Source organism: Butyrivibrio sp. MC2013 (assembly GCF_000424585.1).
Taxonomy (GTDB): Bacteria; Bacillota; Clostridia; order Lachnospirales; family Lachnospiraceae; genus Butyrivibrio.
Genome location: NZ_AUKE01000015.1, coordinates 1 through 57,671, shown reverse-complemented (window position 1 = coordinate 57,671; position 57,671 = coordinate 1). Strand labels below are relative to the sequence as shown.

At 41.8% G+C, this 57,671-nt stretch carries 45 protein-coding genes, 2 tRNA genes and 1 riboswitch (1 of these 48 running past the window's edge); of the genes, 8 read left to right on the top strand and 39 right to left on the bottom strand.

Going from position 1 to position 57,671, the window contains the following annotated elements; genetic code table 11:
• The 11 genes from G636_RS0110070 to G636_RS0110020 all read right to left on the bottom strand — a co-directional run.
• A protein-coding gene (locus G636_RS0110070) for a CPBP family glutamic-type intramembrane protease (protein ID WP_026507953.1) crosses the window boundary here: on the bottom strand, nucleotides 1-2,234 show its 5' portion. It extends 85 nt beyond the left edge of the window; the window shows 2,234 of its 2,319 coding nt (coding positions 1-2,234); the start codon lies at nucleotides 2,232-2,234; the stop codon falls past the left edge of the window.
• On the bottom strand, nucleotides 2,234-3,622 hold the full coding sequence (locus G636_RS0110065) for an ABC transporter permease (protein WP_196803085.1): 1,389 nt from the start codon (nucleotides 3,620-3,622) through the stop codon (nucleotides 2,234-2,236). Before G636_RS0110065 ends, G636_RS0110070 begins: the two co-directional genes overlap by 1 nt.
• A complete protein-coding gene (locus G636_RS0110060; protein WP_026507951.1) occupies nucleotides 3,612-4,550 on the bottom strand; it encodes an ABC transporter ATP-binding protein in 939 nt (312 codons plus the stop codon). Before G636_RS0110060 ends, G636_RS0110065 begins: the two co-directional genes overlap by 11 nt.
• 212 nt (nucleotides 4,551-4,762) lie before the next feature.
• A complete protein-coding gene (locus G636_RS0110055) occupies nucleotides 4,763-5,035 on the bottom strand; it encodes an acylphosphatase (RefSeq protein ID WP_026507950.1) in 273 nt (90 codons plus the stop codon).
• A gap of 4 nt (nucleotides 5,036-5,039) precedes the next feature.
• Nucleotides 5,040-6,623 carry a glucose-6-phosphate isomerase gene (locus G636_RS0110050; RefSeq protein WP_026507949.1) on the bottom strand — a complete coding sequence of 528 codons (1,584 nt, stop codon included), beginning with the start codon at nucleotides 6,621-6,623 and terminating at the stop codon, nucleotides 5,040-5,042.
• A gap of 131 nt (nucleotides 6,624-6,754) precedes the next feature.
• Nucleotides 6,755-7,972, bottom strand: a complete 1,218-nt coding sequence (locus G636_RS18120; protein ID WP_051226859.1) for a glycosyltransferase family 4 protein — start codon at nucleotides 7,970-7,972, stop codon at nucleotides 6,755-6,757.
• Entirely contained in the window at nucleotides 7,950-9,284 is a 1,335-nt protein-coding gene (locus tag G636_RS18115; protein WP_196803084.1) for a bifunctional folylpolyglutamate synthase/dihydrofolate synthase, read from the bottom strand. Before G636_RS18115 ends, G636_RS18120 begins: the two co-directional genes overlap by 23 nt.
• Nucleotides 9,285-9,297: 13 nt before the next feature.
• Nucleotides 9,298-9,840, bottom strand: coding sequence for a folate family ECF transporter S component (locus tag G636_RS18110; RefSeq protein ID WP_051226855.1), 543 nt, complete (start codon nucleotides 9,838-9,840; stop codon nucleotides 9,298-9,300).
• Between the two features lie 65 nt (nucleotides 9,841-9,905).
• A riboswitch (THF riboswitch) is annotated at nucleotides 9,906-10,018 on the bottom strand.
• A gap of 174 nt (nucleotides 10,019-10,192) precedes the next feature.
• Entirely contained in the window at nucleotides 10,193-10,828 is a 636-nt protein-coding gene (locus G636_RS0110030; protein WP_026507948.1) for a thymidine kinase, read from the bottom strand.
• Nucleotides 10,828-11,874: a GGDEF domain-containing protein gene (locus tag G636_RS0110025; RefSeq protein ID WP_026507947.1), complete on the bottom strand. Its 1,047-nt coding sequence runs from the start codon at nucleotides 11,872-11,874 to the stop codon at nucleotides 10,828-10,830. The genes G636_RS0110030 and G636_RS0110025 overlap by 1 nt, the downstream gene beginning before the upstream one ends.
• Nucleotides 11,875-12,005: 131 nt before the next feature.
• Nucleotides 12,006-12,079, bottom strand: a tRNA-Pro gene (locus G636_RS0110020).
• 266 nt (nucleotides 12,080-12,345) lie between these two features.
• Between G636_RS0110020 and G636_RS0110015 the strand changes: the two genes are divergently transcribed.
• Nucleotides 12,346-14,379: a methyl-accepting chemotaxis protein gene (locus G636_RS0110015; RefSeq protein WP_026507946.1), complete on the top strand. Its 2,034-nt coding sequence runs from the start codon at nucleotides 12,346-12,348 to the stop codon at nucleotides 14,377-14,379.
• Between the two features lie 313 nt (nucleotides 14,380-14,692).
• Nucleotides 14,693-15,394, top strand: a complete 702-nt coding sequence (locus tag G636_RS18105) for a diguanylate cyclase (protein ID WP_051226852.1) — start codon at nucleotides 14,693-14,695, stop codon at nucleotides 15,392-15,394.
• Between the two features lie 7 nt (nucleotides 15,395-15,401).
• Here G636_RS18105 and G636_RS0110005 read toward each other — a convergent pair whose 3' ends face one another.
• The 18 genes from G636_RS0110005 to G636_RS18100 form a co-directional block, all read right to left on the bottom strand.
• Nucleotides 15,402-20,540 carry a DUF4132 domain-containing protein gene (locus G636_RS0110005; protein WP_026507945.1) on the bottom strand — a complete coding sequence of 1,713 codons (5,139 nt, stop codon included), beginning with the start codon at nucleotides 20,538-20,540 and terminating at the stop codon, nucleotides 15,402-15,404.
• Nucleotides 20,541-20,552: 12 nt separating this feature from the next.
• Nucleotides 20,553-20,972 carry a hypothetical protein gene (locus G636_RS0110000; RefSeq protein WP_026507944.1) on the bottom strand — a complete coding sequence of 140 codons (420 nt, stop codon included), beginning with the start codon at nucleotides 20,970-20,972 and terminating at the stop codon, nucleotides 20,553-20,555.
• 80 nt (nucleotides 20,973-21,052) lie between these two features.
• Nucleotides 21,053-21,931, bottom strand: coding sequence for an Abi family protein (locus G636_RS0109995; RefSeq protein WP_242826954.1), 879 nt, complete (start codon nucleotides 21,929-21,931; stop codon nucleotides 21,053-21,055).
• Nucleotides 21,932-22,157: 226 nt separating this feature from the next.
• Entirely contained in the window at nucleotides 22,158-23,411 is a 1,254-nt protein-coding gene (locus G636_RS0109985; protein ID WP_035779438.1) for a class I SAM-dependent rRNA methyltransferase, read from the bottom strand.
• Between the two features lie 619 nt (nucleotides 23,412-24,030).
• Nucleotides 24,031-24,663: an ABC transporter ATP-binding protein gene (locus G636_RS0109980; protein ID WP_026507940.1), complete on the bottom strand. Its 633-nt coding sequence runs from the start codon at nucleotides 24,661-24,663 to the stop codon at nucleotides 24,031-24,033.
• Nucleotides 24,657-25,352, bottom strand: coding sequence for a hypothetical protein (locus G636_RS0109975; protein WP_026507939.1), 696 nt, complete (start codon nucleotides 25,350-25,352; stop codon nucleotides 24,657-24,659). Before G636_RS0109975 ends, G636_RS0109980 begins: the two co-directional genes overlap by 7 nt.
• Before the next feature lie 735 nt (nucleotides 25,353-26,087).
• Nucleotides 26,088-26,885, bottom strand: a complete 798-nt coding sequence (locus G636_RS0109965; RefSeq protein ID WP_155832374.1) for a hypothetical protein — start codon at nucleotides 26,883-26,885, stop codon at nucleotides 26,088-26,090.
• 136 nt (nucleotides 26,886-27,021) lie between these two features.
• Nucleotides 27,022-27,438, bottom strand: a complete 417-nt coding sequence (locus G636_RS0109960) for a hypothetical protein (RefSeq protein ID WP_155832373.1) — start codon at nucleotides 27,436-27,438, stop codon at nucleotides 27,022-27,024.
• Nucleotides 27,439-27,781: 343 nt separating this feature from the next.
• On the bottom strand, nucleotides 27,782-30,229 hold the full coding sequence (locus tag G636_RS0109955; RefSeq protein ID WP_026507935.1) for an ABC transporter permease: 2,448 nt from the start codon (nucleotides 30,227-30,229) through the stop codon (nucleotides 27,782-27,784).
• A complete protein-coding gene (locus tag G636_RS0109950; RefSeq protein ID WP_242826953.1) occupies nucleotides 30,226-30,909 on the bottom strand; it encodes an ABC transporter ATP-binding protein in 684 nt (227 codons plus the stop codon). Before G636_RS0109950 ends, G636_RS0109955 begins: the two co-directional genes overlap by 4 nt.
• Before the next feature lie 34 nt (nucleotides 30,910-30,943).
• Complete coding sequence (locus tag G636_RS0109945) at nucleotides 30,944-32,545, bottom strand: ABC transporter ATP-binding protein (RefSeq protein WP_026507933.1); 1,602 nt, start codon at nucleotides 32,543-32,545, stop codon at nucleotides 30,944-30,946.
• Nucleotides 32,511-33,521, bottom strand: a complete 1,011-nt coding sequence (locus tag G636_RS0109940) for a S8 family serine peptidase (protein WP_026507932.1) — start codon at nucleotides 33,519-33,521, stop codon at nucleotides 32,511-32,513. The genes G636_RS0109945 and G636_RS0109940 overlap by 35 nt, the downstream gene beginning before the upstream one ends.
• A 60-nt stretch (nucleotides 33,522-33,581) precedes the next feature.
• The gene (locus G636_RS20320; protein WP_155832372.1) at nucleotides 33,582-33,755 is read right to left on the bottom strand and encodes a hypothetical protein; all 174 of its coding nucleotides are present in this window, start codon (nucleotides 33,753-33,755) and stop codon (nucleotides 33,582-33,584) included.
• 42 nt (nucleotides 33,756-33,797) lie between these two features.
• Complete coding sequence (locus G636_RS0109930) at nucleotides 33,798-34,802, bottom strand: radical SAM/SPASM domain-containing protein (protein WP_026507931.1); 1,005 nt, start codon at nucleotides 34,800-34,802, stop codon at nucleotides 33,798-33,800.
• A complete protein-coding gene (locus G636_RS0109925) occupies nucleotides 34,802-36,064 on the bottom strand; it encodes a radical SAM protein (RefSeq protein WP_196803083.1) in 1,263 nt (420 codons plus the stop codon). Before G636_RS0109925 ends, G636_RS0109930 begins: the two co-directional genes overlap by 1 nt.
• 217 nt (nucleotides 36,065-36,281) lie before the next feature.
• Complete coding sequence (locus G636_RS0109920) at nucleotides 36,282-37,421, bottom strand: sensor histidine kinase (RefSeq protein ID WP_196803082.1); 1,140 nt, start codon at nucleotides 37,419-37,421, stop codon at nucleotides 36,282-36,284.
• A 152-nt stretch (nucleotides 37,422-37,573) separates the two neighbouring features.
• On the bottom strand, nucleotides 37,574-38,332 hold the full coding sequence (locus G636_RS0109915) for a LytR/AlgR family response regulator transcription factor (protein ID WP_026507928.1): 759 nt from the start codon (nucleotides 38,330-38,332) through the stop codon (nucleotides 37,574-37,576).
• A gap of 67 nt (nucleotides 38,333-38,399) precedes the next feature.
• Entirely contained in the window at nucleotides 38,400-38,711 is a 312-nt protein-coding gene (locus G636_RS18100) for a helix-turn-helix domain-containing protein (RefSeq protein WP_035779433.1), read from the bottom strand.
• A 282-nt stretch (nucleotides 38,712-38,993) separates the two neighbouring features.
• Between G636_RS18100 and G636_RS0109905 the strand changes: the two genes are divergently transcribed.
• Nucleotides 38,994-39,066, top strand: a tRNA-Gly gene (locus tag G636_RS0109905).
• 111 nt (nucleotides 39,067-39,177) lie between these two features.
• Here G636_RS0109905 and G636_RS0109900 read toward each other — a convergent pair.
• From G636_RS0109900 to G636_RS0109890, 3 genes are read right to left on the bottom strand one after another with little or no spacing between them, the layout of a single operon-like run.
• Nucleotides 39,178-39,978, bottom strand: coding sequence for an ABC transporter permease (locus G636_RS0109900; RefSeq protein ID WP_081668363.1), 801 nt, complete (start codon nucleotides 39,976-39,978; stop codon nucleotides 39,178-39,180).
• A gap of 3 nt (nucleotides 39,979-39,981) precedes the next feature.
• Nucleotides 39,982-40,734 carry an ABC transporter permease gene (locus G636_RS0109895; protein ID WP_155832371.1) on the bottom strand — a complete coding sequence of 251 codons (753 nt, stop codon included), beginning with the start codon at nucleotides 40,732-40,734 and terminating at the stop codon, nucleotides 39,982-39,984.
• Nucleotides 40,735-40,769: 35 nt separating this feature from the next.
• The gene (locus G636_RS0109890) at nucleotides 40,770-41,735 is read right to left on the bottom strand and encodes an ABC transporter ATP-binding protein (RefSeq protein WP_026507925.1); all 966 of its coding nucleotides are present in this window, start codon (nucleotides 41,733-41,735) and stop codon (nucleotides 40,770-40,772) included.
• A gap of 122 nt (nucleotides 41,736-41,857) precedes the next feature.
• Between G636_RS0109890 and G636_RS0109885 the strand changes: the two genes are divergently transcribed.
• Together G636_RS0109885 and G636_RS0109880 are read left to right on the top strand one after the other, a co-directional pair.
• A complete protein-coding gene (locus tag G636_RS0109885; RefSeq protein WP_026507924.1) occupies nucleotides 41,858-42,307 on the top strand; it encodes a hypothetical protein in 450 nt (149 codons plus the stop codon).
• Nucleotides 42,308-42,436: 129 nt separating this feature from the next.
• Complete coding sequence (locus G636_RS0109880; RefSeq protein WP_026507923.1) at nucleotides 42,437-45,112, top strand: EAL domain-containing protein; 2,676 nt, start codon at nucleotides 42,437-42,439, stop codon at nucleotides 45,110-45,112.
• 129 nt (nucleotides 45,113-45,241) lie between these two features.
• Here G636_RS0109880 and G636_RS0109875 read toward each other — a convergent pair whose 3' ends face one another.
• Nucleotides 45,242-47,191, bottom strand: coding sequence for an EAL domain-containing protein (locus G636_RS0109875; RefSeq protein ID WP_026507922.1), 1,950 nt, complete (start codon nucleotides 47,189-47,191; stop codon nucleotides 45,242-45,244).
• 120 nt (nucleotides 47,192-47,311) lie between these two features.
• On the opposite strand from G636_RS0109875, the gene thrH reads away from it, so the two are divergent.
• Both thrH and G636_RS0109865 read left to right on the top strand, forming a co-directional pair.
• Complete coding sequence (gene thrH / locus G636_RS0109870; protein ID WP_026507921.1) at nucleotides 47,312-47,914, top strand: bifunctional phosphoserine phosphatase/homoserine phosphotransferase ThrH; 603 nt, start codon at nucleotides 47,312-47,314, stop codon at nucleotides 47,912-47,914.
• Nucleotides 47,915-48,101: 187 nt separating this feature from the next.
• Nucleotides 48,102-49,127 carry a glycosyltransferase family 2 protein gene (locus G636_RS0109865; protein WP_035779429.1) on the top strand — a complete coding sequence of 342 codons (1,026 nt, stop codon included), beginning with the start codon at nucleotides 48,102-48,104 and terminating at the stop codon, nucleotides 49,125-49,127.
• 8 nt (nucleotides 49,128-49,135) lie between these two features.
• Here the strand turns inward: G636_RS0109865 and G636_RS0109860 are convergent, their stop codons facing one another.
• The 3 genes from G636_RS0109860 to G636_RS0109850 all read right to left on the bottom strand — a co-directional run bounded on the left by G636_RS0109860 (nucleotide 49,136) and on the right by G636_RS0109850 (nucleotide 52,983).
• Nucleotides 49,136-49,540 (bottom strand): amino acid-binding protein, encoded by a 405-nt coding sequence (locus tag G636_RS0109860; RefSeq protein WP_026507919.1) that lies wholly within the window; start codon nucleotides 49,538-49,540, stop codon nucleotides 49,136-49,138.
• A gap of 62 nt (nucleotides 49,541-49,602) precedes the next feature.
• Nucleotides 49,603-51,078 carry a glycoside hydrolase family 25 protein gene (locus tag G636_RS18095; protein ID WP_051226850.1) on the bottom strand — a complete coding sequence of 492 codons (1,476 nt, stop codon included), beginning with the start codon at nucleotides 51,076-51,078 and terminating at the stop codon, nucleotides 49,603-49,605.
• A 165-nt stretch (nucleotides 51,079-51,243) separates the two neighbouring features.
• Nucleotides 51,244-52,983: a methyl-accepting chemotaxis protein gene (locus G636_RS0109850; protein WP_196803081.1), complete on the bottom strand. Its 1,740-nt coding sequence runs from the start codon at nucleotides 52,981-52,983 to the stop codon at nucleotides 51,244-51,246.
• A 366-nt stretch (nucleotides 52,984-53,349) separates the two neighbouring features.
• On the opposite strand from G636_RS0109850, the gene G636_RS0109845 reads away from it, so the two are divergent.
• Complete coding sequence (locus G636_RS0109845) at nucleotides 53,350-54,318, top strand: gluconeogenesis factor YvcK family protein (RefSeq protein ID WP_035779427.1); 969 nt, start codon at nucleotides 53,350-53,352, stop codon at nucleotides 54,316-54,318.
• A gap of 109 nt (nucleotides 54,319-54,427) precedes the next feature.
• On the opposite strand, the gene G636_RS18090 is transcribed toward G636_RS0109845, so the two are convergent.
• The 3 genes from G636_RS18090 to G636_RS0109830 all read right to left on the bottom strand — a co-directional run bounded on the left by G636_RS18090 (nucleotide 54,428) and on the right by G636_RS0109830 (nucleotide 56,940).
• Nucleotides 54,428-55,462, bottom strand: coding sequence for a DUF4432 family protein (locus tag G636_RS18090; protein WP_051226848.1), 1,035 nt, complete (start codon nucleotides 55,460-55,462; stop codon nucleotides 54,428-54,430).
• A gap of 188 nt (nucleotides 55,463-55,650) precedes the next feature.
• Entirely contained in the window at nucleotides 55,651-55,842 is a 192-nt protein-coding gene (locus G636_RS20895) for a hypothetical protein (RefSeq protein ID WP_026507916.1), read from the bottom strand.
• Nucleotides 55,843-56,940 (bottom strand): RtcB family protein, encoded by a 1,098-nt coding sequence (locus G636_RS0109830; protein WP_196803086.1) that lies wholly within the window; start codon nucleotides 56,938-56,940, stop codon nucleotides 55,843-55,845.
• Nucleotides 56,941-57,671: the final 731 nt, after the last annotated feature.

Below are 57,671 nucleotides of genomic sequence, written 5' to 3'. Positions count from 1 at the left end.
CCCAGAGCAGCAGGGAGCTCCTTATCTTCCTTATCCAAATGTATATCACCTTTAAATATCAGCAGGAATATGCTCAGGATTCCCAGTACTATACAGGATTTCTGGACGATGTCAAAGAGCCTCTCGCTATAAGGATATATAAATACGCTCATGCTGTTTAAGAGGATATGCATTACTATTGTATAACGAATTCGTCCACTTCGCACGTATACATATCCAAATATCAATCCGATCACAGCCGCATAGAATATCTGGAAGAAATTGCAGTGGAAAAGGCCAAATGCCACAGCTGAGAGGATAATAGCCGTGAATGAGCCGTACTGCCTCATCTTGTCTATCATGACCTTTCTGAATATCAGCTCTTCTATGACAGGTCCCAAAAATGCAGCCATGATGCTGCCAAGGAGACTCTCTCCCGAGGATATCATCTGTACCCAGCTGTTATTTGCTTCTCCGCCTGATATATAATCAGCAGCCATATTTGTAAATATAGCTATGATAAAGGTCAGTGATACTGCAGCAAAAAAGAACGCAGCAAGCTTCCAGAAAGGCAGAGACTCATTTTTCTTTTTGCAGGAAGGCAGAGCCCTGGTCATCAGAAGGAATACAGGAAAGCCTATGCAATATGCAGCAATGATATTGATGACATATATCAGGTCTCCGGAATAGAGAGCTTCCATGACGCCTTCGCCCGTCCTGGCTGAAGCCATCTGTCCCAGTACCATGGCTATCTGTCCTGCCAGGTAATTGGTAATGAGCAGATATACTGCAAGAGACAATCCCAGCATGGTATATGCTTTGTGGGCTTTGTCCTCGTTTTCAGCTACTTCTTTGCTAAATGACTTGCCACCCTTTCCTGCCAGGATAGCGCTGCCTATCTCGCGAAGCATCTCTCTTCCAATGTTCTTGGTACCGTTTGCAAACACCCTGTTTTGGTATACACGTCCCGCAATAATGGCAAATACCACAACCCATACTATCAGGATCAACGTAAAGATAATGCCTTCAAGAGGAGATACAAGGGCTGTAAGGATATCCCCGGGCAGAGCAAAGGTAGCTGTTACAGGGATAAAATACAATATCTTCTTGATAATAGCAGCATCGCTGATCATAGGGATATACATGTCTGCCAAAAAGCCTATAAGTATCACAAATGTAGACAGACCCACTGTCTGGCTGACTTCTTCCGGCTCTGCAGCAAAGGAAGCAAAAAGCGCTGCCAGGGTACAGAAGAATACAAAGCCTGCCATAAAGGTGATAAAGGTCAGTATAACAGGAAATACCATATGGGACACAGAACCAAAAAGGGATTCTGCAACCATTACAGCCGGATTGGAATAGCCGGGATTTATAAGGCTCCTGGAAATGGGATCCCCTATTACAAAGCCAGCTACCACACACGCTCCCCAAAGAGTCACCTGAAAAGCCGCAGATACTGCTACAGCCATTACTTTACCAAATATCACTGCGGGAGCCTCAGTGAGGGTCAGTATATATTCCATGAGCTTACTGGTCTTCTCAAGACTCACAAGAGAACCGATGCTCTGATTGTACAAGATGATCATCATATAGAGGATCAGCATCAGCAGCATGGGAAGGAGGCTTCTTAGAACTTCTGCCAAGGCTCCTTTTGCTTTCTCATCTTCGTCTTCTGTGTTTTCCACTGCTGCAGGCTCTTCTTTGATGATCTCTACGCTCACATCGCTCTGGATGATATTTGCGCTCTTCTCATCTATACCAAGGGCATCCAGCCTGGAATCAAATATTGTCTTGTCAAGATCATAGCCCAGATCCCTGGCATCCGACTTATCAAGGGAAGACGAGGCAGGCATGATCACATTCAGGCCGTAATCTCCTTCATTTCCTGTGACCTCCACAACAAGTCCCCTCGCAGGATCAAAGCCTTCAACTATATATGGATCATTGACTATGCTATCTCTGTCCAGATTTGAAGAGACAAAGGTCAGTTTCCTATATTTGGCGCCCTTATCCCTCATAAATATATCCGTATCAGGATCAGGCAGATCGCTGCTGTTGATCATGCAAACAGTAGTTACAGAGCTTTCTTCTTCGGCTTTCGAACCGGTGTCCTTTTCCATTACAGCCATCAGGCAATCTGACAAAAGACCTATGATCAAAAATACCAGTGCTATGATCACTGTCACCCTGCCAAAGCGCTTATTCTTTATCTGCTGCTTAAGAGTGAATTTAAATACTTCAAGCCAGTTTTTCATTATGCTTTATCCGCTCCTCTCCTTGAATTACGTCCGCTGTCTCGGAGCTTTGCAAGTTTGACGATGTCCCCTATCTTTAACCTGTTACCCTGGAAGAGGATCATAGCTTCATATACCAGTGCAGCCATCTTAAGAGCCAGATATGCTGCAGCAATAAGGATAAGCAGAGCTATGATGGCAGGCAGTTCACTGACATAACCCAGCAGCAAGAGTACAGGTATGATAAAGGCTCCGGTAAAGGGCACAAAGAGGCAGATGTACATAAATATACTGCCTGAACCAACTGCCAGCATGCTGATGCACAAAGCCATATCCACATATACGAATATCACTGACATGGCAGAATATATCTTCATGGATTCTCCCAGCTCATCGATCTTGGATACCGATGCTCCGGATACTCCGGCTATTATTGAATAGAAGGCAACGCCTGCAGCGACAGCAAGCACACTAATGATGAGCTTCGGAATCGTGATCCCTGCCCAGAGACCTGATGCCACTATATCTGCAGCGGCTCCCGAGGATGATCCCGCTGTTACCATGCCAAGAAGGAGCTGTGATACAAAACCACAGGCCAGCATGCCGCTTATCTGTATCACGCATATGACTATGGCGCTGACGATCTTGCCGGCAAGAAGAGCCAGAGGCCTTGCATTGACCAGAAGGTACTCTATGACTCTTGATGACTTTTCTGATGCCACAGATCCTGCAACAGAGCTGCCTGACATATTTACAAACATAAATATGAACATCATAGCAAAGAGGAAGCCCATGTATTCATCCATGGACACCCTGTCCGTATCAGAGTAGGCTTCTTCCAGGCCGTCAGCAGTCACCTTCAGTACGTCCACTTCAATATCTTCTCCAAGCTTCATAGCCTGGCTCTCTGTAATGCCGGACTTATCAAGAAGCCCCTGCCTGATGGCTTCTCCCAGGCAGGAAGCAAAGTCTTCTCTCTCTTCCTCTGATATGATGGAATCATCAGAAGCAGCTACCTTCATCACTATCCCATCACGGTCATCATATGAAGCCCAAAGACTCAGTGCCACATCTTCAGAGACTGACGCCTTTTCAAAAAGGCTGCCATCCTCATCCTCTGTGATATCTACTTCCACGTTCCTGTATATGCTCTCCTTGTCAAAGACAGGATCTATCTCTATACCCATACCGTTAAATAGAGCAGCTCTCTCGATCACAGTCTCTTCAATAACGGGAACATCGTCTGCCCCATCTCCAAATAATAGTCCAAAGAGATAGAGCCCCGGCATGCTGCAGAGAGATATCAGGCATACAATGGTCATAACTATCTTAAAGGTCCTGCTCTTTAGCCTGGATTTGAGCTCAAAGGAAATGACCCGGCCAAGGCCATAATAATCATTATTCTTCAATCTCATGGCCTCCTACCTTTTCTACAAATATTTCATGGAGCGAAGGCTCTCTAAGCTCGAATCTAACAACAGTCTTGCCAAGAGAAGCGAGCTTTCCCAGATAATTCTGTGCCACAGCTTCTGTTTGCACTCTAAAGTGCACTCCGTCAGGAGTATCTGAGATGACAGTCATGCCCGGATCTGCTTCCACATCTGAGAGGCCTTCATCACACTTGACGATGAGATTGATCCTGCCGTAGGACTTCTTGATCTCGTTGAGATTGCCCCCTGCTGCCACCTTTCCCTTGTTCAGAATAGTGATATCCTCGCAAAATTCCTCTATTACTGCCATCTGGTGAGATGAGAGTATGATATATTTGCCCTTATCAATCTCTTTGTGGATAATGCTGCGGAAGAGGTCGGTATTAACAGGATCAAGACCAGATAAGGGCTCGTCCAGGATGAGGAGCTCCGGATCTGACAGGAGTGCAGCCATCAGCTGGATCTTTTGCTGATTACCCTTTGAGAGCTGATCTGCAGTCATATCTTTTACTCTCTTACCTACTTTCTTTTCCGGAAAGAGATATTCCCTCACTTCCAGCTTGTCGGCAAGAAGCTCTATACGCTCTTTGGCTTCCTGGGGAGTCATCCCCTTTAATGCTGCAAAATACATAAGCTGGTCCATAAGGCTGTACTTGGGATAGAGGCCTCTTTCTTCAGCCAGATACCCCACATTGATCTTGTGAGGATCCAGCTCCCGGCCATTCCACAATACGCTTCCGCTATCTTTTTCCAGGATACCCAGTATCATCCTTATAGAGGTACTCTTGCCCGCGCCGTTTGTACCCAGAAGCGCATATACTCCGGGGTTATTCAGGCTAAAGCTTAAATCTTCAACAGCTGTTTTATCGCCGTATTTTTTGGACAGGTGAACTACTTCAAGTGACATAGATCGTCTCCTTTTCCTTTAACTTTTGCAATTAAATATTTTTTAACTGTTTCAGTTTACAATATATACGTTTAAAAGTCATCTATATATTAGGAATATATTACGAATTTTAACCTCTGTTAAAGCAAAATAGAGCCCTGGAGAGGATCATACCCCTCCGGAGCTCTATTTAACTTCTTATTATTTTCATTTCACCGCGACGCTCTCTGTGATCAGTAGAGGACCTTAAAGCTCCTCTCCTCTTCATCTACAGGCATCGGGCTGATGTCCATATTGTATATATTGATGAACCTGCCATTTTGTATATCAGTCAAAAAGCTGTCTATAGCTTCCCTTGGTCCCTGGACCTCGGCAGTCACCGAGCCGTCCCATTCATTGCGCACATAGCCTGTAAGCCCCAGCCGCCCTGCCAGATGGCTTGCGGTATAGCGAAAGCCTACACCCTGTACATCACCTTTAAATACAATATGCTCTCGTATCTTCATAGTGTCAGATGTTTAAGAGATCGCTGTATGCCTTGAGAGCACCGTCTGTATCATGAGCCAGTACCTTCTTGGCCAGCTTCTTGCCAAGCTGTACACCTTCCTGGTCAAAGGAGTTGATGTTCCATACAAAGCCCTGGAACATAACCTTGTTCTCAAAATGTGCCAGGAGAGCACCAAGCGCTTCGGGAGTAAGCTGATCACCTGCGATAATGCTGGAAGGACGCTTTCCTTCGAAGTTCTTGTTCTTATCTTCATCATCCTTACCAAGAGCAAAAGCCACGATCTGAGCAGCTACATTTGCGCAGAGCTTCTGCTGGCTGGTGGAATCCTCGATCACTACGTCATTTTCAATCTGGCTCTTTCTAAAGCCTACAAACTGCAGAGGGATAATATCTGTGCCCTGGTGCAGGAGCTGATAGAAGGAGTGCTGTCCGTTAGTTCCGGGCTCGCCAAAGATCACAGGACCTGTCTTGTAATCAATTGCTGCGCCGAAGCGGTTTACGCTCTTACCATTGGACTCCATATCCAGCTGCTGAAGGTGAGCAGGGAAACGGGAGAGAGCCTGAGAATAAGGAAGTACTGCTGTAGTGCCGTAGCCCAGTACATTTCTCTCATATACGCCAATAAGAGCATCCATAAGAGCAGGGTTCTTTCTGATATCCTTTTCAAGTGCCAGCTTGTCCTCTGCTGCTGCACCATCCAGGAAGCGGGCAAATACATCTGCGCCAAAGGCCAGTGACAAAACAGCTCCGCCTACTGCAGAGCTTGTAGAATAACGTCCGCCAATATAATCATCCATAAAGAAAGCATCCAGATAACCGCTGTTGCCTGCCAGAGGAGATGTCTCTGATGTAACTGCGATCATGTGCTTTGCAGGATCCAGGCCCTGCTTTGTAAGAGCATCCTTTACAAAAGACTCATTGGTCAGAGTCTCAAGTGTAGTACCTGACTTGGAAACCAGGATAAAGATGGACTTTGCAACATCAACCTTGCCCAGAACTGCAGATGCATCATCAGGGTCTACGTTGGAGATAAACTCTGCATTCATCTTGAAGAAACCATTCTTCTTTGCCCAGTTCTCAAGAGCCAGATACATGGCACGGGGACCAAGATCACTTCCACCGATACCGATCTGTACTACTGTTGTAAACTTCTCGCCCTTCTCATTTACGATCTGGCCATTATGTACCTTCTCTGCAAATTCTGCAACACGCTTTTGCTGAGAAAGGTAGAACTCTCTCTTATTAACGCCGTCTGCCATAACATCGCCGGCCTGCTGTCCGCGGCAGAGCTGGTGGAGAACCAGTCTCTTCTCACCTGTATTGATAACAGCTCCTCCCAGAAGCTCTTCATATTTACCGATCAGTTCCTGCTCATCAGCAAGTGCTGCAAGAGCATCAATAACTGTATCATCTACTTCCTTGGCTGCATAATTGTATGTCATGCCTGCAGGCATGGGAATAGAGTAATTCTTGACTCTATCTGCTCCGCCCTCTCCTGACATAACTGCCTTTAAATCTACTGAATCCTTCAAAGTGCCCAGCTTCTTCCAGGATTCAAGTGTATCGGGATTATTCCATGAAACCATCCTACTTCTTCCTTTCCGCACCGCCTTGCCAGTGCCACGCCTTATTTTTCCAATAAAAATATAAATGAAATAAAAATGTTTCGCAACACTCATTCCACGCAAATTTAAAAATGTCGCTGATTGCGATTAAATCATGCCCTGCTGAGGGGGCCTGTCTGCGGAGGGGTGTACGCAGCGCCATTTACCAGGCTGCCAGCCAGATCAACAAGTCTTGCTGCCGCAGTATGCGGGTTCCATTCATCCCTTATAGTCTCATAGGCTGCATTTCCAAGAGCTAATATAAGTTTTCTGTCTGCCGCAAGCTTCACCCCCTTGGCTATAAACTCGGCTTCATTTTCTCCCTTAAAGGTCAGTCCGTTTATCCCATCCTTTATAAGGTAGGGAACCGCTCCTGCCCCTTCTCCTGCCAGCACTGCGCAGCGGGAGTTCATTGCCTCGTTTACCACGGCGCCCCAGCCTTCCAGATGATTGCTGGTAAAAAGGTATATATCTGCAGTTTTCATAAGCTCTCTTACCTTTTCCGGAGGCAGAAAGCCCATCATCTTAACATTTGCTCCAAGGTCATTCTCATTGATATAGGCTTCAAGCTCATCTTTCATCTCTCCGCCTCCAACCATGCGCAAGCTAAAAGGAATATCGGCTTTTTTTAAAGCCCCGGCCAGATGCAATGCATATTCAGGATGCTTGACCCCCCTCATAAAGCGTCCTGCCCAGAGGATATTTACAGGTCTATAGGCGAGGCTGGCAGCTGAATTTCCTACGCATTTTATCTTTGCATCTATATTATCTCCCAGCTTACCTTCTTCCTGATCTTTATATCCATCTTTTACCGGCACCTCTTCAAACTTCGGAAAATAGCCCCACTTAAGGAGCTTGTCAGGATAAGCATGGATCAGGCGAAAATCCCCGGCTGTATAGGCTCCGCTGCAGAGCATATACAGATTATCTTTTCTATATTTAATATGCTCGTGATATTTTGCTGCCAGGCCTCTTGGAGATATGGCCTTCCATCTACCTTCTCTGTATATACGCTCACTCATCCTGATCAGAGCCTTGCCTTCTGACACACGCTCCAGACATGCGTCCATAACCTTGCTGCTCAGAGTCCAGCCCAGCAGCACCACGTCAGCTTCAGCTATAAGCTTCAGCGCAGCATAGCTGTCCTTGTCATATTGCATAACAAAAGAGAGGTCACCCATATCCCGGCCCCAACCCATGGCAAGCCTCTCTGCTTCCATGGGCTGAGTCTCCAGAAAAGTAAAGTTACCCTCTCCTATAATATTCATGATCTCCCTGCATAAAGGGATCTGATGATGATTGATATAATTACTGACCAGTACGAATCTCATCTGCAAGCTCTCTTATCTGTCCTATATAATACAATGATCCAAAGGCACATATAACGCCGCTGTCTCCTGCCAGCTCAAGAGCCAGCTCCACAGCCTCCCTGATGGAAGAAGCAGGCGACACATTCTCTGCGCCCATGCGTATCAGGTCTTCCCGCAGCTTTTCACCATCCAGAGCTCTCTCTGAAGGCGGTGTAATGGTAATAAATGCCCGTCCAAGCGGAATGACCCTACTCATCATTTTATCATATGCTTTGTCAGACAAAACCCCTGTTATAAAAATCACCTTTTGCCCCGGAAAAAAGCTCTCAAGGCTATCTGCCAGTGCTGCTACTCCCTGGGGATTGTGGCTGCCGTCTGCTATAAAATACGGATGAGAGCCAAGAAGCTCAAAGCGGCAGGGCCATTTGGCATCCTTTAGTCCCTCTCTGATAGCGCTCTCCGGAATGGAATATCCCCTTTGCCTGAGGATAAGAGCTGCATTAACAGCCATTGCTCCGTTATAAGCCTGCCAGTTGCCCAGCATGCTGATCCTCATGTCATTAAAGACTTCGCCCAAAGCAGTCAGATCAAAGCTCTGTCCCTTAAGACTCCTTCGAATATTCTCCTCTTTTGGAAGAGAGGCTATATTAAACGAAGCCCCCTCTTTCCTGGCAGTCCTTCTGATAAGCTCTGTTACATCCTCATCTGTCTGGGGATATAAGAGGACGTCGCAGCCCTCTTTGATTATGCCCGCCTTTTTATCAGCTATCTCTGTCAGGCTATTACCCAGTATCTCTGTATGATCGTAGGAAATGGAAGTAATGATCGCCAGCTCAGGGGAGGGTATCACATTGGTAGCATCCATGATCCCGCCAAGTCCGCACTCCATCACGGCTATGTCACAGCCGCTGTCCCTAAATTCCATAAAGCTCATGGCTGTGACCATTTCAAACTCTGAAGGAAGGCGAAGGCCGTCCCGGAGCATTTCCATAGACTTGTCCTTTATGATCTTTGTATAGCGCCCTACATCCTCCCGGGATATATATTCTCCATCTACTCTGATCCTCTCCTCAAAGCACAGTACCGCAGGAGATGTGTAAAGGCCGGTCTTATAACCGGCCTTTGTCAGGATAGTGGAAATAAAAGCCGCAGTAGAGCCCTTGCCGTTGGTCCCCGCAATATGGATATATTTCATATCCTTATGAGGGTTTCCCAAACGAGCCAAAAGCTCAGTCAGGCTTTCAAGATTCATTACGATCTCGCCTCTTGCAAGCTTTACAGGATTAAAAGCATCAAGAGATCTGTAAAAAGCTATCGCCTCTTCGTATTCCAAGGCCTTACCTCCCTTATGCTCTGCTTGCTTTGTTATCAGATGGAAGATACTGTGCTGCATATTTCCTTACAGGCTTAACTACCAGATACAGCAGTGCGCAGCTTATAAAGAACATCAATATCTCTTTGGGAATCCTGCTGATAAGCACTGCCTTAAAAGGACTGCCATAAAGGACGCTCAGCCAGTATGAATTAAGGAGCGCATCAATAAAAACAGAGGTGATAACCTGAGCACAGATGATACGTGCGAGCATTCCTGCACCGGACTTTGAGACCCTGGCTATCAGGCCAAATACCAGTCCTATCAAAGCGTAGCTGACCAAAAATCCCATAAAATAAGGACCTGTGGGCTTTACAATATAGGAGAGGAAGTCAGTAAGCGCACCTACCAGCATTCCGGGCACAGGTCCCAGGAGCATACCTGCAAGCGCTACAGGCAGGGACTGAAACCTGATCTCCATAGTATTTGTGATTGGAATCTTCAAAAAGCCGAAGATCACCGAGAGGGCCAGCAGCATGCCGGCAGTTGCCAGTTTCTGAACATTGTTTTTCTGCATAAAAATAGCCTCCTTCCATGCAGTTTCCTTCTCTGCACAGGGAGGCCTCTATATAAGCCTTGTGCAGCAGCGGGATGCGGAAACAGAACCGCGGGGAATAATGACAAGCTTCCCTCTTCGTCCCGATGACAACTCCCTGTTCACCGGGCACTATATACGCTCTGTATCCTACTCTGCGTGACATGATTATTTATTTGTGCACATCTGTCCAAGCTCCAAAAACAGATTTTGAACAAATGGTCTAAACAATAATAGCCTCTATAAAGACAAATTACAAGGGGCAAATTTAACCAGCCGGATCTACCTTGACATCACACCGGCATTTAAAAGAAAATCCGCAGCCATGTACTGCTTATAAGTTTTCTGCACCGGCATTAGTGTTCCCGACTACTTTTTCTCGCCTGCCTCCAATCTCACCGCTCCTGAAATGCCTTCTGCACAGGGATACATAGGATTCGTTACCTCCCATCATCACCTGCTCACCTTCTCTGACAATCTTGCCGTCCAGCACTCTGGCATTAAAATGAGCCCTTCTGCCGCACCAGCATACAGTGGGCACCTCTTCTATCTTGTCAGCCAGCTCCATTAGCCTCTTGGAGCCTTCAAAGAAATGTCCTGTAAAATCAGTCCTGAGTCCATAGCATATTACCGGCAGGTCATACTGATCCACTATATAAGCAAGGAGGTCCACCTGCTCAGCAGTAAGGAAATGAGCCTCATCCACAATGCAGCAGTCAAGTCTGTCCCAACCATCGTCCAGACCTGTCAGCCATTTTTCCCTGGCTTCCTTAAGAAAATCCTCTATTATAACGCACTCTGCAGACAGGCCGATCCTGGACCTTATCAGTGTAGCTCCGTCCCTGTTCTCTACTCCGGGCTTTAAGAGTACTGCATTCTGTCCCTTTTCTACATAGTTGTAATGCACCATAAGTGCATTGGCTGTCTTTGAGCTCCCCATTGCTCCGTATCTGAAATATAATTTTGCCATTATCTCCCCCGTTCCGTATCTTCTACCAGTCTGTCCTTACCTGCTTTCTTGCCTTGATATAAGAGAGCATCAGCTCTTCCTATGAGATCCTCCAGGGAATTCCTGCTCCCCTTTCCGGGACAGGCAAGACCTGCCGTTATGGTCACTCTGTGCCTTGTACCCCCAATCTCTATATCAGTGAGCTTTAAATTTTTGATCATTACCTCAAGTTCATGTTTCAGTATATCATAGCTTTCAATAGGGGCTATGATCACAAATTCTTCGCCGCCCCATCTGCAGGCCATAAAGCTGCTGTTCCTGATCTCTATTTCCATGATGATATCACTGATAGTCTGCAGGACCTTGTCTCCTGCATTATGCCCGTAATTATCATTGAATTTCTTGAAATCATCTATATCCATGATCGCGGCACAGATTTCAGAGGTCTTAAGTCCTCTGTCATTAAATTCCGCATCAAAGAGGCGTCTTGTCCTAAGGCCTGTGAGCAGATCCAGCGCAGCCTTGTCCATATTTTTTTCCTGCACATGGATAAGTTCGTTCCTGATAGAGACACATACAAATATGATAAAGCTTAGGCATGCCGTTGAATTAACCATAAACACTGCCACGCTCACATCCTTTGTAAATCCCACCACAGGGACGTGAGTCCTGCCTATGATAAGAGATATGTAGAGACTGGCAATGGCCAGAACCCATGTGATCCAGCCTTTAAACTTCTTGCCCGAGGACGCAAAATACACATATCCATAAAAAATAGAAACAGGAACCTGAGCGAATATATTCAGGAAAAAGCCACATTCAAAACCAAAATAAAAGGAGGTAACAAGGACGACTATATCATTCCAGGCGCACATGGTATAAACTCTGGCCCTGGGATAATTATCCATCATATCAGAGCAGGTGATCCACAGCACAAAGGCCGTAACAATAGACAGCCAGATCAGTTCAGACCTGCCTGACAAAAGAACCATTACTGCCATTACTACATTTGCGACCAAATAAGCCAGTCTTACTTTAATAAGATCAAAGGCTACTTCGTTGTACATATTCTTCCTTCACACCGGGCAATATGCCTACCCGTTTCTCCCTGAGCATAATCTATATAAGTCTTTATCGGAAGATTACGCCTGAAGAAAAAGACCCAGGCTAAATATAGCTAAAAAATGGCATAAAAAAATCGGGGTGACAGGATTCGAACCTGCGGCCTCTACGTCCCGAACGTAGCGCTCTACCAAACTGAGCCACACCCCGATTGATATGCAGAAAGCACTTATAGCTAGAATATCGGCTTCTGCAGCAAAACACATAATACAACAAGTAAAGCTTTTGTGTCAAGAGGCCAGCAAAACAGATATCTCCCAATACTCTCGCATAGATTCTTCATCATAAAAACCAGGGATCACAAACACATTCATAAAGAATTTCTTTTTGATAGTTTTGTGCTTTTAAGTATAACTATTGAGCAAAATTATTCCGATAAAAATAATGTGGAAACCCAAGCAGAAAGGACAGTTTACATGAAAAACACTAATATTCCTGAATCAAAATCCCTTCGTAAGATCAGGGGCACCGTCAGTGGTAAGCTTCTAAGATTCATCCTCCCCATGATCATAATCAGTATAGTCCTGTTAATTGTCATCCTGACCAGCAGGGCAAGTTCTGTCATCACCATGCAGGCCAGCAACGGCCTTAAACAGGAGTCCAGGGCTAATGCCGCTGCACTGGGCAATACAATGATCGAATTTGAGACATATCTCAATACCATAGGTGAAGCAGTGGCAACTGTAGAATTTCCGGATGATGAGGCCCTGGTCAAATATCTGGAACCCTCGCTTACAGCCTACGACTTTGCGCCTAACGGTGTATACATAGGTCTTGAAAACGGTACCTGGCTGGATCCTTCCGGCTGGCAGCCGGATCCCGACTATATAATCACAGACAGAGACTGGTACATCCTGGGTAAGAATGTTAATACCTTCATAGCAGGTATTCCTTATGTGGACAGCAGTACCAATTCCATGGTCGTGACTCTATCCTGCGGCGTCACACTCCCTGACGGAAGATTCGGCGTTATAGCAGCTGACATGAACCTTGATGGCATCGTAGCCGAAGTCACCAAGTTTACCCCACTTGGCAGTGGCCATACCATGCTCATGGACGGTGACATGATCCTGTCCTATTCCGATCCTTCCTATAACGGTTCCTCTGCGTCAGAGCACTCTGATGATGCTTTTCTGACCAGGTCTGCTTCCTATGTAAAGTCGGGCAATGATGAAATCGCACGATTTAAGGATAACAGCGGAAGAGATACCTTTGTATCCTTTGACTCCGTTCCGGGAACAGAATGGACACTTATCAGCTCCGTTTCTGCAAGTGCTGTACTTTCAGAGATGAACAGCTTCCTGATCCTTGCAGCCATCCTGATGCTGGTGATAATAGCTGTGATAGCAGCCGTGATCCTGAATATGATCAGGCATATCGTATCCCGTCCAGTCAAGAGTCTCACAGATAATATATCCATGATAACCACCGGAGACTTTACAGTGGATATCCCTAAGGGCGGTAATGATGAGATAGGGACCATGAACAATTCCATGCATGACTACGTCAGCCATATGCGCGGTACTTTGGGTGAGATGAAAGAGATTTCCAATAATCTCATCGACGAGGCAGTGAACAGCCAGGAGGCTTCAGGCAAGCTCAACACCCAGGCTGAAGAGCAGTCTGAGTCAATGCACCAGATCAGAGAAGCCATAAACGGCATGAACTTAGCAGTATCTGAGCTGGCTTCCAATGCCACAGACCTGGCTTCAGAAGTCAGCGAACTGGCGGATAAAGGTACAGTCTGCAACGATACAGTCATTTCCCTGGTATCAAAGGCCAAGGAAGGTCAGCATGAAATGAGCATTATCCAAAGCGGTATGGCAGACGTGTCAGAGAGCATGGCAGATATGGCAGCAGTTGTTGAACATGTGGACAGCTCCGCCCAGACCATCAACTCCATCATCAGCATGATAAGTTCCATTGCTGCCCAGACCAATCTCCTGTCATTAAATGCCTCTATAGAAGCTGCCAGAGCAGGTGAGGCAGGCAGAGGTTTTGCAGTTGTCGCATCTGAGATAGGACAGCTGGCCAACGAAAGTGCCGGCTCGGCCAATCAGATCGGGCAGATTGTCAAGGACATCACCGCTCAGATCTCAGAGCTCCTTGAGAAGTCCAATAAGAATATGTCCTCCATTGAGCAGAATGCTACAGCGGTAAAAAATGCCGGATCTACCTTTGAAGAGATATTCAAGGACCTGGATCTTACCAATGATACGGTTACTGATATGATCGAGAAGGTCAGAAAGGTTGACGATATTGCTACCTCCCTGGCAGCCATATCCCAGGAACAGTCGGCCAGTACCCAGGAGATCACTGCTACAGTAGATAATGTGGCAGAGAGCGCTCTTCGCGTAGCTGACAGTTCCAAGGGCGTAGACGAATCCGCCACCACAGTATTTAATTCAGCCAAGAAGATCGAGGATTTTGTTAATACCTTTACCATCTGATCTTTCTGTTTATGATGATACAATGCAGCATTTTGTATCACAGGTGCACATTCATGCAGTTCTATACATGTTATATAGTAGTAATTATGGGACGCCTGCTTCAAAGATCATTCTTTGAGGCAGGCTTATTTATTGCCATTTACCCGCTGTCAATTTATGCCCGGCATCGCATTTTGAGATATTTTACGAATTAATGATATTAATATTGACATATTTACGTACATGTGATATCAAATAATTATATAAGATATTATTTCTCAAATAATACTTCCAAAATAATACCGCATAAGAACTACTACAAAGGAGGATCATCATGAAGAAAAAGGAAACAGAAAGCTTTCATCCCGTTACTCCTGAGGATCACAAGAAGCTGGATCCCGGCAGGCATCCTGATGTAAATGAGAGTCTGGCATTTCCCATTGGAGATGCCTTTGACAAAGTGATCACTGAGATCCTTGACAGTGACGCCGAAGCAGAGGGCGAGACTGTAGTCATAGCCCTGGTAGACCTGGATTATTTTAAGAGAGTAAATGATGAATACGGATTCGCAGAAGGCGATAGGATACTAATAGAAAGCGGCAGATATATCGCTTCCAAAGCCGGCAAATACGCCTCTGTATTCAGGATAGGCGGTGATGAGTTTGGTATCATCTTCAGAGGTACCAGGGAAAGGGAAGATATATTCCTGCAGCTTGAAGAAATGCGCAGAGATTATGATGTTCTCCTCCCCGATAAGAGTCCTATGACCATGACCATAGGCATGGCTACAGCCTTTGAGGATGCCAACCGCTGCGCAGAGCTCATCAGAAAAGCCGACGGTGCCCTCTACAGGGCAAAGACCGCCGGCCGCAACAAAGTAGCAATGGCCAAGGAGGAGAAAATGGTCCCCAAGACCACTCATTATACCCAGGATCAGCTTAAGCGCCTAGCAGGCCTCTCCAAAAGAGAGGACATAGGCGAAGCCATCCTCCTTAGAGAGGCCCTGGATATGCTGCTTAAAAAATATGATATTTGATACAGAGCTAACCTCTGATCTGACTGAGTATTGAAGGGTCCTTGATCTTGCTGTCCTTTGCAAGGAAAAGGACCTTTGTCAGTACCTCCGCAGTCTTTGGATCATCATCCGCAAAGGGCAAAAAGAGCTTTCCCCTGTGCTGGGAATGTACAGGCAGGATGTTGATCATAGCCCCGCCCAGCTTGTGTACCACTGCGCTTCCCAGATGTACACTGTAGTTGCCATAGTGTCCTTCGATAAAGGCATGGCTCTTTTCCACAGTCACATTACTAAGTCCAAACAGTGGCAGCGTCATTTCAATAACTGCTGCCCTCATTTCAATAGTTGAATGACTGGTCTCAGGATCCACTCCGCCTGCATGAGCCACACTAACAGCCATATCTACATCTCGCATCACTTCAGAGAAGATGATATCAGGTACCTCGCTGATAGCTTTGCGCTTATTGGTCTTCCTGTCATAGAATGCCACCCACTCCAAAGTAGGAGCTTCTATTTCTGAAGGTGAGAACCAGTCGGCCAGAGCGTATATGGTCGCTACGATATCATCCTTGTAATAGATCTTCTGCAGACCATCTTCCACATCACATATCCATCGGCGGCTCCTTAGAGCTGCCATGGTCTTCTTGGGCTGTATCTGATTACCGGCGTAGCGCCTGGATTCTGATACGCCCATTTCTTCTTCAGTCTTCACATACAACTCTCTGAATACCTGTTTAAAGGGCTGTACCAGCTTCTTGTCAAAGAGACAGCGCTGGTATTTTGTCCAGTGACCATCCTGATATAAGTGGAAGGGATGAGCCACCTTCAGTTCGTCCCCGGGAGAGAGCACCGTTTCATTCCCCTCATAGTCTGTGAGGATACAGTTATCCAAAAAGCCCAGCTTCTTGTCACTGACAGTCATAAATACCAGATTTTTGATTATAGGCCATGCCACAGGATTATCCTTTAGCTGCGCAAGTTCCCCTGCACTATATAGCTCTTCATTTTCCATGGCATTCTCAAACATCTGCCTGGTTCGGCGATACTGCTCAGTAAAGCTCTTTTTGGTCTCTGTAAGCTTCTTGATATACTCATCTTTTTTTATTGCAGCAGGAACTGACTTCAATGTCTTACCTGCTTTGACCACTATTATGGACGTCTTGCCCTCTTCATCCACCTGGAGCCTTACAGTCACATCACCTATCACTTTATCTTCCAGATAATGCCTGCCCTCTTCCATGAGCCTGGTCTCCATCCTGAGAGTAAGCCTGGTCACATCACTAAAGCCGGCATTTAGAGAAAGATTCTCCATTGCAATCTCAACCGCAGCTTTCTCACTGGCGCTCCTTTGAGCGCCAAATTTCCTGCTCTCCTTTAGGAATTGCTGCAGATACAGATATCTGGATACCAGATCATCCTCATTCTCTATAGGGATCAGGGGATAAGCCATGAGGAAGTCCTTATTACGCTTATCCATTATGATGGCCTTTAACTCATCAGGACGATACTTGCCGGTTGCCGCATCAGCATATTTGCGGGCCCTGGAATGCTTGGAGCCATCACTTATATACTTGGCTGCATCATAGATCATCTCAAAGCGCTTCTGCCCAAGGCTGGCATATGCAGATCTGAACCAGTCTATATCAAAAGCTCCCATCCTGAGCTTTTCAGCAGACAAAGGAGTATACCTTGCTATTACAGCCATCTTTTTGTCATCAAAAAACTCATCCATATGCGCTATAAAATAATAGCAGCCTGAGACATAGCCCTCCCAGCCCAGATATTCCTCCATGATATCCAGCCAGGCATTGGAATACAGCGATGCCTCCACCAGTCTCTTCTCGCTGATATCGCTTCCTTTGACCAGGCTTCTCAATCGCTCCGCATTATCATCAGGAAGAGGCACGCATACAGAGAGCAGATCAGAAAGGGCACCCAGCTTACTGTTTGAAGGATAATATGCAGATCTCACTAGTTTGTCTTTGCCAATTGCAGTCAGAATAGCCACAAAGTTATCTGCTCCGTATATCCTGCCAATACGGCTGATAGCTGCAGAGTAGGCAGTAGGTGAATCTCCTCTCCTGAGTTCCACAGAGAGAACCTTGTCTATCACTTTGCTGCACACACCGGCAACATAAGACAGGTATTTTTCATCAGCCTCTGAAGATAGGTCTTTGATTACATTTAAAGCCCGATAGCTCATGTGCCTGGTGGAACTTTCCGCATCCTTTTCCTTCACTGCCATGACCGCAGCAGATGAGTATTCAAGGGTATCTCCCAGAGCACACTCTTCAAAGAGATATTTAAATAGCTGCCTGTCTGTCAGTATTTTTCTGTAGCCCGCGTAAATAGCTGTCTTTGGCATGGGAGTGATATCAATTGGATAGGATTCTCCATGATAGTACGCTCCTCTATAGAAGCCGTATTTCACGTCTTTATAGGGATTGACACTCTTATGCTTCCTGTATAGCAGGTTGGTCAGAGGAAATGTCAGCTTGGCAGTTTCCTTATCTGACCTGTCCAGCCCTTCAAACTCTAGTCTCTCTATGGATGTTATGCCCACCATATTATCCGCCCTGGCTTTCCTGTAAAGCTCTGATGCAGGAAGGCATTTTAGGAGATATAGAGCATATGCTATAGTTATATAATTGCGCTCCTGCCTGGGGACAAAGTCGCCAAGCAGCTCTCTGACAATTGTTTCAACATGATGCGTATATGCTGTATCAACTTGTTCTGAGAAGCCATTGCCATATAGCTTATTTAATACATCATCTGCAAATCTATCTCCCTCTCCAGCATAGCCCATATAGCTGGGAGCTTTTGTCAGAAGATAGATCCTGTAGAATCTGTATTTATCTACATTTCTATCCCTAAGAAATGACAACCATAATTCTTTAAGAGCAAGTACGTTCTCTCCGCTATGTCTGTCTCTGGTCACAAGATAGCTTGAAGCTCCTACCAGGGTCTTTTCCCCATAGCTTGAGAGGTATTCATCCTTTTCATGGAGCTCCACAAAACTGCCAAGAGCACGCAGATCCTCTGCTGCCATCTTAAAGCTGTCACAGGTATCTGCCGTAAGCATATCTCTCAGACTTCCAAGAATACCCTTTTTGTATTCATCAGGATACAAGGCTCTTCCAAGCTCTGAATCAGGAAAATAATCCATAAACAGCCTTACCGCCTTGCGGCAAAGCTCATCACTCAGATCACCGGGCTCATATATATCCTCATCGCCGTAGAGGCTATCCTGCTCTTCTTTTGCTTCTTTATCGCCGCCAAGAGCAGCCTTAATATTATCCAGCAGTATCTGCTCTTTGCCGGATGGCTCTGCTATTGTAAGGGCCTTTTGCCCGCAGCGTTCAAAAAGCTCTCTTCTTTTCTCATCTTTAGAGAGGTTCATGACAATATCAAGAGCAGCTATGCGCTTTTCTTCCTTTTTATCTTCCAGAAGCCTCAAAACAGTAGCCTCCAGCTTCTCGTCCTGCTGATCCATAAGCAGGTTTATAAGCACTGCTCTTGCGTCCGATGCCTTGAACCTGAGCATATCCTCCATGGTCAGATAATCTTCATCTGTCAGAGTAGCTCTGATAGAATCCACCAGTTTATAAGCATCCCTCCTGATCATATCTGACCTGTCACAAAGAGAGGTTATCAAAAAAGCTCTTTGGATACTGCTTCCCGGATCATCCAAAAGATGCTGCATGATATTATCTCTCTCATATACTTCTGCATTGCCCAGCATGCCGCATATTTCATCCATGCGGTCATCACTCCTAAGCGCTGCAGCAATATAGGCCATTCTGATCAGTAAAGAACCTTTAGTTATCTCGCTTTTGTTCCATTCAAATATAAAAGGGTCAAAGCTGACCTTTCTGCCATGCATCTGCTGATATATGCCTTTTAGGATGTCATAATACAGCTCTGCTTCTTCCTTTGACTCAAAATATGCAGAGAGCTCGCATTGCTTATCTCTGATACGGGAGGCCACGTCTCCCATAAAAAAGCCCATATATCCTGTCATGATCTCAAGATCGTCCTTATGATCCCTCACCAGTTCTTTGGCTATGGCGCTGTCATAAAATGTATTTTGTATCAGATTCATCGAATACGACGCTGTCAAAATTTGATGCCTGCTGCCGCTCTTTGCTATATCTGCTATCCTGCAGGCCATATCCCTCATTTCGTAAAAGCCAATGGACCAAAGGGCAATGTGTATCCTCAGGGAGTCCTCGCTATCCAGATATTCCTGCCTCTTATTATCGTCTGTAAGACAGGCATATACATGCTCTGCCATCCGGTTACCCATACGCTCCAGCTTTGCAGCATCAGGATCCCAAAAGCCCATCCATGTAGCATAGGCTCTTTTTACAGCAGAGAAACGGATCAGGTTGTTTTCATTTATGATGCCTGTTAGATAGATAAAGGCTTCGGGCGTACCCTCGTCCATAGCTTCGCAGATAGACTGCCTAAGTCCCTCCTGAAGCCTTGCAGCTATAAGGAGTCTGCCCAAAAGTTCGTACATAGGCCTGCTGTGGCTGGCCAAAATACCGCATATCATAGGCCTGTCAAAGGTCACATCATTGTCACCATTTACGCAGTCTGTGATCAGCTCTGTCAGCTTCTCATTTCCAAAGTCTATTTCCGCAGCTATGATATCCGCTACGCAATCACCCTGGTAAAAATAGTCATAGAGTTTAAAGCCCAGTTCTTCATCACTGATCCTGTCTGAGAGATAGTCACAGATATCTGCGGCTACATAATCATGATCCCCAAACATTTCTATCTTGCGAAGAGCTGCATCTGCCAGTATATGAGGATCGGATGTGCGCATGGATCTTCTGTAATATCCCGTCTGATATATCCTCTCATGCAGATGGTCTATGGTATACAAGAGATGCTTCTCATGCCTGGAATCTATATAATCAGTCAAAATAGCCGGCACACTTTTCCTGATGTATTCTGAGGGTACTCCTCCGCTTCTGATATGCTCCGCAAAATCCTTATAGAGGTCATTATCTTTATTGCCCTTTCGATAAGCAAGCACGAAATCTCTGACATTTCTTGGAAGGTTATTAAACCTCCCCGCAGTCATAGACTCGTGCTTTTTTCTATACTCCCGTCCCAGCCTTTCAAGACTGGTCCTCTCTAATGCTGAAATCTGTCTCATATATCTCTATGATCACCACAATCTGCCTGATAGCATTACAAGGCGTATGAATGTGACCTCGTCTCCTTCTTTTATGTCTATAGCTTCGCTTATTTGGCCCAGCTCCTTCATCCCCAGGAATATCCTGTATATCCCATCACTATAGGCTTCAAGAGCTGTATTAATGGCGCTGTCTGTATTTGCCCTATTTTCACCATAATTGATGCCAAAGGCAATCTTACCAGCTTCCCGCATGGCTTCTATCTGCTCTTTAGTAATGGGCCCAGCAGCTCCCCCTTTGTCAAAGCGCTCATTATATTCACACACGCAGGTTTTGACGCACTCTTTTATCAGCTGTTCCACCGTAGAAGGCCTGTTTTCCAGATAAAAGGGCATCCCGCTTATTTTATTCTTTTTCTTCCCAAGCTGCTTGATATTAACAGATATATACACTTTCTCCCCCTTGCAAAAATCAAAATGAGAGTCTACAACTATGTAGAGTATAGCAGTAAACTCTCGTTGTATTTTGACTGTTAAGGATATAAATATGTTTTCCAATCCTCTGGAAATCCCATAGAACGAATATCTACTTTTGAGTATTTACCAATCAATTTTTCAATATCTTCCAAAAACGCAATCCAGTGAGCATCTTTCTCAACAATATGACTTATACAAAGTAAAACTGTAAAAATACGATTGTTATCTATTCCCATTTCGCTGTATTGCTTATACAGCATAGGCTTTTTTGCAAGTTTTGCATTGTATAACCTGCCATAGTGAGCACAGATGTTTCTTACATATGAAATAGATTCAATCCAGCTTTCATAGTATGTATATCCAACGCCAAAAGACTTCGCGATAGCCTTTTTGTCGGAGTTCTTCATGTTCTTGAAAAACTTGGACAAAGCACCAAAGCTACATATCTCTACAAGAGCATACATAGGAAGATTGCCGCCTTCATAGTTTTCCGTAAAATTCTTCACAAATGGAGCACGTAAATTTCGCCTTATTTCTTCGTTAATATCTATCATAAATTGCTTGTGGTACTCTTCGTCAACAAAGTTCTCTTTGTCCTTATATCCAAGTACCCCATAATGCTCAGATACATAATTTCCTATCCTGCATCTTGCATTAACCTCTATTTTCTCTATCAGCGGGAATAGCAGCTGTCTGAAGTTTGCATTGAACAGATATAATTCTACTATCTGACTGAATTTGACATCTTTGCGGTATGCACCATTTCTTGGCTTCAGATTTAGACTAAAGGCCTTTATAAGCCTAAAATAAGATATGTCATTTAAAATTCTTTTTGCGTATTCTTCATCATCTATTTGCAAACCTAATGACTTGAGATTTTTAACCTGCTCGTCAATTGTCATAGCTTGCTGATGCTTTTTTATTGTTTCTGCCATATTTTCATCCTAAAAAAATGACCCGACGTGGTCCGCATCATAATGAGAGGCGTGTCGGGTTCTGTTAAGATTATTATATGTATGACTGTTTTGTTCGTCAATTGGTTTTTGCCAATTTAAAAAAGTTGTAAACTCCCACTCGATCTCTAATACTTCAAGTGAATCTACTACACCATTTACCACACCATTTTTATAAAAAAACGGCATTTCCAGCTTTTCCAGGTTCTCACATCTCATCCAACACCTGGAAGATGTAGAATTTCAGGTAATAGGAGGCCTCGTTGGTCACCATGATGGGATGGTCGGGAGCCTGCTGGGAAAAGGATACCTGACGCAGTGTCTTGTGGGCACTGCGGGCAGCGTCCTTTACTATCTTAAAGAACTGCTCCTCATCCATAAAGTGTGAACAGGTACAGGTGGCGAGAAAGCCGCCGTTCTTTACCAGATGCATGCCTCGGATGTTGATATCACGGTAGCCTCCTGCCGCTTTCTTTACAGATGCTCTGGACTTGGTAAATGCAGGGGGATCCAGGATCACAAGGTCATACAGCTCCCCATCTGCCTCCATCTGCCTCAGGATATCAAAGGCATCTCCGCATTTATAGCTGATGATATCAGTAAGTCCGTTCATGGCAGCATTCTCCGCAGCCTGATCAAGACCTGTCTGAGAAGCATCCACTGACAGTACAGATCCGGCGCCTGCTGCCGCAGCATTCATGCCAAAGGAACCTGTATGAGTAAAGCAGTCCAGGACCCTGGCCCCTTTAGACATAGACCTTATAGCCATCCTGTTGAGCTTCTGATCCAGGAAGAAGCCTGTCTTCTGGCCATTTTCCACATCTACATAATATTTTAATCCGTTCTCGATAATAGGCACCTTGGTATCAAATGCTTCTCCAATAAAGCCCTTCACCCTCTCCAAGCCTTCCTGCTCCCTGACCTTGGCATCACTTCTCTCATAGATGCCTCTGACTCTTATACCATCAGCCAAAAGGATATCCTTTAGTTCATCCAGTATCATAGCCTTCATCCTGTCAGTACCAAGAGCCAGCGACTCTATTACAAGCACATCTCCAAACTTGTCTATGGTGATGCCAGGCAGATAATCCGACTCTCCAAAGACGAGCCTGCAGGAATCGGATATGGTACCCTGATAGTGAAAGAGGCCATCAGCTTCAAAGCCGTATACGCTCTTTCTGTAATTCCAGGCATTTTCCAGTCTCTGCCTGATCAGTTCCTTTGTAACAGGATGCTCCATAGTCCTGGACATAAGCCTGGCCCTGATCTTGGACGCATCGTTGATAAAGCCGTATCCCAGAAAGTATCCGTCGAAGTCATGAACTTCAACGATATCTCCCTGCTCGTAACTTCCCTCTGTATGATCTATCTCATTATCAAATACCCACAGGCCGCCGCCCTTGATGGTCCTTCCTTCTTTTTTCTTTAATACTACCTTTGCATCCGAGCTGTTTATGAACATAATTCCTCCGTTTTTGCAATCTTTACACAAATGGCTCATTTACCATATTCATGTTCTTACGAAGCACGCTGTAAATGAGTGTTTATGAACGAGCATATTATGAGGTAGGTGTCAAAAGTTCCTTTTGACACCTTATGACTAACGGATTGTTCCGTTTCTTCGAAACTCTCACAATCCTAAAACATTCGCAAATCCGCACTACGTGCTACTTTGCTCATGTTTTGCGGGTCATAAATTCATATTCGATTTCGAGCAAGCTCGAATCGAAATGACTTTTGACCCTTGCGTCATATTATAATACATACATCATTATTCCACTTTATCCTTTTTAGGAAAAGATGAAAATATGTTGGTTCACTTAACAGAATTGAGGAAATCGCTTTTTAAGACACGAGAAATAAAAAAGGTCAATTGTAAAAGTTAATTCCACTTTGTAAGACTAACTTCCACCTTGTAGAAGTAAATTCCCCCCTATGAGAGATAGGTATGAAAGTCATCCAACTGTGCAGAACTCCGGCTTTTTTCATTGAAATGGTAGTTTCTGCATCGCAGAAACCCAGGAATCAATAATAAGAAAATGTAGTTACCCACTATAAATGGTGATTAACCTAATATTAGTTTATTTAACATAATGAGCATTTCCATTTTCAATTTCATAAACAGTATCCGCCAGTTGTTCTATATCACCATCAATATGGCTTGTTAGCATAACAATTCTATTCTCTGTAACATAATTTTTGATAATCTTTGTAATGTCGCTTCTTCCTTCTTTATCCAATCCATTAAAAGGCTCATCCAGAATCAGCACATCAGGCTTCTCCATGATGGCCTGTGCAATTCCAAGCCTTTGTCGCATTCCAAGAGAATATTTTTTTACTTTATTTTTATTATGTAAATCCAAACCTACAGCTTCGATAGAATCCCATATTGTTTGATCATTGATTTCATTTCGTATACGTGCTAGATACTTCAAATTCTGAAAATGATTATACTCTTCAATAAATAACGGCTTCTCTATTAAAACACCTAAGCTCGGAATAAAATCAACATCTTTTCCAATTTTCAATCCATCATACAGAATCTCTCCCTCATCTGCCTTGACAAATCCACAAATTGTTTTAAACAAGACTGATTTTCCACATCCATTCGCCCCTACAAAACCATAAATATGTCCTTTGTTGAGTTGCAAATTAATATCGCGCAACACCCAATTTCTGCCATATTTTTTGGATAGCCTTCTAACCTCTAACATATACTAAACCTCCTTTTTGAAATAACATAAGCATAGAAACCGATAACAAAAATCTCACATACAACATTAGAAAATACCAATGTGTCATAGCCTAGATTATTAGCCATTTCAATATATTTAATAGTTGATGCAGCCAATGGTATCGGAATGGGTGAAACAGTATTTATCACAAGAATTCCCATGACACAAAACAGTGACCAGTCTCTAATACAGGAATTATTCATCATAATATAAATCAAAACCAATCCACAAAATGATAAGCTGTCTAATAAGTAATATCTACATACGTCAATGGCATCTGGTATATCTCCAGAAACACAATAAAAAATATAGTGTGAGCAGAGCAAAAGAATCCATGAATGAAAAATAAGTAATAATGTAAATTTCAGGACAAATAAAATACGTTTAGATATCCTACAATATACTTGTATAATAAATTTATCCCAAAATCTTTCGCACACATTCCCTATATATAAAAAAATCAACGAGATATTTAAAAGTTTTAAAATAATCATTGCGGTTGAAGTCGGTTCATCAATAGTTCCACACATCCAATGTAAGCATAAATCATTGCTGCTTTTGAATAAATAACAATAAGTAGCATCTATTAGTATGAATCCTACCAAAATCAATACCAATAATTTTGCGTATTCTATTATAAGCATCTTATTAAGCTGACTTATTCTCATATTCCATGAACTCCATATGATTCTTCATAAAATGTAACATGCCTCCGACCAATAATACCTGAAGGAAAACATGTACATTAAGTGAAATAATATAGTTAAAAGATAAATCCTCTCCATAGATGATTCCTCCCGCCGAATAGTTTAATACTTCCAAAATAAATCTATTATTAGAAAAAATCATTGTCGGAAGAGCCGAAATCACAAAAAGAATGAAAGGCATTGCCGGAACAACATAACTATTTTGCTGTATTTTTGTAACACAAAAATACAGTAGGTATATAATTAATTGCACAAAAATTGCCACCAATGAATATCTTACAAAAACATACATAAATAACACTATTTGATTTGAAAAGGTTTTATCTATCAAACAAGGTTCAAATATTTGTATAAAACTGATCGGAACAAACATTCCTGTTATCACCAAAAACAACGTTGAAATTATCATAACTATCATATCTGTCCTTATATGTACTCTTATATCATTACATCTCGAAAGGGAATAATAACTCACATTAAATATTCCAATTCTATGTGTAGCTGTTATCAGAGGTATCACTATCATCCACAAATAATAATCCATCCAAAATATCTCGCAATACTCCCGCATGGATGATATATTGTTAAACTTTTGATATACAACCATAAATCCCAAATGAAGCACCCACAAAATATAAGTAAGTGGTTGTATATATATTAAACGGATTTTTTCTAAAATGTATCCACGATTTTTCATCATGTACTATTCCTATAATATAATTTCTCAGTTATAGTCAAACAAATAATTCCCACACAACAATACATTATTACCATTCCAATGTACCCATAAACACTGTATTCAGAAGTTATCCACGGTAATAAAAGTACATTTGGTTGCATGAATGATGGCAAAATTAGCTCAAAGCCACTTGATATCAAGAATGGTAGCAACAAAATTGCTATCCTATTTTTAAAAAATGATGTAATACCAACGGAAAAAAACAAAAACGATGCATAATAAACTAAATGGGATCCAAACACCAATGCACAGTATTGAGATGCATCCTGATAGAATATGCTATCCTTATTCTCAACAATCCCATAAATATATTCACCAGTACTATCATGTGAAGTATATATATATGATACCCCATAAAATATAATCTCCGCTAATCCTACTATTACTACTCCAGCAATTATGATTGAAAGAACTTTGTGACAAAAATAACGGTTCTTTCCCTCTCTGGATACAATTAAATATCTGTATTGCGATTGTTTTTCTACTGTATAGGTCAACGCATATGGTATCAATAGTAACAGTGGTATAAGTACTTGAATAACAGAATATGAACTTATCCAAACTCGGTATACATTACCAAAATAGCGTTGATAGTACTCTACATCTTCCGGATTGGCAATATCTGTTGCTCTACTAGCAAAAAGAGCCGTCTTCCAGCCATCATTGTAGGCACTAAAAAACATTATAAAGACAACAAACGCAACCAATACAATGTTTTTTGGGCTGAATAACGCTCTTTGTAATTCCTTCTTCATATTAGCCTGTCTCACTTTCAAATTGCCACCTGCTCAATATGTAAAAAATTATCAAGCAGGTGGCCTTTTTTATTTGTGATATGCGGTTACTTTACTTTTAATTGCAGGTTCACAGTACTTTTATTTTGTCAAACAATTAATATGAATCAATATTCCACAATCCCTGTGTAGAAGCAGATTTATTCCATGCTCCCGCTTTCCTAGCAACACCAAGTTTATACTTATGATTCTGCTGTGTAGTATTTCTTTCAAATGCTGTATTTTCAAATGTACCAGCCTTTTCAAATGGAACTACTCGATCCTCATTATCTGAATTTCTAACCGTGTACTTAAACTTATTTGTTGATCCAGAAGTATAAGTGCAGCGCACAACTGGATTCTCATCAGTTGTGTACTTTGTTGCATAGCTTGAATATGCATATGCTTTTCCCAATCCAGATGTAAGGTTAAAACTAAACTTTGTGTTATACGCAAATGCTGTCATTGTAGCAAATGTGAACACAAACATCATAAGCATTACGCTTACAAACGTCCTTCTTTTCATACTTTTCAAAATAGATTTCCTCCTTTATTTTTACCAAATCACCCTTGTGTATACCGCATATAACCACTACGTCATGGTTTGAACTTCCAAGCAATAAAACTTATTGATTATGTTGTGACCCTTACTTCATTTCAAAGAAATAGGCAACACAAAATTTATAATTTTACTTCCCACCAAAGATTTTGTCCCACCATTCCAACCAGTTTCCACCTGACGTATACAATAGCATTTCCATTTTCTTTACCTCCATAATAATATATACTAATATCGATAATCGGTAGTCTAATTTACTGTTATACAATGTTCAATAAGGTTCCCTGCAAACGGTCGTATATCCCTTTGAACGGTAATACTACAATATTTTGAGCTGTTCCGTAATACTTTTTCTTGACAAACTATTTTCTACAATGCACATGGTAATATATCCCACTGTGAATGCAACAATTACAATGAGTAAATATACTTCTGCTCTTACGTTATATACCAAAAAAGAAATCTCATTGCAAACATCAACCATAATGTAATTGGATACAATCAAAGATATAATTGTTGATAATAAAAATGCCATTATCAAATAATATGAAATTTCATACATAAACATTGCTCTTAATTGTTTTCTAGACATACCTATGCTTCTAAGCGTTGCAATCTCCTTATCCCTAATGATTATACTCGTCAAAAAAACGTTAATCAGATTTACAATAGCGATTATGGATAATACTGAACACAAAAACAAACAGATTATTTCAAAAAGTCTTTTTAATGAAACAAATTCATTTTCATATGTTTTTTTTGAATGATAGTCTACCCCTAAATAGTCATTCTTGATATCATCTAAGTATTTATCCATTACATTTTTATATTCTTTTTTGATATTCATATAATATGACATAATGTTTTGATTTGACATCAAATCCATATATACATCAGAATTGAAATAAATTTCAAAACATACTCCTCCGTTAGAGATGCCTGTACTTAATCCTCCTTTGCTGACGTCAATATGCCCCAGAACAGTAAACTCATGAATTATTCCATCAGCATCTTTCAATTTTACGAGATCTCCCTTTTCAAATTGAAATGAACCGGGAATCATTTTCCCATCCGTATCTAACCAACACCCCTCCAGCACACCTGTCCCGCTTTCAAAACAATCAACAGACACGTCATCTTCAGCAATCAATCTTTTTATACTGTTTATATTGTCTAGTCCATAAATATTCAGCCAGACATCATCTTCCTCACAAACAACATCAATTTCCGTTACATCGCAACTTGCATACACACATCCGTCTTCTTGTATGTATTCACACCCCCTTATTTCTTTCACAACGTTATAATCTAATGGTTGATTTTCACCATTCATAGACAAATATTCACTATTAAAATAGCTGTCATTTGCAACGATATAATCAGAATACATAACTGATGAAATATATTTATCCAAGTTGAAGCTATGCAATATATTATACGAAATAATCACGAGAAAAAAAGGTAATGAAATACTTATTATTAACAAAAACATGCTTCTATAATTTCTACATACATTATAAAATGCAAATTTATATAGATTGGTTCTATCAGATTTCCTATTTCCACCCTTTCCATATTCCTTAATGCGGCTAGCTTCAATCGGAGACATTTTTTTAATTATCTGTATTGGTTTTAGCACACTAATACATGCTGTAAATACAACAAATAATATAGTCGCTCCTATGACAAGCATTATATTATTGTTCTGAAATATCTTTTCATTCGCCACCGAACTATAACTGGTCAGCCTAACCATTGCAGGAAGTGTTACTTGACCAACCAGATATCCCAAAACCCCTCCTGCAGGAACTGAAATCAGCAACAAAAATAATATTTGCCAATACATATATGACGATATTTGTTTTCTCTCCATGCCAACAGTTTTTAACTGACCATAATATTTAGCATCTTTTAAAGCTGAAATAGAAAATATATTATTAATAATTAAATATCCTATTAACACGATGCCTCCGATGGTCAATAGGGCAGCAATCAGACCTTTCCCCGATATCGTATCCATTGAAGATTCATAATACGGGTTCACCCTAATATCGGGTATTAAACTATCAGCACCGACATCTATTAGTATCCTTTCTGCTTTTACCTCTATATCATTACTATCATTCAGTACAACACCTAGTTCTTGTTTTCCATATAATTCATCCTCGCAAAAAAAGTCTCCCCATACAGATAGATACTCTTTGGATACTATTATTTGACCTATTTTATTCTGATAGGCACGATTCATTTCGAACCATCCCACCAAAACAAATTCCTCTTTCTTGCTCCTTTCACCCACTAAAACATCAATTGAAAAAACACTTCCTTCTATTAAAGGAACACCCAACATTTCCAAGGTTGTTGTATCTACAATAACTTCATTTTCTGCAATTGGCATTTTCCCTTGAATCAAATCATAGAATCCTGCCTGCAAATACGCCATATCTTCATAGTTAATTTCTACATTATAATTAATTCTTTGATTTTTGACATATGCAAGGAATTTACGGACACCTGCTTCCCTTGTCATAGGATTCTTAGTGACTTCTTCCAACAGTTTATCATTACTAATATCCCAATCATTCACAAGAAAGTGACATTTTGTCCCTGATTGTTTTAATCTATATAGTTCCGAAGCTTGTCGAATACCTATTAACGAACTAAATAAAACTGAAAAAAGAACTACCGTTAAAACCATTGCTACAATCAGGCATATAAATCTGCTTTTTTCCCTCACAAGAGTCCGCAAGGCTAATTTTCTAATCACTCAATCACTCTCCCATCGACAACTCTTATTATCCTATCCATTTCATCAGCAATTTCACGATCATGTGTGACCACTATCATCGTTTGACCATATTTCTTATTCATATTTTTAAGCATTGATATTACATGAAATCCTGTTTCAGAATCAAGATTTCCAGTAGGTTCATCTGCCAGCACTATTTTAGGCTTATTTGCTAAAGCCCTTGCAATTGCAACTCTCTGCTGCTGTCCCCCCGATAGAGAACTGGGAAAGGAATTCTTTTTTTCACTTAGCCCCAATGTTTCCAATATATCTTCTAAATACTCTTTATCAACTATCTGTTTATCTAATTGTAACGGTAAAATTATATTTTCATATACGTTTAATACCGGGATCAAATTATAATTTTGAAATATGAACCCAATTTTTGATCTTCTGATTTTTGCTAGTTTATCATCATCTAGTGCAGAAATACATTCATCGCCCACAAAAACGTCACCACTTGTAGGGTAATCCAATCCCCCTAACATATTAAGTAACGTTGATTTACCACTTCCAGACTTTCCCATTATTGCAATAAAATCCTTTTTATTGACCTCTATACTCACATCATCTAACGCTTTCACAGCGTTTTTTCCATCTCCATAGCATTTAAACAAATGCCTGGTTTGAATCACCATTCTTTTTACCTCTCTACTCATTTGCCTAAGTTTCAAATTTGATTATTTAATAGTTCTAATTTCCTATACATAAAGTTTCATCTACACAATCTGCAAAACACTCACTATGTGAAATTATAATAACTATTTTATTCTCAATCCCTTTAATTGTATTTGAGATTAGCTCCTCATTCTCTTTATCCAGAGCAGATGTCGGTTCGTCAAATATAATTACATCAGACGGTTTCAGAAGAGCTCTTGCAATTGCCAATCTCTGTCGTTGTCCACCTGATATGTTTTTTCCATCATCTCCTAAAACAGTGTTTAATCCATCTTGTAACCCACTTACCATTTCATAAAGACCAACTTGTCTCAAGACACTCATAACTCTATCCTCTGATACATTATAATTGGACACCAGATTATTAAAAATGGTGTCATGAAACAAAAAAGATTTCTGCGATACTATAGCTATTTTTGATCTATATAATTCTTTGTTTAATCCAGTAAGATCGTTACCATTTATAATTATCGTACCCTTATTAGGACTTCTTAATCCCATGACCAAATTAAAGATGGTTGATTTCCCGCTACCACTTTGACCACAAATCAGATATTTCTTGTTGTGCTTAAAACAATAATTGAAATTTGTTATGACCGTTTTTCCTGAAGCGTATTGAAAATCAACGTTTTTGAACAATATTTCATCTATGTGGCCAATGTTTCCCTTTCCTTCACAGTCATTTTCGAATATATATGCTATTCTTTCCATAGATGGTCTAATCATGTTATAACTCACTCTTAAAAGAACTATATTCTCAAATGGTCCAATAAATTTGGGACAATATTGAAAAAAAACAATTAATACTCCAATCGATATTTTTGAAGTATAAACATGATATCCTCCTATACATGTAATCAATGCAAAAAACATCATGGTCACTAATTGCAGAAGCTGATTAGACATAATATTGGCAATAGTTAGTCGCCTGAAGCTTTCAAGTAAGCGTTTACTTTGATTGATATATTTCTCCAAGAAATATTTTTTATAGCCAGAAGCTATCATCTCAACTGCATTTGAAACAAACTCTTCCGTTAATGCATTGGTATCTCCGTAATCGTTTCTGTTTTCAATGGCAGCCTCATGTAATCTATTTTCAAAGTTTTTTTGAATCAATATGGTGACTGGAATCATAATTATCAATATAGTTGCGAGCTTAAAATCGTAATAAACCAACACTACTAAAATAGCTATTGCTTGTAAAAAAGACATTATTGCACCATATGATTTATATATGAAACTTGCAATTTTAGCTGTGTCGTCGCTAACTATGTACAATAAATCCCCCGCTTTTTCATCTTCGAAATAATCACCATTTTTCCTGAACAGCTCATTTTGAACCTCATATCGTAAGCGTTGTGAATACTTAAATTCTTCTAAAGATGCATAATACTCAAAAACAACATCTAATATCATTCCAAATATCATTAGAAAAAAATATACACTAACAAGATACAAAAGTTCTTTCATTGATTTAGCTTCACCGATAACATCAATGAAATCAACCATTACGAAGGGAATAGCTGCTGATTGAATTACAGACAACAACAATAGAATAAAGAAAATAAGCTTATTACTATTGTCAAATCTTATTATTTTTCTCACATTTTTTTTCATTTAATATAGCGTTCCCCACCAGTGTACTCAATGAATAAATACTTTCGAAATACATCCTATATACTATGCATTTTTCAAATAATCTACATCCAAAAAACTTTTCTAAAGAGAGAATTATCTTATAATAATCCTCTATAGGGCTCCCAATGTATGACAGCATCCCATCCTTGTATAATTTAGCGTGTATTTTATTTTTTTTAATTAATTCACTTATACACACATATACACCATCTACTAAAGCTCTGTCCCTACAATCTTTCATTGGTTCCATCAGGCTATTATCATCCCACGAATTGCGGATAAGAAATCCTTCAATATCCATCTCTTTTATCTGCTTTTTTTCCATCGCGCTTGCAACTATCCCTGATACAATTGCAGTTGCTCTACTGTTCCCTCTGAAAAAATTCGTTTCGCCTATGTGAAATTGCGGTAATTCCGCCGCACCACTCGCAATTGCTTGAATTTTTTTTTTATTATACCCAAATCCCAGATTAAATATAGCACTACTTCCTTTAACTCCGATTACACTATTAAACAAAGCCGGAAAACTAAGCCATCTATCATTAGATATTGAAGATATGCATATTTTATTTTGATCCTTTAATGCGTTAATTTCTTTTTTTAATAATAGACTATATCTCAAGTCATTAGAGCTTAAACTCATATTAACGATTGAGGCATCTATGCTTTGAGCTAAATGTAGTGCTGCTATCAGTTGTTCTATGCTGCATCGTCCGTCTCTGCCTAATATCGAAATAGGAATAATTTTTGTATTTTGTGCAATTCTGCTTATTGTAATAGCACACGCAGTGCCGTGTCCATTATTATCTTCTGGACGGCACTGCGTGATTCTTATAGAATCTTTTGAATCTCCATGTATAGCAAATCCCTCTTCAATATTTTCTTTGTTTATGAATAAAGGCAATGCTTCTTTTTTGATTCCACTATCTATAAGTGCTATTTTTACTGATTTCATATTATATAAGTATTAAAGAAAGATATTTTTCTGTGCAAATTAATAGTTACAAGTTATATATTACCAAATGGTTGCCGTCTTAGCTGTAACCTTATGTCTCTGTCTACATCCATCTTTTGCTGTATTGCCGGAATAATAGTATTCAATACAGTCATGATTGCATTTATAAGCATCTTCTGCCTTAACATTTCTGTCGAGCTTAATCTTGTTAGTTACCTTCTTAATCTTCATCATACGATACCTCCATCTTTTATCTTTCTTTAATACATATAACCGTTACTGACACAATTCTATAGAGAGCCTACTTTCAATACATGTAATTTTGCTTGCAGAAAAATAATCTCCTGTTATTTTTTTATTAATTAATTTACATCTAGAACTGGGACAATAGCGATATATAGCGCATCCCCTGCAATTCTCTATCTGAACTTTATTCATTTTCTGTATCCTATCAATCTTAGTGTGATCTAATCCAGTTTTAACATTACCTAACTTCCATTCAACATCCCCTACTGTTATAAGACATGGATAAATCTCACCATTAGGCACTATATGAAAATTAGTTTTTCCACCATCACAATCTCCTTTTGGTGTTAATTCATTTGATGAAATCCATCCCACATCAACATCGTTTAGACTATTATCAATCAAATAACGTTTTATTAGTCTAAATTGATTTATAATATCTTCTTCACAAACATCTTCCCAGTTAGAATCATACATGTCCAACACAGGAACAATATTTCTAAACCCACTATCAATCAAAAAAACCACTGTTTCATATAACTTTTTTATTGTGTGTTTTGTCACAGTAATCCTTATCCTAATGTTTTTTGTCTTTTGAATTTCTTTAGCGTTACTAATTACAGTTTCGAACGTTCCACTACCATTTTCAAACAATCTATATTTATCATGGATTTCTTTATTTCCATCCAAACTGATTGATAGGTTATCAATTTTTTCTAAAACCTTTTTCTGTTTACTCCCATAAATCGTACCATTTGTTGTCATTCCATATACAACATTCCTATGCATTTTGCCCTTATTTAACTTAGATATCACATATTCTATTATCTCCGTATTCATCAATGGTTCTCCACCATGAAAATTTAGATAGATAGTGTTCGCCTCTTTCCAAGCTCTAAGTTCTGAAAAAAAACTTAGCGTATCATCAACCACTTCTTTGGTCATATATTCTTTTTTTATATTATTTCCTGTACGGTTATAACAATAAGCACAGTTTAAATTACAATCTTGAGTGACCCAAAAAGTAATATCCATTATATTTCCCCCCAGATTGCTGCCGCTAAATCTTTTTTATTATATTTACAACGCTGTTCAAAGAATTTATCATTCGTAACAGCTTGATCATTTATAAACGGGCAGTGCCAACAGAAATACCGAACATTACAATCTTTACATCTATAAGAATTTTCAGGCATTTTTTTTTCAAAATTCTTATATGCTTGTGTATTTTTATATTTCTCGGCATAGAAAAATTCCCTGATTTCCCCCTCAAATTCCATTAGATTGCAAAGTACTTCTTGATTACTCATTGCTGCACACAAGTAAACATCACCATTCTGATTGATTTCAAAGGAGCCGTATCTTCCATCACAAGCGCCAAATTCCAGTATTGGTTGTTTGCTTTTAATTTTACAAATATAATCCTGCTGAGCCCTTGATATTTCACTTTCTTTTGATTCTTCGCTTGAGATATACCACTCCTTATGTTTTTCACCTCTTCCTTCTGCTGCAAAAGACCTTAATAACGGAACAACTTCCATTTTCTCACATAAATCCTCAAAAGTCTTTTTGTATTGTTTATTATCCGTGGTCAGTACCATTGATAATGATAATTCTTTTACACCTGCCTTTTTTAAACACTCCACTGCAAATAATACTTTTCTAAAAACACCCTTCCCTCGAATAACGCTGCATGTTTCTTCGTCCACTCCATCAACACTGATGAAAACCCTGTCATATATTCCTGAGATTACTTTTGCGTTTTCCTCAGTAATAAAGGTACCATTTGTCATAAGATTTAAAATACCTCCACATTTATGCTTCAAATATTGAGATATTTCTAAGAAAAATGGCAACATCATAGGTTCGCCTCCCGTAATTGTAAGGCTTTCGGGAGTCAATTGTAGTATTCTATCAGCCAAATCAAAAACTTTCTTTTTGTCAACATCAGAAATCTTTGTAACATCCGCATTAGCAATACAGTGTTTGCAATACAAATTACATTGATTGGTTATTTCCCACTGCACCTCTATTTTTTCAATAAATTCACTATTATCCGAATCAACTAATATATTTTTTTCTATTAATAATTCATATAATTCAAAAAAATAATTAGCATCGTCATTTTTTTCAAATATTTTTGGAAAATCTTTTTTGTTAATATTTTTTTTTACAATATCTATCAAAATGTCATAGCATTCCCTACTGATTTTTAGATATGTGCATCTATGTTTATTTCCTATAATAATCTGATCATCATTCTCTAATAGCAACAAGTGACGAGTCCACTTTTTCACTAATCCATCCCTCCATTTTAACTTGGACAATTTATAAACTAGCATTACTATTCTTTCAAAAAAATCACTCAAAGACTAAATATTAAAATCAAACTAATACAACTTTTATTGAAGTCAAAAAAAATAGACTTCCAACCTCAATAATTGGTAGTCTATTACACATATGCACGGTATTCAATACGTTTCCCTGCGAGTGGTCTTATATCCCAGCGAACGGTCAAAGTTTTATAAATATGTCAGACTTAAATTGTCCGTTTTCCGCTTTAAAATCACATATGCCTCCATTTTTATGCACTATCTCACAGACATTTCGGATTCCAATCCCATGATTATGCTTGTCATCTTTAGATGTCGTGGGTATCCCGTTCTTATCTATATCAATCTCACCCTCAAAGGTATTCTCCACCTGGAAATGCAGGTAGCTTTTCCCGTTTTCAATATTTACCCATATTTTACCGTTATCAGTTCTGCTTACAGCTTCTGCAGCATTTCTGATAATGTTGGCACAGATTATGCATATATCCCTGTCATCTACAGATATTTTATCTGGAAGCATACCATTTATTTCTACAACATACCTATCTTTTATCGGTGTTAAGTAATAATTCAAAATAGTATTAACTGTACTATTTCCAACATCATAGTTTTTTTTACTGATCTGAGTAACAACACCAGTAAGATTTCCAAGATATTGTCTCATCTGCTGGCATTTATTTTTTTCACAGTAGTTTTGTAATTCAAGCAAATCATTTAAAATATCATGCCTGAATTTCCTAGTATCTTCTTCCCGTTCCAAAAGACGTTCAAAGTATTCCCTTTGCTGTCTTACCTGCATCTCCATTATTTCTTTTTGAATTCTATATTCATAAGAAGAACTGTAATAATACACAAACACAAGTAAAAGAACTATTATTAGAATTCCTCCAAATAATAACAAAACTTGTCCTATAGAACTCATCTTACCATCTGGTATCTTTGTTACGATTACGTATGCGAAGAAAGAGAGCATTGCCATCAAAATAATCATTATCACGTCCAACAATATCCAAATTTTAATTGGCAAATTAAACGCCTTATCATTATAATTATTCCGTTTTATAAAATAAAATCCCCATATCACACAAGATATAACAAACATTATTATCCCATCAAGATTCCGCTCTTCGATTTTGTATAATGTTTGTATCGTAATAATAACATTCTCCTCTACTATGGATAAAATCAGCCAATTAGCAAGTCCTAACAAAATTGTCTCTTTAATAGATAAGTCAAACAATATCCATATTAGCAAGATGTATATCAGAAAAAAAGCAGGAACCGGACCGACAATCGAACTCTGCCAATCAAATCCTGCCATCATTGCTATGCCCCAAAGTAATACCCACGTAGCTATACAAAAAAACCTTTGTTGTGACCGCTTTCTAAACTCTCTTCGAAAAACTACATAAAACAAGGAAAGAAATTCAAAAAGCATGATTATATTAGTTAATACAATTTCCGTTCTCACCATTATCTCCATTTCGTATCATATATCATGTAAGCATTCATTAATACCTTCCGAAGCCTTCTTGATACAGCCACACGATCTCCATTTACCATCAATATATAACTATCATGGAAAGCATCAATCTTACCCATATTCACAACAAAAGATTTATGGCATTGAATAAATGCTTTAGAATCCAGCATATCTGACCATTCTGCCAAAGTCTGTTCGCTTCTAAACTCTGCATTTACTGTAAATATAAGTGTTGATGACCGATTTGCCTCTACGTATAGAATTTCCTTTTGAGGAATGCTGTATTGAACGCCGTCCCTAAACACCAAAACTTTACGATTAAGTTGATTATTATCCCTGACATCATCTATAGCAGTAAAGAGTTTTTTTTCATCTATTGGTTTTGTTACAAAGCGATAGGCTTCAATTTCAAATGCCTCTCTAAAACGATCCTCACGCCCCGTCAGCATTATGATTTTATAATCAACATTTCGCTTCCTCAGTTTATGCCCAACTTCTATTCCGTCCATTTCTGGCATATCAATATCCAGAAGCAAAACATCCAGTTCCTTGCAATAATCAAGCACTTCTTCAGCCGTCAAAAAATGCTCGATAAAAACTTCAATATGCTTCTCCTTAGCATACTTCATAATAATCTTATCAACCAAATCATGAACATAATGTTCATCATCACATACTCCGACTGTAATTTGATCAATACTGCTTGAAGCAAAGTTGCTTCTAACATCATCAACAGAATAATCTCTCATATATCTGATCTCCAGACCTGGCAATATACTTTTAATATACCTCCCCGGCCTTATATGCCAGATAAGCTTATGTGTTTACAGTTTTATACTTGCGCTTAAAATTGATCAAAATCATTATCTCCCTTTGATCAATCTCTGATAACTCAGCAAACGCTCTTGCAAAACTATCTATCTGCTCTTTTGTCGAAATCTTTCCATACATCAATTCATCCACGCTGATTCCATACAGCTCAGAAAATCTTGCAAGTTCCTCCGTAGATACTTTTCTTTGTCCGGATTCAATTGCACTTATCGTAGGTCTTGAAAGTTGCATCTGTTCCGCAACAAATGCCTGCGACATTTTTAAATATTTCCTTGCTTCTTTTAATCTTTCATGCATGATTTCTCTCCCAGCAGTTTTGTATTATAGTCCCACATGCTCATTATGTCTACATTTTATGTCCGATTTTCCGACAAACTGCGGCAGTTTTGTTACAGGTCAGACCCTAGCTTGACGCACAACCCTAACGATTAAAAATCACATATTTAAATTGTCTCAAACCCAGAAATAAAAAATCTCTGTTATTCCAAAAAGCTATTGACACATATTTCTCTATGCGGTATTATAATTTTCGTCGTCACGATTGATAGAGACGACAGACAATCAAATATTTTTCTTTATGCGATAGTAGCTTAGTTGGTAAAGCGCCACCTTGCCAAGGTGGAGACCGCGGGTTCGAGTCCCGTCTATCGCTCTTTTTGTTGCCATAAAAGTGTAGTTATCAGAAAGGAATCAACTCTGACATCTGTACCTGTTTTTATAAAAAAGCCAAAGCTGCAAGAGCTTTGGTTTTTTTGAACAAAGATCAGCTCCCTGTTGATCTGTAATGTCTCAGCGCCAGGTGAAAGAGGACGCTCATAAACCCAAATACCATCACGCCTGAAAAGGGAGTGACAATCGCAGACCACCACGGCCATCCATAAAGAGGCTTGCCCAGTATCCATGAAGCAGGTACATGGAGAGTTAATGCAAAGGGAGCCACAACAGTGAACAGCATCCTCAGAGCCAGCGGAAATACATCTATCGGATACTGGCAGGCACTTCTTCCACCGTAAGTGATCGCATTAACCAGCTCTACTGACTTTACGCTAAAGATGCTGAAAATAGCCTCTATCATAAAAAGTCCCAGAATAAGAAGGCAGCTCATGACTATAGCTTCTATGAGAACCAACACCTTCAAAGGGCTCCATACTATCCCTGAAAGATCACTACCTATGATAAGCGCCACTATTCCCACTGCAATACAGCTTATCCTTCTTGGATCAGCCCCTGCACACATGACCTGGGTCAGCACTCCTCTTGGTCTTACAAGGAAGGTATCAAGGCGCCCCGACCTGACCATAGACGGAAAATCTCCTGTTATTCCCCTTCCAAACAATTCCGTAAAGTAAAACGATACAGCCATCATTCCAAAAAAGAAGTAAAGATTGCCCCCTGTCCATCTCTTCAGACTTTGGAATCTGTCAACAATAAGGATGACTGCCATCATCTCACCACCCTCCATAACAAGCTGGGCGATAGTCTGCATAATAAACGAACTGGTATATTGCAAATGACTTCTAAGAAGCATTCCCATTGATCTTATGTATAACCTGAGTGTATTCACCCCTTATCCTCCCTGCACTATCATTCGTTTCCTGTTTTGTTCCCACATATATATGCCAAACGCAAGAAGCAGGACTATCCATATTCCTTGGAGCATATATACTCCTAGTATACTTTCAAGTCCATGATCACCCGTGTATATCCTGATAGGCGCATCCAGGAGCTGAGCATAGGGAAACAGTGTTATCACCTTCTGCCAGCTATCCGGAAAAAGAGTAAGGGGCAATATATTTCCGGATAGGATCATCATCAGAAGGTTAAGAAGGCCCTGTATCCCCCTTGGATCTAATGTGATCATGGTAAAAGCAACAGTAATATTTTCAATGGCGCACACACATAAAAGCCCAAGCATAAGTGCCGGTATCGCTGCAAGAAATGAAAACAGTGATGCGGGAAGGCTAAGCCCCCATCCCTTTGGAAGAAGGAATGCCATTACAAACATAGGTACCGCCCGCATGATGCTCCCTGTCAGCTTTAGAGCCATGATCCTGGCATAGTAAAATCCATACATATTTACAGGACGGCACATGTCATAGGAAATATCTCCTGTCCTGATCTTGTCCAAAAGCTCCGGATCAGATGCCAGTATCATTCTAAAAAAGCCCTGCTGAAGCCATACGTAAGTTACAACATTCTCAACCGGAACAGACTGGGGATGCCCTTCATAAAGAGCCCTGTATAGCGCAACAAGTACAAGACCAAAGAACATCTGACACAATACTCCTCCGATCATGGCGCCACGATATTGAAGTTCCATACGAAACCTCATTTTAAAAACAGAAATATAAGATCTCATAGATCAAGCTCCTTGTACATAGCTGCGATCAGATGGTCTGTGTTCTCCGGTTGAAGTGTAAGCTCTCTTATATTTCCTGCATCCTGCAGGATAGAAAGGAGCTGTGCTGTAGGAAGCTTTGCAGGCTCATAGCTAAGCTCAAGCCCGTCTTCTGTCTTCTTAGTCATTACTCCTTCCGGAAGCTTAAGGCATGGATCCCCATCTGCATATTTCACACTGACATTGCGCACTGTATCAAAGCGTTCAAGCAGGTCAGGGAGCTTGCCATCAAAAAGCTTTTGACCATGTCCCAGCACCATCACTCTTGAGCAAAGAGCCGCGATATCTTCCATGTCATGAGTGGTGAGCATTATGGTTGTGCCATATTCCTTGTTTTCCCACTTCAGGAAATCCCGAAGAGCAAGCTTGCTCACGGCATCAAGCCCTATCGTAGGCTCATCAAGGAAGAGAAGCCCTGGCCTGTGGAGGAGAGATCCACAAAGCTCTGCTCTCATTCTTTGTCCCAGGCTAAGGAGACGAAGAGGTGTCCTGATAAAATCCTCAAGATCAAGGGCCAGGATAAGCTCTCCCAGCCTCTCCTCATATGCTTTATCAGGGATCCTATATATATCCTTTAATAGCTTGAAACTATCTATGATCGGAACATCCCACCAGAGCTGGCTGCGCTGGCCAAAGACTACGCCTATATTCTTTACATGCCTCTTTCTCTCCTTCCATGGAACAATACCACCAACTGATACCTCTCCATCATCAGGGGTAAGGATCCCGGAAAGGATCTTGACTGTAGTGGACTTACCTGCTCCGTTAGGGCCTATATAGCCTACAAGTTCTCCTTCATCAACCGAAAAAGACAGATCCTTTAAAGCTTTTACCGTTTCCTTTTCCCGTAAAAGCTTTCCTTTTTCTCTTTTCTTTTTGACCACAAAATTTTTCTTTAGATTTCTTACTTCGATATAGCTCATTATTTTTTGTCCTTTGGGAATTACAAGATATTATCTGAACACATTATTTGCTTAAAAAGTGTTATTATAAGAAAGGTTTATACAGATAATAGCATATTAATTAACAGGGAGACAGATAAATAATGAGCAGATCAGAGCATTCATCAGCAGGTTCAGTAATACTTAAAATATTAACAGTATTGGTCATCATCGCAGTGATCGCATTCCTCTTTGTTTTTGTAGCCTGGGGGCACATCAAAAAAGCCGCAGTAAGCTACGTGGGTGAAAAGGTCGCAGCCGAAGTCATCGAAAAAGCCATAACCTCCACCGGTATCGACATCAGCAGCCAGGAAGTGGAAGCAAAGATTGATAGCTTTGAAGAAGAAGACAAGGAAGCTATCAGTCAGATCATAGACAATCACGCAAATTCAGAGACCATTGAAAGGATCAGCGAATATGCCGCAGAAGGCGACATGAAATCCGCTGCCAAATATGCCAAGGAGTCACTATCCCAGGAAGAGATTGACACCCTCCAGGATATGTACAACAAATACTTCTCAGGCGAATACGGCAATATCAATATCAATCCCTGATAGGTCGCAGCATATAAGAGCTTTTTATCAAAGATATCAACAAGAGCATATAGCTTCTATATCCTAATACACATACGGCATTCCTCCGATATACTAAGAGTATGAATTGTTTAGTTTCGGAGGGATGCCGTGTTTGGATTTAAGCCTAAAGGAAAAAGCGGAATAGAATATCACTCTGTATGGAGAGATGTGGAAGACGGCTTCCTGGATGCCCTTCCGGCTTATCTGGGAGATCTTTTTGGCTGCCGCAGAGTCTGCACTTTTGAAAGAGCAGAGGATGATACATACTCCTGCACCGTTGAATGGTGCTCTGATAAAGTAACTCCCATAAAGAACAATTTTCAGAACATGAACTGGATAGACATGATGCCCTGGATCGAGATCCATAAGGCGGGTTTTGTCACCATTATAGAGAATATAGACAGCATCAAAGAGGAGCATCCCGAGCTCCACAGCCAGCTGAGGATCATGAACTGCTCATCCATGATCACAGGCTCTTTTGATTATCTGGGCGAAGATCTGGGCTTCTGGATCGCCACAGATCCGCCTCTCGACAAGATCCATCAGGCCGCTGCCATCTTCCAGGGCCTCTACAATATGATGGGCAATATCCATAAATCCCATTCCACCATTGAAGAATTAAAGGATATCGGTTTTACAGATAAGCTGACGGGAGTTGCCAACCGCAACGCCCTTACCAAGAATATTTCCACCTTCCCCCTTGGCGCCAGTCTCATGATCCTCTTTGCCGACCTTAACGGCATGAAGGAGATCAATGATAACGAAGGACACGAAGCAGGGGACAGATTCCTGATCAAAGCCTGCGGATGCATGAAGGATGTTTTTCCTCCGGAGTCCATCTACAGGATAGGCGGCGATGAATTTCTGGTCATCATCAGCGGTCTTGATCCCGACTTTGTAGAAGCCGGCGAACAGCTCCTTAGGCAGCGTTTCAAGGATGCAGAAGTGGGCGTTGCTATAGGCGTCGCCTACACAGATGCCTATGACGGCGATTTTGAGAGTCTGCGCGCCATAGCAGATGATCTGATGTACAAGGATAAAAGGTCTTCCTATAAGAGCTTTGATGCAGAAAACGAAGCCAGTGCCACCGCCAGGGCCGATGAAGTACTGGAGGTCTATCCTCAGCAGGATGGCTATCGCGTACTCTTTTGCATCCCCCATAAATATGAGGGAAGAGGGGGAAGAGCCAAAGAGGGCATCTTCTCTACAAGGCTTCATGAGTATGCGGACAGATGTGTACATCCAAGTGATAAGCTCAAATACCTGGACTTTTGGAATTTGTCCTCCCTTATCACCGGTTTTGAAAAGAGCGGCGGCGAAGCCATGATATTCAAATACAGGAGCCTCACCGTAGACGGCTACTGGTGCTGGGTAGAGGAACAGGTATCCATGATCAGGCGTGACGGAGGTAAGATAGTACTCATCGCCTCTCTTAGAGATATCACAGAGCAAAGGCCCAGAGAAGAGGTAACAGAAGAACTTAGCGAGCAGTCCAATGACTATATAGCCCAAAGGCAACTGGACCTTAACAGGAGCTTTACAAAGACTGCAGAAGACTGGCTAAGCACCAGACGCCCCGGCTCTGATATTGTAGTAGCCGCGGTCAACCTTGGGCATCTGCGCCTTTACAATGATACCTTTGGCAGGAGCGAAGGCGACAAGATCCTGGCTATGACAGGCAATATTGTATCCAAGGCTGCCGAAGAGATGCATGGCAAATCAGCATACCTTGGCGGTGACAATTACTGCCTTATCGGTACCATCCCTGACAAATACAGGGATATTTATGCCTTTGCGGCTGCCATATCCCAGAACCTTGAATCCTACAATATGCGAGGCGGCTTTGCTCCATCAATAGGTATATATCATACGCGTAAGAGCGACGAGAGCTTTACTGCCATGCATGATAAAGCCCTCATCGCACTCTCTACCATCAGGGAAGACTACAGAAAGCATGTCAACATCTATGGCGCAGACGGCTTTAGGCCCGATGAGAGTCTGCCCAAGGTCCAGCTGCTTGATATCCAGGAAGGTCTCTCAGGCGGAGAATTCCATTGTTATCTGCAGCCTGTTGTTGATATCACAACAGGCAGAGTAGTGTCATCAGAAACGCTTATCAGATGGAAAAAAGATGACCAGCTCTTAAAAGCAGAGCGCTTCATTGAGCCTTTGGAAGATTCAGGATATATCCTGGCCTTTGACGTGAGATTCTGGGAACAGATCTGCAGCTGGCAAAGAAGCCTTATAGACAGAGGCGTAAGGCCCCTTCCCTGCTCCATGAACGTATCTGCAGTAGACTTTCACTTTGTAAATGTGGCAGATATGCTGATCAAGCTCGCTTCAAGATACGACCTGGATCCGGGGCTCCTCGCAGTAGAGCTCTCCAGCAAGACCTGGGCAGATGATCCCGATACCATCAGTGACCAGGTTGTCATGATGCGTGAAGCAGGTCTCAAGGTATACCTTGATGACAGCGGCAGCGGACTTGGCAGCTACAACTCAATGACCGGAGCACGTTTTGATGCCATCAAGATGCACAAGGACTATATCGATGCTTCCTTCCGATCCGAAGGTACCATAAGTCCTCTCAAGATAGTCCTGGAAATGGGCGCAAAGGCAGGGATACCTGTTATCGCAGAAGGCGTAGAAACAGCCACACAGCTTAGCAACCTCAAGGAACTGGGCGGCAGATATGCCCAGGGCAATCTCCTCTACTATCCCATGACAGCAGGGGAATACGAGAAGCTCCTGATCAAGGAGATGAAAGCACTCAGGAACAAATAAAACCCATATATTTATAAAGACAAAAAAGTCTCCCTGATATAAATTCTTTTCTTAAAGAACTTCATATCAGGGAGGCTTTTTCTATGTGGTCATTACATAAGGTCCTTTATGGCTTTCTTTCTCCTGTCATTACATAAGGTCCTTTATGGCTTTCTTTCTCCTGTCATTATAGAGAAGGCTCTTAAGCTCTTTTTCGGGAAGAGGCTTTGAGTAATAGAAGCCCTGAAGATGATCGCAGCCCATTTTGGTAAGTTCATCTGCCATCTTCCTGGTCTCAATGCCCTCTGCCACTATTTCCAATCCCCTACCTTTAAAGGTATTCATGATACCGGGCAGTACATCCGCATCCCCGCCAAAGTAGGACCAAACTATGGATTTATCAATCTTGATAGCCTTAAAGGGCAGCTCCAGGAGATTGATCAGATTGGAATATCCTGTACCATAATCGTCCAGGGAGAATCTGCAGCCCAGACTTCCCATGATATTCATCATCTCGGACAGCACTGCCTGGTCTGCAGCCGCAGACTCCGTGATCTCAAATACTATGATAGAAGGGTCTACCTGATAACGTTCCATGACCTCCCTGAGCATGCCGGGAAGGCGTTCATTTCTGCACTGTACAGGAGAGAGATTGACCGCAATTGTATCTATACCCAGATCCGACATCTCGTTATCATGGATAAAGGCACATACCTTTTCAAATATCTGAGCTCCCAAGAGGTCGATGGTGCCATTTTGCTCTGCAATGAATATGAAATCATCAGGAGCAATAGGGCCTATATCTTTGTCTCCTAACCTGGCAAGTGCTTCTACGCTTATGAACCTCTGCTGAGACACACTGTAAAGAGGCTGATAATACACCTCCACGCTGCTCTCTCTTATGGCCTTATTTACAGCGCTTTCTCTGTCAAAATAGGTCCTGACCTCTTCAAAGGTCTCCTTGTTCGTATAAAGCGTAGCCGTGCCTATTGTCAATTTATCAGCCTTTTCATTCTGGCGATTGATGACTTCAAATATCTCTCTGATGCTCTTCTTCTCGATCTCCACAGGGATCCTTACCATGGTAAACCTGAAGAGCACACTGACTGATTCCAATATCCAGGGCTTGGAGAAGGTCTTTCTGATAAGGAGTTCATCCTCGTCTACCTGCGTCTCTGTTTTCTTATTTCTGGATACCAGCCCGAATCGCCCCCTGTGCATATAAAAGACATCATATTCAGGAATATTCTTTTGCAGATCCATACCAATGCTATGTACCACCTGCATCAAAGCGGGCCTGCCGTATATGCTCTCCAGCATCACAAAGTTATCTATGGTCACGCATACCATGCCTATGGGCATCTTGTAGCGGAGCTTCTCATCCAACACTTCGCCCAGCGCCCACTGGTTATAGAGCTCAGTTTCGCAGTCCATATACATATATGGATTCTGAATCTCCAAATAGATGACCACTATAGCCATAGAGTTAAAGAGCCCTTCAATAAGTATATCCCCCATCAAAAAGCCCTGTATCAGCATTCCGGATACTGCCAGCACCCAGAAGCTCACAGTATAGATCAGGCGCCTTGGGGGTATCACGTGCTTGTAAAACCAGGCATAGGAAATGGATACCAGGGAATAGAAGGCCAAAAAGCTTCCCCATACCAGATGGAAATATTTTCCTCTGATAAATTCACCCTCACTGCTGATGCTAAAGAGGATCTTATTCAAGGGACTGGTCAATACAATAATATATATGACAGTAAATGGCATGGCAAAAAGAAACCATCTCTTCTTACTGATAGACAGGCTCCTACCCGTCATGGCCATGGTATAGATGGCAAAGCTCCATAGCTCCATGGAAAAGAAGAGGTAATAGAGCATATTCACAAGATATAATACAGGAACCGGTATGACGTCATTTACTTCCAGAAAAATACAGGCCAGGATATTTACAATGCAGGTAGCCAGCTGCGTATACATGATCCAGCTAAAGTAGTGCCAGGCGCGAAAAGGCAGATGCTTCTTTTGAAGATAAGAAGCCAAAAGGAGAACGGATATCACTACAGAAGCGATCTCAAAATGAATATTCCAGCTCATACCCTCACCTCGTGTTATAAGGTTAACAAGCTTTATTTTACAGTTATCATTTTTCTGCTATACTGTTTAGGACTTTAAGGACATTCTTATACTTATATTATAGCAAAGGAGAACGAACCTATGTATGTAACTTGTCTCGATCTTGAAGGAGTACTTGTACCTGAAATCTGGATTGCTTTTGCCAAAGCCAGTGGAATCCCTGAGCTCACAAGGACCACAAGGGATGAACCCGATTACGATAAGCTGATGAAATGGCGTCTGGGCATTCTTAAGGAGCACGGCCTGGGACTAGGGGAGATCCAGGACACAATAGCAACCATTGATCCCATGCCCGGTGCAAAAGAATTCCTGGACGAGCTCAGATCACTTACACAGGTTATCATCATATCAGACACCTTCCAGGAATTTGCAAAGCCCCTTATGAAAAAGCTGGGCTGGCCCACCATCTTCTGCAACAGCCTGGAAGTAGCCAAAAACGGTGAGATCACAGGCTTTAAGATGAGATGCGAGCAGAGTAAGCTCACTACAGTAAAGGCTCTGCAGTCCATTGGCTACGAGACCATAGCTTCCGGCGACAGCTACAATGACCTTGGAATGATCACAGCCAGCAAAGCAGGCTTCCTCTTCAAGTCTCCCGATTCCATCAAAGAAGCTCATCCTGAACTTCCTGCCTTCGAGACCTATGAAGAACTGCTGGATGCTATCAAAAAGGCTATGGATTAACCTGGCTTTACCGGCTCCTTTTGCAAACAGGATCATCCTTGCACATTTTGGGGCACAAAGAAGCCGGACAGCCCGCGCCACCAGTTTGACACGAACCATCCGGAGAAGGGAACCGGAAAATATATTTACCAATTCAGATTATATATCGACAGAATATTTCAAAAATTAACCGATAGGAAGGAAAGATATGGAAAAACTGCTCAGTGTGGCAATCCCCTGTTACAATTCTCAGGATTATATGCGCCACTGTGTTGAAACTCTGGTCTCCGGCGGAGAACAGATGGACATCATGATAATAGATGACGGTTCTAAGGACAGGACCCTGGATATAGCAAGAGAGCTTGAAAGTGCTTATCCCGGCATAGTAAGAGCCATCCATCAGGAGAACAAGGGCCACGGAGGCGCTGTCATGACAGGTATCCATAATGCTCTAGCCCCATATTTTAAGGTAGTGGATTCCGACGACTGGGTAGATGAAAAGGCGCTATCTCAGATCCTGAAGCTCCTTTCTCTTTTCCATGACGAAGGTGACAGCGTGGATATGATGATCTCCAATTTTGTCTATGACAAAGTAGGCAGTATCCACAAGAAGGTCATGAAATACACCTTCGCCCTTCCTGCCGGAAAGAAAATAGGCTGGGACGATGCCAGAAGATTTCGCAAGGGTCAGTATATACTCATGCATTCTGTCATATACAGGACAGCGGTGCTTGTCCAGTCAGGGTTGGAGCTCCCTACACATACCTTCTATGTGGACAATCTCTTTGTATATACGCCCCTGCCCTACGTAAAGACCATGTATTACCTGCCTGTGAATTTCTATCATTATTTCATAGGAAGAGATGATCAGTCGGTCCAGGAATCCGTTATGATATCCCGTATAGACCAGCAGATCAGGGTCAACAAGCTGATGCTCATGGGCACTGATCTGCGCAAGGTAAGAGATATCAACAAACATCTCTGCCAGTATATGTACAATTACATGGAGATCATAACAGTAGTATCCTCCATCCTTCTGATCAAATCAGGCACTCCGGAGAATCTTAGAAAAAAGAAAGAACTTTGGGGCTGGATCAGGTCCGAATACCCCTGGTTTTATAAGAGGATCCGCAGAGGCTTTTTTGGCAACTTCCTGGCAATGCCGGGAAGAGCCGGCCGCAGGATACAGATCATCCTATACTATGCGGCCCAGAAGCTCTTTGGTTTCAATTGATCATTATCTTATACAGATACAAATCCCTGGCTTGTCAGGATATTCTCAACTTCATATATTCCCTCTGTGTGGATCACCATGATAGGCTTGCCTGACTCACGGTTAAAAGACAGATAGGTATAATTAACATTGATATTGGCATCATAGAGGACAGTAAGGAGCTTATTAAGTTCACCGACCTTGTCCTCTGTTTCTATGCCAAGTACCGGTGCTGTCTTACACATATATCCTGCTTCCAACAATACCTTCTTAGCCAGCTCAGAATCAGATACCACCATTCTTACGATTCCGTACTCTGCACTGTCATTGGTCACAGATCCCAGAATATTGATACCATTCTCTGAAAGGAGACCTGTGATCCTTCTGTATACACCCTTATTATTCTCTGCGTATATTGATACCTGCTGTAACATATCTTTCCTCCACCTTTATTCATTTACTGATATTTGATGATCTCTTATAGGGATCCTCTATACTATTCTTCTACTGTTTCCAGTAGCCTTGTCACGCAGTAGAGAGTCTTTTCTCCTACCTGCACTCTGCTCCAGCCGCTTGTGGTGCTGTAGCCTGTCCTTGTAATGACATCTCCGTTTCTGATAGTACATACTATAACAGAACCCTCTGCAGTGCTGGGCCTGTCTCTGAGATTCACTTCGTCAAGGGCTGTGATCCTGTCCTTGCACTCCGTAAAGTCCATACCCGATTCCATATTTGGAGCAACTTCAGGAGCTGCATTTTCTCCTTTTCTCCTGGCAGAACCCGAATAATTAAAGCTGGATCTGTCCACATCAACGCATCCGTTTATACCATCCACCCTTCCCTTGGAAGTGAACTGCCACATAGCATAGGCTCCCGAATAACCTGGGTCTCTGTCTGAGCTGTCAGATGGATAATAGGCCAGCCAGATCTTGGCCACAGAGGATAGCCCCTGGGTATCCCAAAGGCCCTGGCTCAGCTCATTTCTGGATGCATAGAACATGGGACTATAGCCTGCAGATGACAGAGTAGACAGGAAAGTCCTGGCAAAACGGCTCCTCTCCTCTACTGACAAGCCGTATTGCCTGCTGGTCTCTTTGGCATAGCCTTCACAGTTATAGGCAACAGGATAGGTTATGGAATAGCCCGAAAGTATATCCTTTACCAGCTCTGCTTCCTGGATGGCCTCTTCTTCTGAGACTGCCCTGGAAAAGAAATAGGCTCCAAGCTTGATGCCGTGTTTGGATGCTTCCTGAAGATTATACCTGGCATTGGCATCCTCATGGAGAACACCGTCATTGGAACGATATCCTGCTCTTACTATAGCAAAAGATACGCCTGAAGAAGCAACTTTTTCCCAGTTGATAACGCCCTGATAAGAAGATACATCGATGCCCCAGCAGTTTTCTGCCACTTCTACAGCAGCAGGAGCTTCTTCTTCCCCGGTCTTTTCCTGCTGAGCCTCAGTTTTGTCAGAAGCTTCGTCAGCCTTCTCCTCTTTCTTGTCTTCAGCCTTTAGCTCTATGGATGCTCCTCCGGACACATCCGCCTGCTCCATGGAGTCGTCATCCTTAGAATCTTTTTCAGATACCACTGCCATGGCACCTTTTACATAAAAGACCTTGTAAGCGCCTTCAACAGTAAAAGTATCTCCGGCTTTAGTCTGACCTGCGCTATCCTGATCACCATCTTCCCGGGAGGCATCCCCCTGTGTATCATCAGCTTCTTCGCTCTCCCAGCCATCAGTAGTATTTGTCTGAGCATCTATCTGATCATCAGCTATATCATCGCCATCAGTCTGATCACCGCTATCATCAGCCGCAGCTATAGACGCTGCTGCCGCATCCTCATCATAGATCTTGGCAGTTACTCCCACTTCCTGGATCCCGGATGCATCAGCAGATGAACAGCCTGCCAAAGTCAGGGTTAAAAGCGATATATATAATGTCTGTAGTCTTTTAAGATTTTTATGCATTTACTCCCCTTCCCTTTGATTTTCGCCAATCACATGATAACACAAAAAAGGCAGTGCGGGAAAGACAACGCACTGCCTACTATTTAAATATATTTAGTTCATAAATAATCTGTCTTTATACGCTATCAAAACGACGGAGCCGACACCCCAGCATGACTGAACAGGTTAGAAGATAAACCTGCCAACTTCACCTGTCAGTCTTTCTGCGATCTCAGAATTCTCGTTAACAACTGTTGTATTTTCATTCATATTTTCAGTCATCTGAGCTGCGCTCTGTGCCACCGCTGTTGCAGCATTGGCACTTTCTTCAACAGCCTTGGCCACTCCGTTTACAGAATCAGTCATTTCAGACATGGACCTTTCAATATCATCGGACTTCTCCTTGATGACCCTGAGCATCTCTGACATGGATGCTGCATCCTGCTGATACTGATCTCCCGTCTCCCTAAGCTTCTGATAACCGCCGATAGTCTTTTCTCTTACAAAGCCTACCATTTCAGTAGCTTCTTCTGCCAGGCCTCGTACATTTCCTATTACACTGTCACTGATCTCCTGGATCTCTTTGGCTGTATTTGAAGAGTTAGTAGCCAGATTTGAGATCTCACCTGCTACCACCGCAAAGCCCTTACCTGCTTCTCCTGCTCTTGCGGCCTCAATGGAAGCATTCAGGGACAGGAGATTGGTCTGAGCTGCAATATCCAGGATCGTTGCCGTAAGAGTGGATATATTCTCTACATTAGCAGCTTCGGCTATCCTGTTCTTAAGAGATTCCGACATCTCATTGGCCTTCTGCTCCACCTCTTTTGTCTGGATCTCTGCATCCTTTTGCATGCCGATAGCTCTTTGCTCCATTTCATCTGCATACTGGGAGCCGTCCATGATCCTACTGTTCATCTCGGTTATATTATCACCAACATTTGAAGTAGCATTCTGTATCTGCTGGAGATTTGCAGAGGATTCTTCCATGGCCGCTGTCATCTCCTGCATAGCTGAAGAGACATTAGACAGCTCGTCATTGGTCCTGATTGTGCTGTCCAGTGCCACTTTTACAGAGCCTGACAGAGAATTGGTATTATCCGAGATACTGGTAACTACGCTTCTGATATAGTCCAGAAGGGAATTGATATTTTCTGCTATATCCCTGACTTCATCATTGGAAGTCACTTCTACCTTCTGGGTCAGATCGCCGTTATTGGATACCAGATCTACCAGCTTGCTATTGACTCTGTTGATACCAAGTGTGATACCCTTAGATACCAATATGGCGAATACAACAGATGCCACTATGATAATAAGCGCTATCACCACAATTGTGATCAGGATCATATTCAGAGTGTTAGCCAGCTCATCAGCCACATAGTCAAATGCCACGCTTCCTACGAATTCTCCTGCATCAGTAAAGATAGGAGCATAGGAAGTGATGATATACTGGCCGTCATAGTTTTGAAGCTCACCTGTTGTGTAGCCTGCTTTGGCATTAAGAGCAGTCCTGTATTCTTCAAGATATTCATCTTCTACAGGAGTACCTACAGGCTCATTTTCAGAAGACACATCTACCAGATAGACAATCTGCCCATTTCTTTCACCTATGGTATAGAGCGCTCTGGGGTGAGTCTTATCATAAAGGCTCGCCATCTCATCATAAGCTTTCTTATAGTTTTCGGTATCAGACTCTCCCACTTCAAGAGCAGCCAGATCCTCACCTATCAGGTCTTCTGCAGTTATCTCTGCCATTGACAAAGCGCTGTTTGAAGCCGTCCTCATAAAGGCATCCGCGACCATCCGGTAGGTGATAAAGCCCAGGGCCAGGCAGGTTGCCATGGACATAAAGAGCATACTGAGCATTATCTTCCATCTGATGCTGAAGCGCTTTTTGCTGTTTGCGGATTTTCTCTCGGCTGACATAGGCTCATGCCTCCTTGAAATCGCCTTTTCTCCTCGCTCAAAGGCTTTTTTCCTCATATTTGTTAGGGTCATAAATTCCCTTTTTCCCACATGCAAGCATGTGGAAAATCGCTTTTCCTGACTTCTTCTTTATAAATGATACACGAGCTGCTCCATGGCTTTGCCATTCTCGCAGCTCTACAAATATTCGGAAATCGCCTTTTCTCTTCGCTCAAAGGCTTTTTTCCTCATATTTGTTAGGGTCATGAATTCCCTTTTTCCCACATGCAAGCATGTGGAAAAAGGGAATTATGACTCCTGTATCATTTATATCGGAAGTATATTAAAATAGATTTAGAGTATTATTGACATGGAGGGGTGTATTATATGGAGAGATACAGGACCGGTAATGTGGTGATATTCGGTGGCGGTTCGGGTTTGTCGCAGCTATTAAAGGGCATGATCCAGTTCCCTTGGAATGTGACTGCTGTTGTTTCTGTAGCCGATAACGGCGGCAGCACAGGCGCGCTGCGAAGAGAATTCAATATTTCTGCTGTAGGAGATCTGACCAAGGTTATGATGGCTATGAGTGCCAAGGACCGAAATGTGAAGGAACTCTTTTCATACAGATTTGATACTGATTCAAGCCTTGGCGGTCACAGTATCAAGAACCTTATCATGACTGCCCTTTTGGAGCAGCATGGCAGCTATGCCGAGTCCATTCCCATTCTCTGCGACCTTTTGGATGTGAAGGGCAGGCTCCTTCCCCTTACAGAAGATAATGTAGAGCTCATAGGTACCGATGACACAGGCCGGGATATCTTTGGTGAAGAGCAGATCACCAAGGCCAGGCGCCATATCAAGAAACTCCGCTACAATAAGCCTGTCACTGTCAGCCCATCCGTCATCAAAGCCATTGAAGAAGCCGACCTTATAGTATTCAGCTCAGGAAGTCTCATTACTTCCATCATGCCCAACATCATCATTCCCGAGATCAGGGATGCTGTAGCCAGGTCAGGTGCCAGATGTCTGTATGTCTGCAACATGATCACCCAACCGGGAGAGACCGATAATTTCTCTGTTTCAGATCATATCAGGACCCTGGAGCAATACCTGCTGCCCCATACCATAGATGCAGTTATTGCCAACACAGCGGATATACCTGATGATGCCCAGGCTCTTGCCAGGTCTGAGGGCAAGGACGGGGTAGTTTTGGATGAAGATGAGCTTTGTAAGATGGGCGTTGAGATTATCAAAGACAAGCTTCTCACCGTCGAAGAAGCCAGTATCAGACATGATTCATTAAAGACTGCTTATCTCATGTTTTCGTACATGATGGATCATCAATATACTTAAATATTTTGAAAATGCTCCTTAACCCAGGTTTTCATGTTAAGGAGCATTTTAGTCTTATATGGTCTATTAATTGATATTAGCCCAATAGTATTTTGAGCAGCCAGTTCATTTAATATGCCTTTTCTATTATCTTTTTCAGGTATCCAACCTTATCCTTTCCTTCCACAAATCCTACGGCAAGGTGTATCAGGCCCTTTTCACCGCCCTCAAGCCACCTGAGCTCTCCATCTATCTCCTTTTGCCTGATAGAATTGGGTCTGGTCATACAGGGCTCTATTGCATACATTGCTGTGCCCTCTGCGCACTTGCACATCAGGGATCTGGGCAGTTCTTCCAGCGGCCTTATGATAAACGCAGCCTTGTCCATTGCCTTATTTACCACGCACTCTATTGTGAAATGCTTATTGTCTCCCAAGAGCTCTTTTAAGCCCTCCATTTCTTCCAGTTCAAATATACCTTCCACTTCCTCAGGGATATACTGATAACATCTGATGGGGCTGCATATGGCATTTGCAGGATATATCTCCTTTTTATCTTTTTCGGAAGGAGCACTGTCCCTAAGGAGCATTCTGTCATCCCTTACAGGGAGCAGGTAGCTGCCTCCCTCCTCCATAAAGGACCTGCCGCAGAGCTGGATATGAAAGCCCGCGTCAAAAGGGATCCTCTCATCTGTGAGATTGGTAAAGCACTCGGTGCGTACTATATAGCTCCTGCCCTTTGGCGCAGTCACCGTCACTTCTTTATAGTAGGAAGGCTTCTCCTCATAGCCCTTAATATATAGAGCTCCAAAGATCTCGGCCTTTTCCCCATCCTCTGTAAATCTGATCCCTGATATGTCTGCCATGGAATATGCGCCGGTACCATGAGGAGTCCTCACTTCATCCGGGGTACCAAAGACCTCAGGCCCCAGAGATGACACCGCGCAGTAAAAGCCGCTGTTCCAGCCTCCATCAGCCTTCAGATCCACATTATCGGGATGTTTGAGACTGGATCTGTCCTTGTCCCAGGATATCTTCTCCTCTCTATAGTAGATATCTCCAATGTCCATGCCCCTCTCCGGGATCACAGTAAAAGACATTACCCTATTTCCAAGCTGATACTCATGAAGACTTTTGTCGCCGTCTGTATGTGTTATTATCTTCATTTCCCCTCCCTTCTCTGCCATAATTCAAGTATATTCTTTAAAAGAGCCATTTTGAATAGAAGCATTTGTCTTTAAATGTAAGTATTTTACCTTTGTAAATCCCTCCCCTTCATAAATGCGCACCGGATTACCTCTAACAATCTGAGAATGTTTACTCCACGCACTGTTTTTCTGTTTATCCTTACTATCTACGTTTGTCTGTTTAAGAATTGCAGAAAGCTTTCTAAGTGCATCCTGCTTGTATAAGCTCCTTCTACCTCTCCCTTCACGCCTGTAATCATCTCTATATCCGGGAATTCCTTTTGTAACGCTCTGAATATGCCGCCCACGGCTACTCTGCATTCCACAGGTCCCATTCCAGAGCTAATCTGTAACATCATTCAAGCATTCCCTCCTTTGTAGTTATATACAGGCTTAAGGAGCTTTGTGATCTCAACTGTCTCCTTAACAGCCTCTCTAATGTAATCGATATCCCTGTAGGCAAATGGTGCCTCATCAAGTGTGTCCTTGCTGATGCAGCTTGTGTAAATTCCCTTCATGGAAGCCTTAAACTCAGACACTGTGTGGCTGGTAGATACCTTTTCTCTAGATGAGATTCTGCCTGCGCCATGAGGTGCTGAGCTGTTCCACTCATCGTTTCCCTTGCCGATTCCAAGGATTACGCCATCTCTCATGTTTATTGGTATGATCACCTCCTGATTCTCCTTAGCGGAGATGGCACCTTTCCTAAGGATAGCTGCTCCAGTAGTTTCCTCAATGTAGTTGTGGATGCAGCTCTTTTCATCTGTTACCTTCCACTTCATTCCCTTGCAGATTTCCTTCATGATGATATGACGGTTAAGCTCAGCGTATTCCTGAACCACCTGGATATCATGAAGATAGTCTGAAAGAAGCTCATCTGTAAGGTAAGTAAGTTCATATGGAACACCCTCTTTTCCATGCTCCATTAAATACTTGTGTCCCTTATCCATGTAATACTCAGCAACTTCCTTGCCAAGGTGACGGCTGCCACTGTGAATGATCAGATATCCCTCTCCATTCTCGTCTGCATCGAGCTCAATAAAGTGGTTTCCTCCGCCAAGAGTTCCAATGCCGAGCAGCGCCTTATCATCTCTGATGTGCTTAAAGCAGTTAAGTCTTCCAAGGTCAAAATCTAATGCGTCCCTGTGAACAGTGCTTCTTACCTTGAATCCCACCGGAACGTTGTCTCTGATCACGGTATCGAGCTTCTGAAAATCCTTTCTGATCTTTCCAATCTTTACCATGCTCATACCACAGCCGATGTCGATTCCGATAAGTGCAGGAAGAACTGCGTCTGTCACTGTCATGGTGAGTCCGATAGGTCCAACCTTTCCCGGATGAACATCCGGCATTACTACAATATTGCTGCCTTTTACAGCCTCAGTGTCACAGATCATCTGTACCTGGGCAATCGCATACTGACTGGCATTTCCGTCAGCGATATCCCCCATGCACATGATCATGGCATCTGAATATTTTCCTTTTACTGGTATCAAAATAAAACCTCCATTGCAGGTGTCTTGCGCATTTTTGCGTACAAAAAAGACACCTCTAATCCTCAGAGGCTTAATGTCTTGTCCTCATACCAGTCTTTTTTCTTTGTGTGAAATAGTTTTAGAAATAAAGACGGCGGACAATCATGCCCCTGTTGTCTATTGTTGCTATGTTGTTAGTATTCATCGTGTGTTTCATGATCGTCCTCCTTTCTTGAAATTCATTTCTGAACCTTGAAAAAGCTTTGTTTGTTGTTTCTGATAATACACTATCATATATAGCGGACATTATATGTCCACGTCAACAAGTTTTTGCAAATATATCCAAAAAGTTATTAGTAACTGTTGAAGTGTTACTGTTCAGACCCTAACTTGACATTCTAACCTAACGATAAAAATACATATGAAAATTTGAGAAAACCCAGAAAAAATCTAACTTTTTTGGGTTTTTCTATTGCATTTTACATCGTTATGATATATAATATAAACGTAACGATGTTACAGAAAGGAGCACCCCCATGGGAATAATAAAACAACTTGATAAACGAACAGGAATAACCTATGTCTACGAATCCAAGGCATACTGGGACAAAGAAAAACAGCAGAGCCGGGCCAAGCGTACTCTTATCGGAAAGATAGATCCTGAGACGGGTGAGATGATTCCGACAGATGGGAGACACAGAAAAACTGAAGCT

Coding starts and splice junctions, on each gene's coding strand:
- G636_RS0110060 (WP_026507951.1), bottom strand. CDS start 4,550: ATGTCACTTGAAGTAGTTCACCTGTCCAAAAAATACGGCGATAAAACA.
- G636_RS0110055 (WP_026507950.1), bottom strand. CDS start 5,035: ATGAAGATACGAGAGCATATTGTATTTAAAGGTGATGTACAGGGTGTA.
- G636_RS0110050 (WP_026507949.1), bottom strand. CDS start 6,623: ATGGTTTCATGGAATAATCCCGATACACTTGAATCCTGGAAGAAGCTG.
- G636_RS18120 (WP_051226859.1), bottom strand. CDS start 7,972: ATGAGATTCGTACTGGTCAGTAATTATATCAATCATCATCAGATCCCT.
- G636_RS18110 (WP_051226855.1), bottom strand. CDS start 9,840: ATGCAGAAAAACAATGTTCAGAAACTGGCAACTGCCGGCATGCTGCTG.
- G636_RS0110030 (WP_026507948.1), bottom strand. CDS start 10,828: ATGGCAAAATTATATTTCAGATACGGAGCAATGGGGAGCTCAAAGACA.
- G636_RS0110025 (WP_026507947.1), bottom strand. CDS start 11,874: ATGTACAACGAAGTAGCCTTTGATCTTATTAAAGTAAGACTGGCTTAT.
- G636_RS0110015 (WP_026507946.1), top strand. CDS start 12,346: ATGAAAAACACTAATATTCCTGAATCAAAATCCCTTCGTAAGATCAGG.
- G636_RS18105 (WP_051226852.1), top strand. CDS start 14,693: ATGAAGAAAAAGGAAACAGAAAGCTTTCATCCCGTTACTCCTGAGGAT.
- G636_RS0110005 (WP_026507945.1), bottom strand. CDS start 20,540: ATGAGACAGATTTCAGCATTAGAGAGGACCAGTCTTGAAAGGCTGGGA.
- G636_RS0109995 (WP_242826954.1), bottom strand. CDS start 21,931: ATGGCAGAAACAATAAAAAAGCATCAGCAAGCTATGACAATTGACGAG.
- G636_RS0109985 (WP_035779438.1), bottom strand. CDS start 23,411: ATGTTCATAAACAGCTCGGATGCAAAGGTAGTATTAAAGAAAAAAGAA.
- G636_RS0109980 (WP_026507940.1), bottom strand. CDS start 24,663: ATGTTAGAGGTTAGAAGGCTATCCAAAAAATATGGCAGAAATTGGGTG.
- G636_RS0109975 (WP_026507939.1), bottom strand. CDS start 25,352: ATGAGAATAAGTCAGCTTAATAAGATGCTTATAATAGAATACGCAAAA.
- G636_RS0109965 (WP_155832374.1), bottom strand. CDS start 26,885: ATGAAGAAGGAATTACAAAGAGCGTTATTCAGCCCAAAAAACATTGTA.
- G636_RS0109950 (WP_242826953.1), bottom strand. CDS start 30,909: ATGAGTAGAGAGGTAAAAAGAATGGTGATTCAAACCAGGCATTTGTTT.
- G636_RS0109945 (WP_026507933.1), bottom strand. CDS start 32,545: ATGAAAAAAAATGTGAGAAAAATAATAAGATTTGACAATAGTAATAAG.
- G636_RS0109940 (WP_026507932.1), bottom strand. CDS start 33,521: ATGAAATCAGTAAAAATAGCACTTATAGATAGTGGAATCAAAAAAGAA.
- G636_RS20320 (WP_155832372.1), bottom strand. CDS start 33,755: ATGATGAAGATTAAGAAGGTAACTAACAAGATTAAGCTCGACAGAAAT.
- G636_RS0109930 (WP_026507931.1), bottom strand. CDS start 34,802: ATGGATATTACTTTTTGGGTCACTCAAGATTGTAATTTAAACTGTGCT.
- G636_RS0109920 (WP_196803082.1), bottom strand. CDS start 37,421: ATGGCAGGATTTGATTGGCAGAGTTCGATTGTCGGTCCGGTTCCTGCT.
- G636_RS0109915 (WP_026507928.1), bottom strand. CDS start 38,332: ATGAGAGATTATTCTGTTGATGATGTTAGAAGCAACTTTGCTTCAAGC.
- G636_RS18100 (WP_035779433.1), bottom strand. CDS start 38,711: ATGCATGAAAGATTAAAAGAAGCAAGGAAATATTTAAAAATGTCGCAG.
- G636_RS0109895 (WP_155832371.1), bottom strand. CDS start 40,734: ATGGAACTTCAATATCGTGGCGCCATGATCGGAGGAGTATTGTGTCAG.
- G636_RS0109890 (WP_026507925.1), bottom strand. CDS start 41,735: ATGAGCTATATCGAAGTAAGAAATCTAAAGAAAAATTTTGTGGTCAAA.
- G636_RS0109885 (WP_026507924.1), top strand. CDS start 41,858: ATGAGCAGATCAGAGCATTCATCAGCAGGTTCAGTAATACTTAAAATA.
- G636_RS0109875 (WP_026507922.1), bottom strand. CDS start 47,191: ATGAGCTGGAATATTCATTTTGAGATCGCTTCTGTAGTGATATCCGTT.
- thrH (WP_026507921.1), top strand. CDS start 47,312: ATGTATGTAACTTGTCTCGATCTTGAAGGAGTACTTGTACCTGAAATC.
- G636_RS0109865 (WP_035779429.1), top strand. CDS start 48,102: ATGGAAAAACTGCTCAGTGTGGCAATCCCCTGTTACAATTCTCAGGAT.
- G636_RS0109860 (WP_026507919.1), bottom strand. CDS start 49,540: ATGTTACAGCAGGTATCAATATACGCAGAGAATAATAAGGGTGTATAC.
- G636_RS18095 (WP_051226850.1), bottom strand. CDS start 51,078: ATGCATAAAAATCTTAAAAGACTACAGACATTATATATATCGCTTTTA.
- G636_RS0109850 (WP_196803081.1), bottom strand. CDS start 52,983: ATGTCAGCCGAGAGAAAATCCGCAAACAGCAAAAAGCGCTTCAGCATC.
- G636_RS0109845 (WP_035779427.1), top strand. CDS start 53,350: ATGGAGAGATACAGGACCGGTAATGTGGTGATATTCGGTGGCGGTTCG.
- G636_RS18090 (WP_051226848.1), bottom strand. CDS start 55,462: ATGAAGATAATAACACATACAGACGGCGACAAAAGTCTTCATGAGTAT.
- G636_RS20895 (WP_026507916.1), bottom strand. CDS start 55,842: ATGATGTTACAGATTAGCTCTGGAATGGGACCTGTGGAATGCAGAGTA.
- G636_RS0109830 (WP_196803086.1), bottom strand. CDS start 56,940: ATGTGCATGGGGGATATCGCTGACGGAAATGCCAGTCAGTATGCGATT.